Below are 43,707 nucleotides of genomic sequence, written 5' to 3' on the forward strand. Positions count from 1 at the left end.
GCGGCGAATCGAGGCGTTTCGCGCGCCGCATAGCATTCTCTGCCAGCGCGGAACAACGAAGAGTCGGCGCGAAAGGCGCCCGGCCCGGAGGATTTGGCGAAGCGCAAACGCGATCCACTCACCAAACGTCAACAGCCCCTAAGTTCTTGGCGCAGTATGCGGTGCGCCGCAGCATGGTGGACTACAGTGAAAGCTGTTGACAAAGGGAGAGCGGGGCATGGCGGAGTCCGACAACACGGGGTGGTGGTCGCTGGGGCAGCACTGGATGGACTACTGGACGGATGCGCTGCAGCGCGGGCTGCTGTTCTGCGATGTGCTGCGCGAGCGCGGCGACACCTATCTGGAGCACGCAGCCTCCGGCAACCCGCCGGTGCTGGTGTTTGATTTCGACATCATCATGGACGGCCGCGAGCTGCCGCAGCCGGTCAACTACGCGCTGGCGGCGATCCGCCCGCCGGCCAACTGCACGCCGACCGATCCCAGCCTGCGCCCGTTCGTGGTGATCGATCCGCGCGCCGGCCACGGTCCGGGCATCGGCGGCTTCAAGATGGACAGCGAAATCGGCATCGCGCTGCGCCAGGGCCACCCGTGCTATTTCGTGATGTTCTTCCCGGTGCCGGTGCCGGGGCAAACCATAGAGTGCGTGTGGCGGGCCGAAAAGGCCTTCCTCAAGCGCGTGCGCGAGCTGCATCCGGGCAATGCCGGCAAACCCTTCGCCATCGGCAACTGCCAGGGCGGCTGGGCGCTGGCGATGGTGGCGGCCTCGGCGCCGGACGACGTCGGTCCCATCCTTTTGGCGGGCTCGCCGCTGTCGTACTGGGCCGGCGTGGCGGGCAAGAATCCGATGCGCTACCAGGGCGGCATGCTGGGCGGCACCTGGCTGGCCTCGTTGACCGGCGACTTGGGCCACGGCCAGTTCGACGGCGCGCATCTGGTGTCCAACTTCGAGCAGCTGGACCCGGCCAACACCTACTGGAAAAAGGGCCACCATCTATACAGCCATATCGATACCGAACGCGGGCGGTTTCTGGAGTTCGAGCGCTGGTGGGGCGGCCACTATCTGCTGAACAAGGAGGAGATGGAGTGGATCAGCCAGAACCTGTTCGTCGGCAATCGCCTGAGCCGCGGCGAGGTGTATCTGGACGAGGGCGCGGTGCGCATCGATTTGCGGCAGATCCGCTCGCCCATCATCGTGTTCGCGTCCTGGGGCGACAACATCACGCCGCCGCAGCAGGCGCTGTACTGGATCGCCGACCTCTACAACAGCGTGGAGGACATCCGCAGCAACGAGCAGACCATCGTTTACTGCCTGCATGAGCAGATCGGCCATTTGGGCATCTTTGTGTCCGCCGGCGTGGCCAACAAGGAGCACAGCGAGCTGGCCAGCGCGCTGGACTTGATCGACGTGCTGCCGCCGGGACTGTACGAGGCGGTGATCACCGATACCCATCCGGAAACGCCGGGCCTGCAGTATCTGCAAGGCCGCTACGTCATCCGCTTCGAACCGCGCGAGGTGGAGGACATCCTGGCATTGGGCGATGGCCGCGAGGGCGAGCGCGCTTTCCAGGTGGTGAAGCGGGTGGCGGAGATCAACCAGCAGCTGTACGACTGCTTCGTTTCGCCGTGGGTCAGGGCCAGCGGCTCGCCGTGGACCGCCCATCTGATGCGTGAAATGCATCCGTCTCGCTTCGAGCGGCGCTGGTTCTCCAGCCGCAATCCGCTGCTGACCGGCTTGTCGGATTGGGCCGACAAGGTGAGAGCGGCGCGCAAGCCGGTGTCCCAGAACAATCCGTTCTGGCAATGGCAGCAGACGGTGTCCGACTGGACCGCCAGCTGGCTGGACGGCTACCGCGACCAGCGCGACGCGCTGAAGGAAATGACTTTCCGCGCCGTCTACGACGCGCCGCTGACCGCCGCGCTGGTGGGCCTGCATCCGAAACGGGCCTATCACGTGCCGGGCTACCATGCCGGCTGGGAGCGCGACGAGATGCTGCGGCTGAAGAAGCGCGAGCTGGAGCAGCATTACTCCGAGGGCGGCGCGGTGGACGGCTTCCTGCGCTTGCTGATTTATGTCGCCATCGGCAACGGCGTGGTGGACGTGCGGCCGTTCAACGCCATCCGCCGCGTGATGCAGGATACCGGCCTGGGCGAGGACCTGACGCTGGAGGCGTTCAAGCAGGTGGTGCGGCGCCAGACCTGGCTGGTGCGCAACGACGAGAAGCGGGCGCTGGCCACCATCAAGGACCTGCTGCCCACCGATCAGCAGCGCGAAATGGCGCTGGAGCTGGTGATGCTGCTATTGTCGGCGGCGGGGCCGATCAGCGTGGACAAGCAGCAGCGGCTGGGCCGCATGGCCTTGGCCATGGGGGTGCCCGGCGTCAGACCGGCCACGCCGGAACCTTCAGCCGAGGCGGCGCCGCAAACCTCGGCGCCGGCTGCGCCGGTGAAAAAGCCCAGGGCGCCGCGCAGCCGAAAATCCGCCGCCGCCAAGTGACTTGGCTGGCACCACGCCGCGGGCTTACACTCGCGGCTTTCTTCATTCTGACAGGACGCGCGGCATGAGCACGCAGGCCAACAATCCCACTCACGGCGTCACGCTGGAAAACATGCTGACCGAGCTGCAGGCGCATTACGGCTGGGACGGCCTGGCCAGCCGGATCGACATCCGCTGCTTCAGCCAGGACCCCAGCATCAAGTCCAGCCTGGTCTTCCTGCGCCGCACGCCATGGGCGCGCGCCCGCGTGGAGGCCTTGTTCGTGCAGATGAAAGCCGGCGGACCGCGCGATGAGCGGCCGCGGCTGTTCTCCAAAAAAACCGGCGGCTGAGCAACCATTTTCGTTCGATCGCGTTATGCTGTGCGGAAACACAACCGCATGGGAGAAACGATATGGAAGTGGAAATCAGCGTAGAAGCGGAAAAGAAGCGCCTGAACAGCTGGGTGGCGCTGACCGTGGTGCTGTTGTCGGTGCTGATGGGCCTGGGCAAGCTGAAGGACGACAATATCGTGCAGACCCGCCAGTTGCAGAAGGCCGACGCGGCCGATGCCTGGTCGGAATATCAGGCCAAGAAGATCAAGCTGCACCTGGCCGAGGCCAGTCTGCGCCAGGCCGAGATGCTTGCCATCGCCAATCCCGCCAGCGCCGCGGCCTTGAAGCCGCAGCAGCAACAGCTGAAGCATGAGCTGGAACGCTACAAGCAGGAGAGCCAGGATTTGCAGCGCAAGGCCCAGGCCAAGGAGCAGGGCATGGAAACGCTGAACGCGCGTCACGACTTGTTCGACATCAGCGACGCGGCGCTGTCCATCGCGGTGGCCTGCGCGGCGGTGGCCGCGCTGTCGGCCAATCTGCTGCCGCTGTTCGCCGCCTGGGGATTCGGCGCCGCCGGCGCCCTGTTCTGGCTGGCCGGCTTTGCCGGGTGGAATCTGCGCATCGAGTGGCTGGTGTCGTTGCTGGGCTGAGGGGGTTGGCCCTGGGCGGAACGTGGTTGCAATCGTTCGAGTTTTGGCACACCCTGGCTGGGTTTGCGGTGCGTCCCATCCTTTCCATTCAGCAAGGAGTCGTGAGATGAAACTGTATTATTCGCCTGGAGCCTGCTCGCTGGCCTCCCATATCGCCCTGATCGCCAGCGGCCTGCCGTTTTCCTCTGAGAAGGTCAATCTGCGCGAAACGCCGCATAGCACGGCCAGCGGCGCCGATTTCTCCGCCATCAATCCCAAGGGTTATGTGCCGGCGCTGCAGCTGGACAACGGCGAGCTGCTGACCGAGGGCGCGGCGATATTGCAGTACATCGCGGACCAAGTTCCGGCCAAGCGGCTGGCTCCGGCCAATGGCACGCTGGAACGCTACCGGCTGCAGGAGTGGCTGAACTTCATCGCCACCGAAATCCACAAGAACTTCACGCCGCTGTTCTTCGCCAAGACCGACGAGGCCAAGGACGAGGCGTGGCAGCGGCTGCAACCGCGTTTGGTTTTGCTGCAGCGTCAGCTGGAGACCACCGCCTATCTGCAGGGCGATCAGTTCTGCGTGGCCGATGCCTATCTGTTTACCTGCCTCTCCTGGGCGCAATATGTGCATCGCTCGCTGGCCGATTATCCGGCGCTGCTGGCCTTCCTGAAGCGGGTGGCGGAACTGCCGGCGGTGCAGCAGGCGCTGAAGGACGAAGGCCTGATTTAACGCGTCTGTTTGCATGGCTTGACGATGCCCGGCCTGGCCGGGCATTTTCGTTGGCCGGTAACCTTCGCTGACAAAGCCCTGAGCCAGGCTTGCTGTACGACTTCTACTGTCTGTATCAGTGCCTGGATGTTTCACGTGAAACGGGAGTGGATGAATATGAGCGACGAGATTTTGATCGATACCCGCGGCCTGACCACGGCCCTGCAGCGTTTTGCCGACGAGCGCGGTTGGAACCGCCACCACTCGCCGCGCAATCTGGTGTTGGCCCTGGTGGGCGAAGTGGGAGAACTGGCGGAAATCTTCCAATGGCTGGGCGATGACGGCGCCGCGGCCTTGCGCGACGATCCAGCGCGTTTTACCCATCTGCAGGAAGAGATTGCCGATGTGCTGCTGTACCTGACCCGCTTGGCCATGGTCACCGGCGTCGATCTGGATCAGGCGGTTCGGGATAAGATGGTCAAGAATGCGATCAAGTATCCGGCGCCATAAGCCCTGCGCTATAGTGCCGGGAGTGGCATGCAAGGACGGATGATGAGCGCGACTGAGCAACAGCGGCAGGATCTGCAGCAACTGATAGATGACGCCGGGCGGATCGCCGTGTTGACCGGCGCCGGCATGAGCACCGAATCCGGCATTCCGGATTTCCGCTCCGTAGACGGCCTGTGGTCGCGCGATCTGAGCTTGGCCGATGTGGTGTCCATCGACTACTTCCGCCGCGCGCCGGCGGCCTTTTGGCAAGCCTTCCGCGAAATCTTCCGCATCAAGTTGGTGGGCGACTACCAGCCCAATGATGGCCATCGTTTCCTGGCGGCGCTGGAGCAGGCCGGCAAGGAAGTCACCATCCTCACCCAGAATATCGATGGCCTGCACGGCCGCGCCGGCAACCGCCGCGTGCTGGAGATGCACGGCACCTTGCTCAGCGCCAGCTGCCCTGACTGCGAAACGCCGCATACGCTCGACTATGTGCAGCAGCACGAGGTGCCGCCTTGTCGTCGCTGCGGCGCGGTGCTGAAGCCGGATGTGGTGCTGTACGGCGAGGCGGTGCCGCTGATCGACGTGGCCTTCCAGGCGGCGCTGAACGCCGATCTGCTGCTGGTGATGGGCTCGTCCCTGGAGGTGTCGCCGGTCAATCTGATCCCGCTGGAAGCCGCGCGCGCCGGCATTCCCTGCGCGCTGATCAACTACACCCCCACGCGTTTCGACTCGCTGTTCGATCTGTGCATCCAGGCCGGCATAGGCGAAACTTGCCGCGGGCTGCACGCTTAGGGGTTGTTGACGTTTGGTGAGCGGTCGCGCCGGGATGCGTTTTGCGGCGAATCGAGGCGTTTCGCGCGCCGCATAGTCATTCTCTGCCAGCGCGGAACAACGAAGAGTCGGCGCGAAAGGCGCCCGGCCCTGCGGGTTTGGCCGCTTTGGGCCGGAAGCCGCGTTTCCCAGCCCTTGCATAGAATGACTATGCGTCGGACTGTGCGCCTTGCTTCCGGCCCAAATCGGCTCAAACGCGATCCACTCAGCAAACGTCAACAGCCCCTAGCCCTTATCCTGGTGGCTGTGCCATTGTGAGAATATCCGGCCGCGGCGTTACTGCGCCGGCGGGAAGCTCCCTGCATCCTGGCAGTTTTCCACCAACAGGCCGTCCGGGCTGCTATTGGGGACATAGACCTGGTTGACCGGCGACGGCGGGTAGTCCGGATCGGGCGCGCAGGCGGCGCTCTGGCCGGTGCCGACCGCCACCTGCGCGCCGGCTTTCAGCTGGCAGCGCACCACATGGTTGAGCTGGCTCCACGATGGGCAAATCGCGTTTTCGGCGCGGTATTGCGCCACCGGTCCCTGCGGTTGGCTGAACGACCACCAGCGTCCCATTTGCGAGTTGGGTTTGCTGTCGTCCCACACCCGGTACACGAGCACGGCGGCGCCGGTGTCCTGCTGGTAGACCGCCCCCTCGCACAGCCCGCCCTTGCCCGGCGCGCCGACGGCTTGCGCCAGCAGGGCCGGGTTCTGCGCCGCGCTCATGCCCGGCGGCGGTGGCATCACGCTGCCGATGCAGCCGGCCATTTTGGCCGGCGGGTTGCTGGAACACGCGATCAGGATCAAGCTGAGCGAGGCGATTGCGGCGCGGCGAAGCAGGGCGGTCATGTGATGGTCTCCAGGCGGTGAAAATCTTTTGGCATGTCTTGAAACATAGAAGATTTTTTTGTCATTTCCAGGGGCGTAAAAAAGGCGCCGACAGGAGTCGGCGCCAAAAGCTGCGGAAAATCTTATGATCAGGCCACGGCGGCGCTGGCCGCCGGCTTGCCCGACTGGCTTGTATGGCCCAGCAGCTCGGCTTGCTTCGCCTTCGCCTGCTGGTAGTTGCGCAGCTTGATGTGGCCGAAGCCGCGCACGCCTTCCCAGGTCTTCATCCACTCCACCGCCTGCGGCAGCGCGGCCAGATTCAGCCGGGAGAGCACGGTAGGCAGCTGTTGTTCGAACTCGGCGATCAGCTGGCGCTCCAGCTTGCGGTCCGTCTGCCAGGCGAACGGGTCCAGCGCCGTGCCGCGCAGGAAGCGCAGCTTGGCCAAGGCCTTCATCGCCGGCATCAGCCACGGGCCGAACGGGATCTTGCGCGGCTTGCCGCCGGTGAGCCAGGCCACGCCGATGTGGAAGCGCAGCTTGTAGTCGCCGTCGAACTGGGCGGCCACCTCGCGTTGGAACTCGCCGTCGCTGTACAGCCGCGCCACCTCGTACTCGTCCTTGTAGGCCAGCAGATGGTAGTAGGCGCGCGCGGCGGCCAGCGTCAGCGCGGTGCTGCTCGGGTTGACGGCCTCCTCGGCCTGCTTCACCTGCTGCACCCGCTCCTTGTAGCGCTCGGCCAGCGCCTCGTTCTGGTAGGCGGTGAGCAAGGTGGCGCGGTGATGCACTACGGCGTCCGGCGTTTCGCGCGGCACGAACTGCACCACGGCGCTGGGGCTGACCAGCGCTTCCACGCGGGCCAGATCGTGCGCGGCGTGGCGGCCCCAGCTGAAGGCGTCCTGGTTGAACTTCACCGCGGCGCCGTTGAGCCGCACCGCTTCCATGATGGCTTCCAGCGATACCGGCACCAGGCCCTTTTGCCAGGCGTAACCGAGCATGAACATATTGCTGGCGATGGCGTCGCCCATCAGCGCGGTGGCCAGCCGGTTGGCGTTGACCTCGCTGAAGCGGCCGGCGCCGACGGATTCGATGATGGCATCCTTCATCGATTTGGCCGGGAAGCGCAGGTCGGGGTTTTTCAGGAAGCCGCTGGTCGGCGACTCGTAGTTATTGACGATGGCGTAGCTGAAACCCTCGCGCATCTTGGCCAGGGCTTCTTCCGCTGCGGTCACCACCAGGTCGCAGCCCAGCACCAGGTTGGCGTCGCCGGCGGCGATGCGCACGGCGTGCAGCTGCTCCTGATGTTCGGCGATGCGAACGTGCGACCACACCGAGCCGCCTTTCTGCGCCAGGCCGGCCATGTCCAGCACCGTCACGCCCTTGTTGTCCAGATAGGCCGCCATGCCCAGCACCTGGCCGATGGTGACCACGCCGGTGCCGCCGACGCCGGTCACCATGATGCCGAACGGCTCGTGCAGCGCCGGAATCTTCGGTTCCGGCAAGGCTGGCATCTTGGCCAGATCGGCGCTGGCGCCGGCCGGCTTCTTCAGCTTGCCGCCTTCCACGGTGACGAAGCTGGGGCAGAAGCCCTCGACACAGGAGTAGTCCTTGTTGCAGCTCGATTGGTCGATCTTGCGCTTGCGGCCCAGCGGGGTTTCCACCGGCAGCACCGATAGGCAGCCGGATTTCTGGCTGCAATCGCCGCAGCCTTCGCACACGCGTTCGTTGATGAAGGCGCGCTTGGCCGGGTCCGGAAACTCGTTGCGTTTGCGACGACGGCGTTTTTCCGCCGCGCAGGTCTGGTCATGGATCAGGATGGTGACGCCTTCGGTGTCGCGCAGCTCGCGTTGCACGCGGTCCAGTTCGCGGCGGTGGAACACGTCTATGCCGGGGGCCAGGCCCTGGGCGTGCTTGTATTTGTCCGGGTCATCGCTGGTGATCACGATGCGCTTGACGCCTTCGGCCGCCAGCTGGCGCGTCATCATCGGCACGTCCAGATAGCCGTCCACGTGCTGGCCGCCGGTCATCGCCACCGCGTCGTTGTACAGGATCTTGTAAGTAATGTTCACTTTGCCGGCCACTGCGGCGCGGATGGCCAGGATGCCGGAGTGGAAGTAGGTGCCGTCGCCCAGATTGGTGAAGATGTGCTTGGTGGTGGTGAACGGCGCCTGGCCCAACCAGGTGATGCCCTCGCCGCCCATCTGGGTGAAGGTCTTGGTGTTTTCCGGGCTGATCCAGTGCGCCATGTAGTGGCAGCCGATGCCGGCCACGGCGCGGCTGCCTTCCGGCAGCTTGGTGGAGGTGTTGTGCGGGCAGCCGGAGCAGTAATGCGGCACGCGGGCGATGGACTCGCGCGGCTTGACCAGCTGCGCTTCTTTATCGTCGTAGAATTTCAGGCGGTCGTGGATCACCGGGCTGTCGTAGATCAGCGCCAGCCGGCTGGCGATGGCGCGGGCGATCATGGCCGGCGTCAGCTCGCCGGCGGCCGGCAGCAGCCAATCGCCGTGCGGCAGCGCCCATTCGCCTTTCTCGGCGAACTTGCCCACCACCCGCGGGCGCACGTCGTCGCGCCAGTTGTACAGCTGTTCCTTCAGCTGGTATTCGATGATCTGGCGCTTCTCCTCCACCACCAGAATCTCCTCCAGGCCCTCGGCGAACTGGCGCACGCCTTCCGGCTCCAGCGGCCATACCATGCCCACCTTGAAGATGCGCAGGCCGATTTCCGCCGCCTGCGCTTCGCTGATGCCGAGGTCGTCCAGCGCCTGCATCACGTCCAGATAGCTCTTGCCGCAGGTGATGATGCCCAGGCGCGGCTTGGGAGAATCCAGCGTGATGCGGTTCAGCTTGTTCTCGCGAGCGTAGGCCAGCGCGGCGTACAGGCGGTGGTGCAGCACGCGCTTTTCCTGCGCCAGCGGGGTGTCCGGCCAGCGTATGTTCAGGCCGTCTTCCGGAAGCGGGAAGTCCTTGGGAATCTTGAACTCGAAGCGTTCCGGCGAGATGTCGACGATGGCCGAGCTTTCGATGGTGTCGGTGATGGCCTTGATCGCCACCCAGCAGCCGGAATAACGGCTCATCGCCCAGCCGTGCAGGCCCAGGTCCAGCACTTCCTGCACGCCGGATGGAGACAACACCGGAATCATGCTGGCGGCCAGGATGTGGTCGGACTGGTGCGGGAAGGTGGACGACTTGGCCGCATGGTCGTCGCCGCACACCAGCAGCACGCCGCCGTGCTTGGAGGTGCCGGCCACGTTGCCGTGCTTGATCACGTCGCCGGAGCGGTCAACGCCGGGGCCCTTGCCGTACCACATCGAATAGACGCCGTCGTACTTGGCGCCCTCGAACATATTGACCTGCTGCGTGCCCCAGATGGCGGTGGCGGCCAGGTCTTCGTTGAGGCCGGGATGGAACACCACCTTGTGGGCGTCCAGGTGCTTCTTGGCCTTCATCATGGTCTGGTCGACGTTGCCTAAGGGCGAGCCGCGATAGCCGGTGACATAGCCGGCGGTATTCAGGCCGGCAGCCTGGTCCAGTTGTTGTTGCAGCATGGGCAGGCGCACCAGCGCCTGAATGCCTGTCATCAGTACCTGGCCGGTGGGGGCGGTGTATTTTTCTTCCAGGTCTGCATGGCGGATTGACATGGTTTCTCCTCCTGTCGTGCTCGCTTGTGGCGATCAGCCCGCGGGCGGCCTTGTGGGCGGCGTGTGCCGGGCGTCTGCTGCGTGGCAACGCGACTGACACTTTATTTTTATACCGTGTGCCCTTGGTATGCGCGGCTGATGCAGCTTAGAGTGTTAACCCTAATGCCGCCAGACTATAGTTGACGTTTACGTCAACGTCAAAGAGATCGCGCGGGACAGCGCCTGGCAGTGCGGTTTATGTGCCAGTGCAGCAAAAATCCGTGTTTTGTTAAGTGTTTGTGAACGGACTGTGCAGGGTTTACTGATTATTCCTAGCGGACAAAACGGGTAAGCTGTCTGTTGGAGCATTGTTTTCGAGAATCCCATGTCTGTTTCTTCATCCGATGGTGCCGGTCGCGGCGTGCTGTACACCGTAGGCGCCTTCGTCTGCTGGGGACTGTTTCCGCTGTATTGGAAACCGTTGCACAGCGTTCCGGCTTTGCAAATTCTGTGCCACCGCATCGTGTGGTCGGCCTTGTTCGTTGCCCTGGTGCTCAGCGCGCTGCGGCAATGGGGCGATCTGCGCGAGGCGCTGCGCCGTCCGCGCCAGCTGGGCATCTTCGCCTTGTCGTCGACCGTGCTGTCGCTGAACTGGCTGATCTATATCTGGGCGGTGAATGCCGGCCACGTGGTGGAGGCGAGCCTCGGTTATTTCATCAATCCCTTGGTCAATGTGCTGCTGGGCCGCTTGTTTCTGGGCGAGCGGCTGAGCCGGCCGCAGCGCCTGGCGGTGGCCCTGGCCGCGGCGGGCGTGGCCTGGCTGACCCTCAGCGCCGGCGCGCTGCCGTGGATCGCGCTGTCGCTGGCGGCCACTTTTGGCCTGTATGGCTTGCTGCGCAAGATGGCGCCGCTGCCGTCCTTGCCGGGGCTGGCCTTGGAGACCTTCCTGATGTCGCCGCTGGCGCTGGCCGCACTGTTATGGTTCGCCTGGCGCGGCGATGGTGCGTTCGGCCATTTGGGTTGGCAAGGCGACATGTTGTTGGTCGGGGCCGGGGTGGTCACCGCGGTGCCCTTGTTGATGTTCGCCGCCGGAGCGCGCCGCTTGAAGCTGGCTACGGTGGGGGTGATCCAGTACATCGGCCCCAGCATCCAGCTGGCCCTGGGCGTGTTGTTGTATGGCGAGCCGTTCGGCCCGGACCGCGCGCTGGGCTTTGCCCTGATCTGGGCGGCGTTGTTGCTGTATTCCGCCGTCGGCCTGCGCGGCTTGTGGCGCGGAAGACGCAGCCCCGCATCGGTCTGAAAGCCCCGTCCTGATTGAACAGCCCCGCCAACGCGGGGCTGTTTGCTTATGGCGTTCGGGTTTTCTGACGAATGGCGGGTCCGCCTGTCCGAAAGTATGGATCGGGCTGGCTATAACCGAAGAAAGACGGCGGAGCGAGCGCGGTGCTGTGGCTGGTTTGCTTGGTGTTTTTGGCTAGCGCGGTGAGCGTGCGTTACTGGCTGCGGCAGCGCGGCGCGACGGCCTTGCGTCTGTTGGCCGGATTGACGGCGCTGCTGGCCTGGCTGCTGTACCCGCGCCTGCCGTTTTGGCTGTTGCCGTGGATGCCGGACGCCTACGGCATGGCGTGTTACGCCGCCTTGGTTGGCTTGCAGCTGGGCCTGACCGATGCGGTAGTGAAAACTTGGCTGGCGCGGCGGCAGCGCGCCAATGGCGGAAAGGAAAAGCGATGGTAGCCCTTTATCTCGTCAGTCTGGTGTTCTTCCTCACCGATATCATTACGCGGCTGGCGTTGCGCACCCGTTCTTGGCGCGCGGTGGAACTGACGCTGGTGGCCGGACTGGCCTTGGCCTGGCTGCTTTATCCGCACCTGAGCGATTGGGCGGTGCCGCTGATGCCCAGCGAGCAAGGCATGCTGCTGTACGCCACGCTGGTGGGCTTGCAATTGGGGTTGATGGACGCGGTGTTGCGCACCAGCCTGGGGCGCTGGCGGCAGGCTTATCAGCGCTCGCACGAGCCAGGGCGTATCCAGCACTGATGCGGACAGCGCTGAACAATATGCTTGACGAGTAGTTGGCGAGCGCGCAGACTGCGCGCTCCCGCGCCGGAGGAGCCATCCGCCGGCGTCAGGGCAGTCCGGAAGCCGCAAGCGCCTTCCATCGCTCTTTATCGTTCTTTACAGGTACCGCCATCATGGCATCGTTCTTTATCTTCCTGTCGCGCCATCTGCAGCGCGACATGCTGGGCGACGAGTCGCGTCCAGCCGATCCGGCCTTGCGCCGATTATTCGCGCCCCTCCATCCCAACGATCGCTTCGAGCGCCAGCAGTTCTTGCAACGCGCCGAACAGCTGCGTCTGGAGAAGGGCGGCCTATGTTGAATCTTCCCTTGATCTCATCCCGCCTGCTGCTGCGCGATTTTTGCGCCGACGACCTGCCGGCCTATCAAGCGTTGCGCGGCACGCCGGGTTTTGGCCGGCATGGCGCCGCGGCCGAGCGGAGTCCGGCGTACTCCGCCATGCTGCTGCAGCGCTTCATCGAGCAGCAGCGCCCGCTGCGCCGCGCCTGGCAACTGGCTATCGTGCGGCGCGACAATGGCGAGCTGATCGGTTCGGTCGGCTTGCGCGGCAGCGCCGCGCCCGGCGTGGCCAGCTTCGGCCTGGAGCTGGCGGAAGCTGCCTGGGGCCAGGGCTTGGCGCAAGAAGCCGGCAGCATGGTGTTGGACGCGGCTTTCAATGCTCTGGGCTTGAGCCGGATCGAGGCCGATGCCGGCGAAACCAATCTGCCTGCGCGCAAGCTGGCGGCGCGGCTCGGTTTTGTCGAGGCCCCGGCCCGCAACGGACGGGTGCCGCTGGCGCTGAGCCTGGGCATGCTGGGCACGGAAAGCGACTGGCGGCTGGAGGGCAGCGCCTTGCAGCGGCAGGATGGCTGCTGGCGCTTGCTCAGCCCGGGACAAGCCGATTTTTATTATGGCAATGCCTTGCTATTGGACCAGCCGCCGGCGCAGCGGGGGCGGGAATACTGGGAAACGCGTTTTGACGCCGCTTTCTCCGGCCATGCCGGCATCCGCCACCGCACGCTGTGGTGGCTGCAGACCGGTGAAGATTGCCAGGCGCGCTACCGCGATTGGCTGGACGTGGGCTATCGCTATCTGGAAAGCGTGGTGCTGCTGCTGGGCGAATCAGAGTGGCGGCCGGTTCCCGCCAGCCCCTGGCTGAGCATCCGCCCGCTGGCCGGCGAAGCCGACTGGGCGCAATGGCGACAGTTGCTGGCGGATACGCGCGAGCCTGGCCATGCCGAGGCCGATTACCGCGCCTATCTGCAGGGCCGTCAACAGCGCTTGCTCGAACGGGAAGCGGCCGGACTGGGCCATGTCTGGGGCGTGTTCGACGGCCGCGCGCTGCTCAGCTGCGCCGGCCTGTTCCTGTTGCCCGGCATGGCGCGTTTGCAGCATGTGACCACGGCGCCGCATGTGCGGCGGCTGGGGCTGGCCAGCCAGCTGCTCAGCCATCTGGCGCAATGGGGGCTGCAACGGACCTCGCGGCTGGTCATCGTGGCCGACGCCCATTATCACGCGCTGGATTTGTACCGGAAGCTGGGCTTTGTCGAGGCCGGCCGCGAAGCGTCGCTGTGCTGGTGGCCGCCAGGCTGAGCTTTGTGGTTAGCAATGTGCATGGCTCATGAATTTGATGGTCAATTCCCAGTATTTGCTTGACCTTGATCCCACTTTGAAATGAGACTTGCTCATACATGCCGCTGTCTTTGACTGCGGCTGGACTCAAGCCGCCATCCGAGCGGCGACACCCTCCAGGAGAAATGGGAATGACTGCATTGGCAGCGCTGCGCGGCGAGTTCGACGCGCTCAACCACGAATATCTGGCCATCCATAAGGCCAAGGAAGATCTGTTCTGGGACACCTATATGGCGGTGTCCGACGACGACGCCGGCTTCGCCCGCGCCGAAGCCGCGTTCAAGGATTTCATCTCCAGCCCTAAGCGGCTGGCGCAAACCCAGTCCGCCATCGCCCAGTTGCAGGCGCTGCCGTCCGGCGCCGAGCGCGACGCGCTGCTGCACGGTTTCCAGGGCTGGCGGGCGCTGTTTGAAAGCAACATCATCGAAAGCGAGGAAGCGCGCCGGCTGATGACGGAGCTGGTGGAGCTGGAGTCTCAGCTGTTCGCCAAGCGCCGCGATTACCAATTGCAGCACATCAACGAGGCCGGCGAGCGCGAGAATGCGACGTTGAGCGGCTTGTCCACCAATATGGGCACCAACCGCGACGAAGCGGCGCGCAAGAGCTCGCACGACGCCTTGCTGGGCCTGGAGCGCTGGGTGCTGGACAACGGCTTTCTCGACATCGTGGGCAAGCGCAACCAGCTGGCCCGCAGCCTCGGTTATGCCGACTACTTCGAATACAAGGTGAAGAAGAACGAGCAGATGACGCCGGATCAGCTGTTCGCCATCCTGGATGACTTCGAGGCGCGCACCCGCGACGCCAACCAGCGCGCGCTGGACGAGCTGCAGGCCAAGCATGGCGCCGCTGCCTTGCAGGGCCACAATCTGCGCTTCCATATGAGCGGCGACGTCACCCGCCAGATCGATCCCTACCTGCCGTTCTCCAAGGCGGTGGAACGCTGGGTGCTGAGTTTCCGCCGCCTGGGCATCCAGTACCGCGGCGCGACCATGCAGCTGGACCTGATCGAGCGCCAGGGCAAGTACCAGAACGGCTTCTGCCATGGTCCGATTCCATCCTTCTTCGACGGCGAAACCTGGGTGCCCGGCCAGATCAACTTCACCGCCGACGCCAAGCCGGACCAGGTGGGCAGCGGCGCGCGCGCCATCAACACCCTGTTCCACGAGGGCGGCCACGCCGCGCACTTCGCCAATGTGACGCAGAATTCGCCGTGCTTCTCGCAGGAGTTCGCGCCGACTTCGATGGCCTATGCCGAAACCCAGAGCATGTTCTGCGACAGCCTGCTGGACGACGCCGATTGGTTGAAGCGTTATGCCCGCAACAGCCAGGGCGAGGTGATCCCGGACGAGCTGATCCGCGCCCGCATCGAGGCCGCCCAGCCGTTTGCCGCCTACGCCGAGCGCTCCATCGCCGTCGTCGCTTACTTCGAGCGCGCGTTGTACGCGCTGCCGGAAAACGAGCTGACCGCCGAGCAGGTGTTGGAACTGGCGCGCAGCAGCGAGCGGCGCATCCTGGGCATAGCCGTCAGCCCGCGCCCGTTGCTGGCCATACCGCATCTGCTGAACCAGGAATCGGCCGCCGCCTATCACGGCTACCTGCTGGCCAATATGGCGGTGTATCAGACCCGCGCCTACTTCATCGGCAAGTTCGGCTATCTGACCGACAACCCGGCCATCGGCCCGCTGCTGGCTCAGCACTACTGGGGTCCGGGCAACAGCATCAACCACAACGCCACGCTGCTGAGCCTGACCGGCGAGCCGTTCAACGCCCGCTATCTGGCCGACAGCTGCAACCAGAGCGTGGAGCAAGCGTGGGCCGAGGCGCAGAAGCTGATAGCCGAATCCGCCGCGCGCGACTATCCGGCGCAGTACCCGGCCGATCTGGATGCGCATATCCGCCTGGTGCATGGCGCGGAGCTGATCGCCGACAACGCGGCCGGCGACGCGGCGATGTTCGACCGCTTCGAAAGCTGGGTGGCCGGCCATTATCCGGCCAGCGTGCATTGAGGCTGGGGTTGAAACGCAAAACGGCCAGGGAAACCTGGCCGTTTTGCTTTGGCGCGCCGGCAGCCCTTACTGCTGCCGGTAGATCAAGCGCCCTTCCAGCAGCAGCTCGCTCGGCGTCAGCGCCAGATTATTGCTGGAGGCGGCGCGGTCGAAGACGAAGCGCTGGCCCTGGTATTCGATCCAGGCGCAGATCGGCTCGCCCTGGAAGCGGCCGAGGATTTCTTCGGAGCGGACTACCTCGGCGTCGGCCGACAGCATCAGGCCCTGCGGCGATTCGTTCTCCACTTGCCAGCTGTCGTTGTCCACCGGCTGCGGGTCGTGCCGGGTGGCGGATTTCAGCCACATGCGGAAGATCCACAAAGGCAGCACCACGCGATGCACGCGCTTGTCGTCGCTGATGACGCAGGCCACCGGGAAGGTTTCGCCGCATTTGGGGCAGCGGGCGTCGGCGGACAGGAAGATCTTGCCCTGCATCAGGCTGGCAATGCCTTCCATGTGTTCGGCGCTGACCATGGAGCGGCATTGCGGGCAATGCTTGCCGAAACGGCGCACGCTGTTGCCGTTGGCAAAGGTGAGCGGAAGGAAGCGGGAAATCTTGTCTGGTCGTGCCATTGCTGCAATGTTCCGGTATGCGGGGAAACGCCGCCGGATTGCTGCCGGCGGCAAGTCATCGATTATAACCCCTAGTCGCGGCAAGAGAAATCCACACGGCAAGCCAGCTTATGCGCCGCGCCCGGCGCGAGCGTGCGGGCGTCGTCGCCGGCGTTGGCGGTTTCGATGCAGACGAAGCGCCGCCAGTCGGCATCCGGCAGGTCCGCCAGCCGTTGCGCCTTGGCCGGCGCCGGGTTCCACACCACGACGCTGTGCGAGCCGGCGCTGGTGATGCGGACGGCGCGCCGCCAGCCGGCATCCTGCAGCGTGATGGCGCCGCCGCGGTAGGCTACCAGGTCCACCTCGCCGTCAAAACGGAACGGCAGGGCCGGCAGATTCAGCCGGCGATCGCTCAGCTTGTCGTGCGCCGGCGCGCTTTCCAGGCCCAGCAGGCTGACCTGGTCGATATCGGATACCGCGAAATAGCTGTGCAGCGCGGCGCTGACGGTTTGCGGCAATGCGCTGTGGTTGCTGGTGGCAAGCTCGATGGCCACGCCGTCCGGGCCGATGCGGAAGGCCAGCTTGGCCGACAGCTCGCCGTGGCGCGGTCCGTTGAGTTTCACGTGGAACACTTCGCCGTCGCGGGACGCCTCGGCCAGCTTCCACAGTTGCTGGCGGGCCACGCCGTGCGCCGTTTGCGCGGCGTCGGACGGATGGGCGCCGAACCAGGGCCAGCACACCGGCACGCCGCCGCGTATCGCCTTGCCCGGTTGATACGCCGACTGCGGCGACAGGTAGAACAACGGCGGTTCCTCGCCGCGGCGGTAGTCCAGCAACTGGCCCCCCAGCAGCGCGATGCGGGCGGAAAAGCCGTCGCCGGCCAGCAGAATCTGCTCCACGCCTGGCGCCAGTTCGGCCAGGCTCATTCCTTGCGGGTAGGACATGTGCGCTCCATCGAAATCCGGAAAAAGACCGATGATAGCGCGTGGCGGTAGGGTCATGCTGCGGTGGATCAGGGTTTGGTCGGCGTTTCGTGATCGATCAGACCTAGCCGCAGCCACAGCGCGCGCAGGGTCCACAGCGGGCCGATCAGCAGAAATTGCAAATCCTGGGTGAACGAGGGTTTCCTGCCTTCGCGCGCATGGCCGACGAACTGGCCCACCCAGGCCAGCGAGAACACGAGCAGCGAGAGATAACCCAGCGGCCAGCCGGCGCTTTGCGCCGCGGTCAGCAACAGCAGCGCCACGCTGCACAACAGCGCCATCACCAGCGCGGCCTGGCGCGACAGCTGCCAGTACCAGGCCACGCCCGCTAGCACGGCCAGCCAGGCCCAGGGCAGCGGGCCGGGCAGGGCCATCAGCATGCCCAGCAGCGACAGCACGATCAGCGGCACGCACAGCTTGTGCATGGCGATGTTGAACGGATGGCGATGGCTTTCGTCGTACGCCTCCAGCCACTGCGGCAGGGTCATCATGGCTTGCCTCCGGTTTTCTGCGCTGGATCATCCAGCGATGCGGCCGCTCGCGCTACAATCGGCCATTCCCTCGAACATGGAGCCACGGTGTCAGACGCCCCGCAACCCCGTTACCAACGGATCAAGGACTACATCCTGTCCGGCATTCGCGACCGCCACTTCCTGCCCGGTTGCAAGATTCCGCCGGAGCTGGAGCTGGCGCGCCAGTTTGGCGTGTCGCGGATGACGGTCAACAAGGCGGTGCGCGACCTGGCCGAAGCCGGCATCCTGCTGCGTTTCGCCGGCGACGGCACTTACGTGGCGGAACGCAAGGCGGAGTCGCCGCTGTTGGACATCAACAACATCGCCGCCGAGATCGAGGCGCGCGGCCATCGCCATACCGCTCAAGTGATGGTGCTGGAGGCGGTGCCGGCCAGCGAGGAAGTGGCGTTGCGGCTGAGCGTGCGCGCCGGCGGCTTGGTGTATCACTCGCTGATCGTCCATTGCGAGGACGAGGTGCCGATCCAGCTGGAAGACCGCTACGTCAACCCGGCTTTCGCGCCCGACTACCTGCGCCAGGATTTCCGCGAGCGCACGCCCAACGACTACCTGATGCAAAGCTGCCCGCTCACTGATATCGAGCATAGCGTGGAAGCCGTGTTGCCGGGGCCGGCGGAGCAGGCGCTGTTGGGCATTGCCGCCGCCGAGCCCTGCCTGTTGGTGCTGCGCCGCACCTGGTCGCACAAGAAGCTGGTCAGCTTCGCCCGGCTGACGCACCCCGGGCTGCGTTACAAGCTGCGTTCGCAAACGCGAGTGAAAAAGTAAATCGGTATATACAATTAATGCATTTGGGAAAAGGCTGCCAGCGGGCAGCCTTTTTTATTGCCTTGCAACATCAAGTATTTGTAGCGGATTTTACAAATCAGCGGCTTGACAGTGCTAAACCATGCGCGTATTTGTATATACAAATCACTGCGCGAGAAACCGATGCCACCGATTCATCCGCACCGCCCCAGCCTGTGGCTGAACGCCCGGCTGGCCACCATGGACCCGGCCCGCGCCGCGCCGTACGGCAGCCTGGAAGGCCACGCGCTGTTGTTGCGCGACGGCCACATCGCGGCGGTGTTGCCGCAGGCGGAGGTCGATCCGGCCGCGTTTGACGGCGAGGTGTTCGATCTGCAGGGCCGCTGGGTCACGCCCGGCCTGATCGACTGCCACACCCACCTGGTGTATGGCGGCAGCCGCGCGGCGGAGTGGGAAAAGCGGCTGGCCGGCGTGCCTTACCAGCAGATCGCCGCCGAGGGCGGCGGCATCGTCTCCACCGTGCGCGCCACCCGCTGGCTGGACGAGGAGGAGCTGGCGTTGAAAAGCCTGCCTCGGCTGAAGGCGTTGATGGCCGAGGGCGTCACCACGGTGGAGATCAAATCCGGCTACGGCCTGACCCAAGCGGACGAACTCAAGCAATTGGCCGCCGCGCGGCGGTTGCAGGATTCGCTGCCAGTGGAAGTGGCGGCCACGCTGCTGGCCGCGCACGCGGTGCCGCCGGAATATGCCGGCGACGCCGATGGCTATATCGATCTGGTCATCGAATCCATCCTGCCGGTGGCGGCCAGGGCCGGCCTGGCCGAAGCGGTGGATGTGTTCTGCGAATCCGTCGGTTTCACCCCGGCGCAAACCCGCCGCGTGTTCGAAGCCGCGCGCGGCCATGGCCTGCAAGTGAAGGGCCATGTCGAGCAGTTGTCCAACCTGCACGGGGCGGCGCTGGTGGCGGAGTTCGGCGGCCTGTCGGCCGACCATATCGAATACCTGGACGAAGAGGGCATCGCCGCGCTGCAGCGCGCCGGCACGGTGGCGGTGTTGCTGCCCGGCGCTTTCTATTTCCTGCGCGAGACGCAAAAGCCGCCGGTGGACCAGCTGCGCGCCGCCGGCGTGCCGATGGCGGTGTCCACCGACCTGAACCCCGGCACCAGCCCGTTTGCTTCGATCCGGCTGGCGATGAACCAAGCCTGCGTGCTGTTTGGCCTGACGCCGGAAGAAGCGCTGGCCGGCGTGACTCGCCACGCGGCGCAGGCTCTGGGCCGCGGCGCCACGCATGGCCGCCTGGCGGCCGGCTATGTGGCGGACCTCTTGGTATGGGACATCGAACATCCGGCCGAGATCGCCTATAGCGTGGGGGTGCCGGTGTTGAAACAGCGCGTGTTCCGCGGGACGGTTCAACACATCGATTAACCGCATGACCGCCACGCAAACGCCGCGGCTGCGCGCGGCTGCGGTGTGGCGCAAGACAAGGATTCAGCGATGAGCATCAATATGAGCGTGTGGACCGGCCGCATCGACGCCGGCGAAGGCGAGGCGGCGCGGCGCTGGCACCAGGTGGTGCAGGCCTTGCCGGAAGGCGGCGCGCCGGGCATCGCCATCATCGGCTTCGCCTGCGACGAAGGCGTGCGGCGCAATCAGGGCCGCGTCGGCGCGGCCGGCGGCCCGAATGCCTTGCGCAAGGCCTTGGCCAATCTGGCCTACCACCCCACGCAGCCGCTGTACGACGCAGGCGACGTGGTGTGCGACGCCGGCAATCTGGACGCCGCCCAGCGCAAGCTGGCCTTGAAGGTGCAGCAAGTTTCCGCCGCCGGCCATCTGCCGCTGGTGCTCGGGGGCGGCCATGAAACCGCCTACGGCCACTGGCTGGGCCTGGCCGATGCCCATCCCGGCAAGCGCATCGGCATCGTCAATTTCGACGCCCACTTCGACCTGCGCCATGCCGACGAGGCCACCAGCGGCACGCCGTTTGCGCAGATCGCCGCCGATTGCGCGCAGCATGGCCAGCATTTCCGCTACTTGTGCCTGGGCGTGGCCGAAACCGCCAACACCCAGGCGTTGTTCGACACCGCGCGGCAGCTGGGCGCCGAGTGGCGGCTGGATACCGACATGAACGGCTGGCAGCTGGCCGACATCCGCGGCCAACTGGCCGACTTTCTCGACAGCGTGGACGTGGTCTACCTGACCATCGATCTGGACGTGCTGCCGGCGGCGCAGATGCCGGCGGTGTCGGCCCCTGCCGGCTACGGCGTGGACATCGCGGTGGTGGAGTCGCTGGCTGCGCGCATCGCCAAGAGCGGCAAGCTGGTCGGCGCCGACCTGGTGGAATTCAACCCGGAATACGACATCGACAGCCACGGCGCCAAGGCGGCGGCGCGGCTGGCCTGGTCGTTGGCGCGCAATCTGCGGCGTTAAAAGCTGAATTTCAGCCACGAAACCCACGAAAAGCACGCAAAAGCGTGGGCTATGGATGAGCGAGAGGAAGCGTTGAGTCTGGTTTCTTTTCGTGTCCTTTCGTGGTTTTCGTGGCCAATCAGGCATGTAAGTTTTACAGAGGAGAGCCCCCATGACCGACCCGCGTTTTGACGCATCCCGCCATATCCGCGCGCCGCGCGGCAGCGAGAAGACCTGCAAGAGCTGGCTGACCGAAGCCGCCTACCGCATGATCCAGAACAATCTGGACGCCGAAGTGGCCGAGCACCCGCAGTCTCTGGTGGTGTACGGCGGCATCGGCCGCGCCGCCCGCAACTGGGAATGCTACGACAAGATTCTGGATACCCTGCAGCGGCTGGAGGACGACGAAACGCTGCTGGTGCAGTCCGGCAAGCCGGTGGGCGTGTTCAAGACCCACGAAAACGCGCCGCGCGTGCTGATCGCCAACTCCAATCTGGTGCCGCACTGGGCCAATTGGGAGCACTTCAACGAGCTCGATAAAAAGGGCCTGATGATGTACGGCCAGATGACGGCCGGCTCGTGGATTTATATCGGCTCGCAGGGCATTGTGCAGGGCACGTATGAAACGTTTTACGCGGTGGCCAACCAGCACTTCGGCGGCAAGCCGCAGGGGCGCTGGATTCTGACCGGCGGCCTGGGCGGCATGGGCGGCGCGCAGCCCTTGGCCGCCACCATGGCGGGATTTTCCATGATCGCCGTCGAATGCGACGAAACCCGCATCGATTTCCGGCTGAAAACCCGCTATGTGGACCGCAAGGCCAAGACGCTGGACGAAGCGCTGGCGATTCTGGAAGACGCCAAGCAATCGGGCAAGGCGGTGTCGGTGGGCCTCTTGGGCAACGCCGCCGACGTGTTCGCCGAGCTGGTGGCGCGCGGCATCACGCCGGACGTGGTTACCGACCAGACCTCGGCCCACGACCCGGTGCACGGCTATCTGCCGCAGGGCTGGACCGTGGCCGAATGGCGCGACAAGCAGAAGACCGCCGCCGCCGAAATCACCGCCGCCGCCAAGAAGTCCATGGCTGTGCAAGTGCGCGCCATGCTGGCACTGCAAAGCCGCGGCGCGGCCACGCTGGATTACGGCAACAACATCCGCCAGATGGCGCTGGAAGAGGGCGTGCAAAACGCCTTCGACTTCCCCGGCTTCGTCCCGGCCTATATCCGCCCGCTGTTCTGCGAGGGCATCGGCCCCTTCCGCTGGGTGGCGCTGTCCGGCGATCCGGAAGACATCTACAAGACCGACCAGAAGGTGAAGGAACTGATCCCGGACGATCCGCACCTGCACAACTGGCTGGACATGGCCAAGGAACGCATCGCCTTCCAGGGCTTGCCGGCGCGCATCTGCTGGGTGGGCCTGAAAGACCGCGTCCGCCTGGGCCTGGCCTTCAATGAGATGGTGAAGAACGGCGAGCTGAAGGCGCCGATCGTCATCGGCCGCGACCACCTTGACTCCGGCTCCGTCGCCAGCCCCAATCGCGAAACCGAATCCATGAAGGACGGTTCCGACGCAGTGTCCGATTGGCCGCTGCTCAACGCCTTGCTGAATACCGCCGGCGGCGCCACCTGGGTATCGCTGCACCACGGCGGCGGCGTGGGCATGGGCTTCTCGCAGCATGCCGGCGTGGTCATCGTCTGCGATGGCACCGATGCCGCGTCCGAGCGCCTGGGCCGCGTGCTGCGCAACGACCCGGCCACCGGCGTGATGCGCCATGCCGACGCCGGCTACGACATCGCGGTGAACTGCGCCAAGGAACAGGGCCTGGACCTGCCGATGCTGAAGTAAGCGCGTAGGGCGGAAGCCCCATCGGCGGGGCGTTCCGCCTACCTCGTTATGGGAGAGCAGGAAGTGCATGCAAGCGATTTGATCGGCGAATGGAGGCTGGACGATTTCATCGTCCACCGCGAAAACGGCGAGGCCTTCCATTGGCCTGGCGAGCAGAGCGGCACGCTGATCTATACCGCCAGCGGCTACGTCAGCGTGGCGCAGAACCGACAGCCGCTGGCCAATCCGAGCCCGGAAGACGCGCAGCGGGTGTCCAACTTCTACACCGGCCGCTGGCGGCTGGGCAAGGAGCCGGGCGTGGTCTACCACACCGCCTTGCAATCCAGCGCGCCGGCAGTCATTGGCCAGACCATGCGGCGCGAGGTGGAACGGCTTCCCGATGGGCGGCTCAAGCTGTCCGGCCAGGGATTGAAAGAGCGCGTGACGCTGATCTGGTCCCGCATTGGCTGAATCCGGCCCGGATCAGCCATCGATGAGCAAAACATAAGAGAAGCAAGAGAGACAGAAGCCATGAGCATCCTCAACATCGTACCGGGCCAGCTGACGCTGGCCGACCTGCGCCGTGTTTCACGTGAAACCGGCCTGCAATTGCAGATCGATCCGTCCGCGCATGCGGAGATCGACGCCTCCGCCGCCACCGTGGCGCGCGTGCTGGCAGAGGGCCGCACCGTCTACGGCATCAACACCGGTTTTGGCCTGTTGGCCAATACCAAGATCGCCACCGAGGAGCTGGAGCTGCTGCAGCGTTCCATCGTGCTGTCCCACGCCGCCGGCATTGGCCAGCCGATGGAAGACAGCACCGTGCGGCTGGTGATGGCGCTGAAGATCAACTCGCTGGCGCGCGGCTTCTCCGGCATCCGCCGCCAGGTCATCGACGCCCTGATCGCGCTGTTCAACCGCCAGATCTACCCGGTGATTCCGCAGAAGGGTTCGGTCGGTGCGTCCGGCGACCTGGCGCCGCTGTCGCATATGAGCGCGGTGCTGATCGGCGAGGGCGAGGCCTTTGTCGATGGCAAGCGCGTGTCCGGCGCCGAGGCGATGCGCGCCGCAGGCCTGGAACCGATCACCCTGGCGCCGAAGGAAGGCCTGGCCCTGCTGAACGGCACCCAGGCATCCACCGCCTTCGCGCTGGAAGGGCTGTTCGCCGCCGAAGACCTGTACGTGTCCGCCACCGTGGCCGGCAGCCTGTCGGTGGAAGCCGCGCTGGGCAGCCGCACCCCGTTTGACGCGCGCATCCACGCAGTGCGCGGCCATCAAGGCCAGATCGATGCCGCCAGCCTGTATCGGCAGCTGCTGGACCATAGCGACATCGAGCGCTCGCATGAAAACTGCGGCAAGGTGCAAGACCCGTACTCGCTGCGCTGCCAGCCGCAGGTCATGGGCGCCTGCCTGACGCAGATCCGTCACGCCGCGGAAGTGCTGCGCGTCGAGGCCAATGCCGTTTCCGACAACCCGTTGGTGTTCGCCGGCGACAACGACATCCTGTCCGGCGGCAACTTCCACGCCGAGCCAGTAGCCTTCGCCGCGGACAACCTGGCGCTGGCCATCGCCGAAATCGGCTCCTTGTCAGAGCGCCGCATGGCGCTGCTGATCGACAGCAATCTGTCCAAGCTGCCGCCGTTCCTGGTCAACAACGGCGGCGTCAACTCCGGCTTCATGATTGCCCAGGTGACGTCCGCCGCGCTGGCCAGCGAGAACAAGTCGCTGGCCCACCCAGCATCGGTGGACAGTCTGCCCACCAGCGCCAACCAGGAAGACCACGTCTCCATGGCCACCTTCGCCGGCCGCCGCCTGAAGGAGATGGCCGGCAACACCGCCGGCATCCTGGGCGTCGAGCTGCTGGCGGCATGCCAGGGCATAGACTTCCGCGCACCTAACCAGTCCAGCGAGAAGCTGGAAGCGGCCAAGGGCATGCTGCGCGAGCAGGTGCCGTTCTACGACAAGGATCGCTACTTTGCGCCGGACATCGAAAAAGCCGCCGCCTTGGTGGCCAGCGGCCGCTTCAATGGTTTGATCGGCGGCGGGGTGCTGCCGTCGCTGTAAAGTAGGGCGGAAGCCCCGGCGTTGCCGGGGCGTTCCGCCGCATGAGCGTCATCCGTTTATGGTGATGGAAAGCAAGGGCTGGCCGAGAGGCTTGCCCTTGTTTCATTTTGCAGCGGGCTTACAACAGCTCGAATGAAAGCAACACCGCGCACACCGACATGCCGCACAAGCCAAAGACAAAAGCGATGTCCGCATGCCGTTCCAAACGGCCCCAGCTGGGGCGGCGTATCGATAAGTAAGACAGTACGGCGCTGATCAGGAAAATCACGCTGTCGTCGGCCAGCAGCTCGTCGATCATGGTGCCGATATGGCCAACCTTCATCAGCTTGATGATGGGGATGACGGTCATGCATACGCCCAGCATGGTGGCGGAAGTCGGCAGGATGTGGTGGGCAAGGTTTCGCATGCTGCAAATCTCTTCTGGAGACACTAGGGGCTGTTGACGTTTGGTGAGTGGATCGCGTTTGAGCCGATTTGTGCCGGAAGCAAGGCGCACAGTCCGCCGCATAGTCATTCTATGCAAGGGCTGGGCAACGCGGCTTCCGGCCCAAAGCGGCCAAACCCGCAGGGCCGGGCGCCTTTCGCGCCGACTCTTCGTTGTTCCGCGCTGGCAGAGAATGACTATGCGGCACGCGAAACGCCTCGATTCGCCGTAAAACGCATCCCGGCGCGATCGCTCACCAAACATCAACAGCCCCTAGGGCGGCTGCGCCTTGGCCGCCTCATGGGATAAGATCAGCAAATTCTAATGGTTGGATGTTGTGCAAGCTTCTAGCGGCAAGGACGGTTTGCAAAGAAACGTAAAGCCTGGCTGTCCAGCGAGAGCGGAATGGTTTTCCCCCGCTTGCTTGCGTTTGAGCGGCATCTCGACAAAACCAACGCCATGGTTCGCATTGCGCTTGGCTATTGCGACTATCCTTAAATCTAATTGGCATTTAAGCGAAGTGAATATCAGACTGAAAGCGTACGCACTCCCATGGAGCGAGGCATGCTGAGCGATGTGTTGATTGAGTTGCTGCCTTACAGCGGCAGCTACCGTGGCGGTTTGAGCAATCATTTGCCGATGACTTTGCAGGCCCTGGCTGAGTTGGGGGCCAGCGACGCCGAGTTGCGCCTGCTGGCGGCCCGGCGCAGCCATCTGGAACCGCTGCCGGACGATGGCCGTGATATCGGCGATACCCGCGGCTGGCTGGGCGACGCGCAGAGCGAAGGCGCGTGGCGGCGGCGTTTTGCCTGGGAGCGCGGGCGCGGCGACTGGGCGCGGCATTGGCCGCTTCGCTTGCAATTGGCGCTGGCCGCGCCGGCATCCGCGTCGTTCCACGGCGTGATCCGCTTGGCCTATGCGCTGCGCGGCGGCGTGGAGCCGGAGATCGACGCTGCGTTGGCCTATGCGCTGTCGCACTGGCGTCTGCTGCCCTTGCCTGGCCTTGCCAGCGCCCCGCTGGGCCTGGGCGAGGTGCTGCGGGACTGGCAGGCCGCGCCTATGACCATGCCGGAGGATAGCCGGCTGATCTTGGATGACATCGAGGCGGCGCTGGCCTTGCCGGATGTGCCGGAACGTCTGCCGCCGGGCCTGCTGGCCAGCGCGCGCGAGCAACGGCGCTATGCCCGGCTATTGTTCCATGCGCGGCATGAGTTTGACGCGTTGCACCTGCTCACCGGCTGGGAGGCGGCGCTGAGCCTGGCGCGCGGCCATGGCATGAGTGAGGTGCCGGACAGCACGGCCTTGCAGATGCAGGCGGCGCTGTTGGGCATATACATCTGCAACGGTTGTCCGCCTTTGCCGCGGCCGGGGAGCATGCCGCTGATCGACGCCGGGGAAATCGCCGCGATGGCCCGCTCGCAGGCCGACGATCACAGCATCAAGCTGGCGCTGAGCTGTCTGCGGCTGGCCGAGCTGGAAGACGATGCCGGCTGGCTGATGTTGGCGGCGCATACCGCCCGGCATGGCTGGCGCGGCATGGTGCGCGCATGAAAAAAGCGGCCGTATGGCCGCTTTGCTGATTCTGCCCGCGCTTACTGCACCTTGGCGAAAGCCTGGGCCACATAGGGCGCGTTGGCGGTGTTGAGGCCGGCCACGCACATGCGGCCGCTGCCCACCAGATAGACGCCGAACTGCTCGCGCAGCTTGTCCACCTGGGCCTGGCTGAAGCCGGTGTAGCTGAACATGCCGCGCTGGTTCATCAGGTAGCCGAAGTCGCGCTCAGGCAGCGCTTCCTTCAACACCTGCACCAGCACGCCGCGCATCGCCTGGATGCGCTCGCGCATTTCATTCACTTCCGATATCCACAGCGCCCTCAATTCCGGATCGTTCAGCACGGCGGAAATCACCTTGGCGCCATGCGTCGGCGGGCTGGAGTAGTTGCGGCGCACGGTGGCCTTCAGCTGGCCGGCCACCAGCGCCGCTTCGGCGGCGTCGTCGCACACCACGGACAAGCCGCCGCAGCGCTCGCCGTACAGCGAGAAGATCTTGGAGAAGGAATTGCTGACCAGGCAGGGCACGCCGGCATCGGCCATGGCGCGGATGGCGTAGGCGTCTTGCTCCAGGCCGGCACCGAACCCCTGGTAGGCGATGTCCAGGAAGGGGATCAGCTGGCGCGCCTTGGCCACGGCCACCACTTGGTCCCACTGCGCGTTTGTCAGGTCCGCGCCGGTGGGATTGTGGCAGCAGGGGTGCAGCAGCACGATGCTCTTGGCCGGCAGCGTTTCCAGCTTGGCCAGCATGGCCGGGAAATCGACGCCGCGGGTGGCCGGATCAAAATACGGGTAACGCTCCACCGTGAAGCCGGCGCCTTCGAAAATGGCGATGTGGTTGTCCCAGGTCGGGTCGCTGACCCAGACGTTGGACGTCGGGAAATAGCGCTTGAGGAAGTCCGCGCCCACTTTCAGCGCGCCGGAGCCGCCCAGCGTCTGCAGCGTGGCGATGCGGCCGCTTTTCACGGCCGGGTGTTCGGCGCCGAACAGCAGCGCCTGGATGGCGTTGCGATAAGCCGCCAGGCCGTCCATCGGCAGATAGGTACACGGCGGCTGCGGCTGGCTGGCCAGCAGCGCTTCGGCCTGCTCCACCGCCTTCAGCCGCGGGATGCGCCCGGCTTCGTCGTAATACAGGCCAATGCTGAGATTGACCTTGTCGGCGCGGGCGTCTTTGCCGAAGGCTTCCACCAGCGACAGAATGGGGTCGCCGGCGTAGGCGTCGATATGTTGGAACACGAGTCTTCTCCTCTAGGTGTGCTGGCGCCCGCCTGTTGCGTCGGCGGGTCGCCCGGTGTGCGGCGCGGCGCTCAGGCCAGGTCGTCGCGTTTCAACGCCAGGCCCATTGCCAGCAGCCACGGCAGAATCAGCCATCCGCCCGCGACATTCAGCAGCGCCACGGTGCGCAGCCGCGGGCTTTTTACCAGCAGCGCGGTGAAGGTGGGCACCAGATAGGCGCCTACCATGGCCAGGCCATCGCCCAGCCAGATGGCGGCCTCCACCAGCTCCGGCCGGTTCTGCCAGCTGCCATAGCACCATAGCAAGATGGCCAGCGCCAACAGCGCGAACAGCAGGTTTCTCAGCAGCGGCAATGGGTTCATGGCGAGGGCGGCGATGGGCAAACCCTTATCGTGCGAGTTTTTTCCTCGGCTGGCAACGGGCTTTTGCGTGAAACAAAGGAATGAAATTCCATAAATCAGGGTAGTTTTGGCATGAACGCATTGTTTTCATGCCAAACGCTTGTTTGGCCCCGGCAACTTGTTTAGGCTAGGTCTTTTCCAAGCGCAAGGGCGTGGCCATGGCGGTGCAAATCGATTGCGACCCACTGCGGCTGGACCGCGAGCGGATCTACCAGTATCTGTCGCAGCAGTCGTACTGGGCGCGCGGGCTGCCGCGCGACATCTTCGAGCGCTCGCTTGAGCATTCCCTATGCTTTGGCGCCTATGACGAGGCGGGTAGCCAAGTCGGCTTTGGCCGGGTGGTGACCGACCGCGCCACCTTTGCCTATCTGGCGGATATCTTTGTGCTGGATGGGCGGCAAGGGCAGGGCATAGGCAAGCAGATCGTCGCCGCCATGCTGGCGCATCCAGAGCTGCAGAACCTGCGCCGCATGATGCTGGCCACCGCCGACGCCCACGGCTTGTACGCGCAATACGGCTTTACGCCGCTATCCCGACCGGAGCGGCTGATGGAGCGGTTGGAGCAGGAGGTGTACCAGCGGCTGGCAGACCAGGGCCAGACAAGCGGCGCTTGAAGATGTCGAAGGAGTCTGCAGACATGACCGGCAAGCAATTCTGGATCAACCCTTATCAGACTGAGCTGAGCACCCGAATCAGCCGAGTCGATGGCGAACGGGTATGGCTGGAAGCCACCATCTTCTACGCGTTTTCCGGCGGCCAGGAGAGCGATAGCGGCAGCATAGGCGGCCACCCTGTTTGTTTGGCGGAGAAGCAGGGGCAGGACATCGCTTATACACTGGAGCCGGATCACGGCTTGCACGCCGGCGCCGAGGTGGCGGTGAAAATAGATTGGCCGCGCCGCTATCGGCTGATGCGGCTGCATTTTGCCGCAGAACTGGTGCTGGAGCTGATCTGCCGCCAGACGGCCGGCGTGGCGAAGATAGGCGCGCATATCGCGGCGGACAAGGCGCGGATAGACTTTGCGTTGGACCAGCAGATCACCGCTTTGCTGCCCGTTATTGCCGCCGAGGCGCAGCGGCTGATCGATGCCGATCTGCCCATCGCCAGCGCCTTTTCCGATGAGGCGGCCGAGCGCCGCTATTGGGAGCTGCCCGGCTTCGCCCGCGTGCCTTGCGGCGGCACCCACCTCAAGCGCAGCGGCGAAGTGGGGAACATCGCCCTCAAGCGCCGCAATATCGGCAAGGGCAAAGAGCGCGTCGAAATTTATTTATTGGATGAATGATGTGGTATGACTTTGCCGCAGTCGGCGCCGCCGGCTGCTGGGCCTTGGGCGGCCTGCTGGGCGCCGCGCCTTCCCGCCATTTTGGCCCCTTTGCCTTCACCCGCTTGCGGTTGACGCTGCTGACCATCGTACTGGGCGCTTACAGCCTGCTGTCAGGCGGCTGGCATAGCATCAGCGCAGCCGCATTGTGGCCGGTTCTCATTTCCGGCCTGGCTGGAATCTTCCTGGGCGACACGGTGATGTTCGCCTCGATGAACCGGCTGGGGCCGCGCCGCACCGGCTTGTTGTTCGCCACGCACTCGGTGTTTTCGGTGCTGCTGGGCGTGCTGTTTCTGTCCGAACGCCTGAGCGCCGGCGCCATGCTGGGCAGCGCGCTGGTGTTTGGCGGCGTGCTGCTGGCCGTGGCCTTTGGCCGGCGCGAAGTAGACGCCCACGTATGGGAGCGCAACGACAAGCTGGCCTCCGGGGTCGCCTTGGGCCTGGCGGCCGCGTTGTGCCAAGCGCTGGGCACCTTCTTCGCCAAACCGGCGATGGCGGCCGGGCTGGAGCCGGTCACCGCGTCGGCGCTGCGCATGGGCGTCAGCTGCGGAGCGCACTATCTGCTGTGGGCCAGCGGCTGGCGGCTGGCGAAAAGCCGCGGCCCTTACACGCCGCGCATGCTGGGCCAGACCGCGCTGAACGGCCTGGTGGCCTTGGGCCTGGGCATGACGCTGATCATGCTGGCCTTGCAGCATGCCAATGTAGCGACTGTCGGCATCCTGTCCGCTCTGAGCCCGGTGCTGATCCTGCCCATGCTGTGGGTAGTGTTGCGGCGCCCGCCGCCGCTGCTAGCCTGGATAGGCGCGGCAGTTAGCTGCGCCGGCACCGCGCTGGTTGTGCTGCGCTGAGTTGTGCCACGCCATGCCATGCAAAAACCGCGCTGACTAGGCGCGGTTTCACGTGGAACATGTGCTTTAAATGCCGATGGCGAACCATGAAATAGTTCCCGCATTTGAAGAAGATGATGAGTTGGAAAGGACCATGCCCGTGTTGGAATAGCTGCTGACTACGGTGTTGTATGCGCTGCTGTTGTTGATGGCGATAGGTGGGATCAACGGACCTGTGCTGAATGGGGTTTTGAAAGATACCTGGGTCGATGCGATGCCTGCTTGAATGTAGGCGGTTCCCCATTGAAGCGTCAGACCATTGGGAAATTTCTGGTAGCCCGGATTATCCAAAACGCCCGCAAAGACGCCAAGAATCGAAGAGGTGACGTGTTCGACATTGGCGACCTGCTTGGGATTGGCTCCCGACGAAGGAGTAGGCGTTGTAGGCACCCCAGCTAAGGTCAGGCCGTCCTTGGTGGCGTTGGCCACGGTGATACCGGCGATTTGCAAGGAAAGCAGATCGGCTACGCCGTCAATGTCGCCAAGATAGAGCTTGTTCTCCCCCATGCCAAACACGCGGCCTGTCGCGTTTTTCGCGTTGGAGGTGCGAAGGAAATCCCCATATTTCAATGTACGGGAAGCATCAATAGCAGTCTGCAGGTCGGTTTTGCTGGCGCCATCTGTAATGCCATAACCAGAGAGCGTGCTGGACTTGTCCGCTTTGGCAGCCAGCTGCTTGGTGATGGTGGCAGCGTAATTGCTGTCGTTGCCGAGCGCAGTTGCCAATTCCTTCAGTGTGTTCAGCGTATCCGGGGCGCCCGACACTAGGTTGTTGATGGCAGCTTGCACATACTCCACATTTGCCACTTGTTTGGTGTTGGCGTTTACAGCGGGAGTTGTGGTGGTGGGTATGCCATTTAAGGCCAAACCATCTTTGCTGGCATTGGCTACGGGAATACCGGCGACTTGAAAGGAAAGCTGCTCGGCTATGCCGTCGATGTCGCCTAGATATAGTCTATTCTCTCCTACGCCAATCACGCGACCCGTCGCATTTTTTGAGTTGGTGGTACGAAGGAAGTCGCCATATCTCAACGTGTGAGAGGCATCCATGGCAGTTTGTAAGTCCGTATTGCTGGCCCCATCCGTAATGCCATACCCCGCCAGTGTAGTTGGCTTTTGATTGCCGCCCCAGGCGATGTTCTGCACCGCCTGCAGCAGCTGATCCTTGCGCGCCGGGTCCGGGCTCTGGCCGCTGCTCTTGAGGACGGACAGCAGCTCCTGTTGCGTGGACTGAACGGCGGATTGCACGCCGTTGAGCCAATCCGAGGTGACGATGGTACCGAGTTCGCCGGTGGCGGGGTTGCCGTCATGGAACAGGCCGTCCGGGCTGGTGATGGGTTTGAGCTGGTCTTGCATGGAAAGCGCCTCCCGCTGGTAATGAGAAATCGGCCGCTGGGGCCGATGACAGATGTCGCCGATTGAGAATGGAAGCGATTGTGCGGCAGGAGGCTTGGGTGGATCAGTGGACGGATTTCAGTGCGCGCAAAGCGAAAAACGGCAGCATGCGCCACCGTTTTGCAGAGGAACGCCTGACGATATCTAGGCCGGTTGTTTGGGCCAGTCGGTTTCGACCAGCCGCGGCCACATCGCCAGATCGGGCAGACGGGATAGGTCCACGCAGTAACGCTTCCAGTCTGCCAGTTTGTCCAGTTCAGCCGCAGAGGCGATGCCGAGCGATTCGGCGTCCTCCAAGGGACGTCGGGCGGCGTAGGCGTCGGCCAGACGCTGCTTCAGCTCGGTGTTGGTCTTCTGCGCCAGCGCGGCGGCCTGGGCGGTCTTGTTGATGGCCCAGCCCTTGCCGTCCCAGGCCGGAAATTCGCACGGTTGCAGCAGGGTGGCGCGCAGGCTGTCCGGCGTGTCGCCCAGGCGGGCCTGGACTGGTTGCGCGGTGTCGACGCTCCACAGCTTGACGGCGCGCCAGTCCGGTGTGACGGTCCAGCCGCCGTCGTGGAAGACGGCAGTCTGGCGTTCGGCGGCGACTGGCGGCTGCAACTCAGTGCTGTAGGCCGGCAGCAGCCAGACGCCGGGTTGCAGCGGCGATGGATCGGCCGCAGTCTGTCCCTGGTATTCGCCGGTTTGCGGGTGGTATGCGTAGACGGTTTTGTTGTTGTCAGACATGGCGGGTTCCTCAGTATTTGATGCAGGCGAGCAGGGCGACGTTGCGGGGGCGGGTGGAGAAGGCACCGTTATCGCCGGAACCGGGAACTGCGGATGCATTGGCAACGTAATAGGTTGTATTGTTCAGATCAGTTGGGGTTTTATTTCCCTCGACCACTGTGTTGGTCCAATCATTTTCGGTATCCCATGCGCCAACTGCGAAGGTGCCTGCAGGATAGGCGCCGCTATACTTATCGATCAGACAGCGAATCGCGGTAGGGTTTTGTTTCGTGCCGAAACCGCGTCCGTTATCCACGCCGCGACCGTCATCCCATCCACGCACAAACTCGCCGCGCAGGTCCGGCAGGTTGAAAGTGGTGGAGCCGTCGCCAGCGCCATAATAGGTGCCAAGCGCCGCGAACAAGGACGGATAGTCTTTGCGACTCACGTCAGCGCCATTAGCTTTGAGCCATCCTTGCGGCGGAGCGGACATGGCGAAGAAGGCGACCTGGCCGGTCAGATGACCTTCATGAATCAGGGTGCGCCAGGGATTCCAGTGACCGGCGCTGTCGTCGTTTCGAGTGCGGAAACGCATGATGCTGCCACTGCCGTAATCGGCTGTCAGCTGGCAGGAGTAGTCGATGCTGCCGCCTAGGCCGCCGAAGGCGATGAACGGGCCATTGACGCCGCTGGAAGTCCCATAGTTGAAGCCCATTTCGCCAGCGGAGATCGAGGTATCCAGGGATGTGCCGTCATCTGTATGAACCCGGTAGCGACGTTTCTTGATGATTTGAATGTCATTTCCCGAATGCCACACGCGGTATTCGCTGCCTGTTGCCTCTTTCAAAACCAAGGTATCGTCACCATAGCTTTTGTGCACCAAGGCCACGGCGCTATTGCCGGGACGGTGCAGGCCCAGGGCCGGGAAGTCGGTGCCGGTGGAGCGCAGCTCCAGCGTGCCATTGGTGTAGAGATTGTTGTCGTAGACGTTGGGCGTGGTTTTGAAGATCTGCGACGTTTGCGCGGTGGACAGCGCCAACGTGTTGATGCCGTAGCCGGCCAGCGAGCTGGACTTGTCAGCCTTGCCGGCCAGTTTGTTGGTGATGGTGGCGGCAAAGTTGTTGTCGTTGCCCAGCGCGGCCGCCAATTCCTGCAGCGTGTTCAGCGCGCCGGGCGCGCCGCTGACCAGGCCATCCACCGCCGCTTTCAGCTCGGCCTTGGTGGCGCCGTCGGTGATGCCGTAGCCGGCCAGCGTGGTGGCGGCGTCGGCCAGCTTTTGCCATTGGCTCCAGTTGCCGCGGTAGCGGCAGCGGTACCAGCAGCCGGTGTTGTCATAGCATTGGTAGGTCTGGTAGACCATATTTTCATCGGATAAAACAAACAGCAGGCCGGCGCGCGGCGCCGGGTAGTTGGTGCCGTTGGCGGCGTAGGCGTTGCCCGGGTTGTGGTAGAGGCCATCGTCCGTGATGTTGTTCAAATCGATGCGATCACCGAGCTGGGGCCGCAGCGTCAAACCATCCGTAATGCCATACCCCGCCAGGGTGGTGGGCTTGCTGTTGCCGCCCCAGGCGATTTTCTTCACGGCCTGCAATAGCTGGTCCTGGCGCGCCGGGTCGCTAGCTTGGCCGGTGTCTTTTAGCACCGACAGCACTTCCTGTTGGGTGGCCTGGAGGGCGGATTGCACATTGTTCAGCCAGTCGGCGCTGACGATGGTGCCGAGTTCGCCGGAGGCGGGGTTGCCGTCGTGGAATTTCTGGTCCGGCGTAGGAATGGATTTGATGGGGTCTTGCATGGGCGCTCCTGAGGAATGGATGGGAGGCGGCTTGCCGCTGGCGGCAGGGCCGGGTGAGGAGAGGGGCGGGCAGAGGGCGCGCGCAGCGCGGGGTTACGGCTGGTAGGCGAAGTAAAGGAAGGTGTGGGCCGGTTTGAGGTCCTGGATCATTTCCTCCAGCCTGGGGTCGCCGAAGGCGGTGAGGCGTTCGCCCGCCAGCGATTGGCCGGCGCGGAACTGGTAGGGACGGACCTTGCTGCCGAACACCGTCACCTGCCACACCCAGGGGATGTCTTCGCTCCACAGCTGCTGGCCGGCGCGGTTGACGCCGGCGCGGAACGGCTGCGGCTCGGCGATTTGGATCTTGTAACCCATGCCGGCGGCCAGCCGGGTGAAGTAGGGGATGGACAGGCCGCCGGTTTCGGCCAGCTTGGCCAGCACGGCCTGCTGACGCTGCTGGTAGGGCGCGCCAGGCGGCGGCGTCAGGCCGCAGACGCGCTCCCAGTCGGGCAGCAGAGCCTCGGCTTGCAGCGGAGTGACGGCGCCGGCCAGCTGGCGGGCAGAGCTTTGCGCGCGGTCCAGCGCCACGCCTTCGCTGGCCAGTTCGGCTTGCAGCCGCGGGCCGTCCGGGCTGTAGCTGACCGGCGGCAGCAGCCGGGTCAGCAATTCCTGGTAGGGCGGTTGCGGCATCATTTCAGCGCCCTCACCGTCAGCTGGCCCAGCCGCAGCCATTCCACCTTGCTGGCGTCGGAAACCGGTTTGACGTTGCCGGCCGGGGCGTTGAGCTGGCGATCCTGCACGCCGGGCAGGTCGGAAATCATCGCTTCGATCCGGCTTTTGACCAGCTGCTCGCCGGGCGCGAGGCCGGCGAAATAGGCTTGCAGCGTTTGCTGCAGCAACGGCGTGAAGGCGTCCGCGCTCATGCCGCCCAGATCCAGCGCCACGTCGATGTCCACTGGGCGCGGCGTGGGCGCCAGCACCAGGCAGTTTTTGGCGGTGACGGGCCGCAAATCTTCGATATGGGCCTGCACCTTGGCCAGCGTTTTATCCGAGGGCAGGCTGCCGTCGGCGGTGATGACCACGTCCACGGTGCCGGCGCCGCGCCGCAGCGGGTAGACGTAGGCGGCGCTGACGCCGTCGATTTCCATCGCCCAGCGGCGGTAGTCGTATTGATTGCCGCCGGCGGGCGGGCGGCGGATCAGCTCCAGCAGGCGGTCCAGCAGGGCTTGGTCGTTTTCTTCGTCGGTGGCGCCGGTCATTGCCAGCAGGATGGCTTTGCTGGCCACGCCGGACGGCGCCTGCATCAGTTCCACCGGCAGATTGGCGGGTTGATTGCCGGCGCTGCCGGGCTGGCTGGCTTGGATGGGCAGGCTGGCCTGGCCGTTGACGTCCAGCCGGTCCGGCGCCGGCTTGCCTTGGGCATCGAAGGGCTGCGCGACGTACAGCTGGTCGCCCACTCGGACTTGCAGGCCGCTGGCCACCAGGGCGCCGGGCGCGCCGTTGATCTGCAGCCAGCCGCTGGCGGCGGCGGCAGGCTTGCGCACGATGCCGCGCAGGCGGGCGTGCTGTTCCAGGTAGGCGCTGTCGGCGGTGTCGGGGAAGATCTGGCGCGCGATCCAGCTTTGGTGCTGGTACAGCCCTTCCACCGCGCCGGCGGTGGCGCTGGCGCGGACGAAGTTGTCGCTGTCAGGCGCGGTGGCGGCGTCGGCGCGCAGGTTTTGCAGGTCGCGCAGCAGCGCGTCGCGAATGCTGGCGAAGTCGGGCGTGGACAGGGGCATCAGGCTATCCTCACTTGATGTTGGAAATGTCGGATGTGGCCGCCGGTTTCGGCCACTTCAATGCTCAGCAGCAGGCGGCCGGGGCCTTGCCGCTGCGCCGATACCTGGATGCGGCTGGCGCGGCCGTCCTGTTGCAGGGGTTGCAGCGCTTGTTCCGCGTACTGGCAGGCCAACAGGTCGATGCGGCTGCTGTCTTTGCTGCGCGACAGTTCGTGCAGGCGGGAGCCCAGCGTCGCATCGGCCCACCAGCCGCCCAGCGGGGTCATCAGACGGAGGTAGACGGCGTTGGCGAGGGTGTTGGTGGCGCCGCCGGCGTAGTCGCCGGTGACGGGGTCCAATAGTGGGTCCATGGCTATTTTCCTGGATGGGGGAAGGAGGCGGCAGAGGACGCCGGTCAGTGGCGCGGCTTATTTGGGCGGGCTGGTGGGGCCGTTCGGTGCGTCATGGGTGTGCGAGACCAGGCTCTTGCCGCTGGCCTTGACGTCGCCGCTGGCGTTCATCGATCCGGACAGCTGGATGTCGCCGTTGACGCTGGCGCCGCTGCCGCCCTGGATGGCCAGGCCGCCGTTGCCGTTGATCTGGCCCTGGGCTGTGAATTGGGCGCTGGTTTTCAAGGCGGGGGTGGTGAAGCTGGCTTGCTCGCTGGCGTTGACTTGCCAGTTCTTGCAGCTGAGCTGGAAGGTGTCGCACTCTACGGCGATGATCCTGCCGCGTTTGAGCACGATCTTGCTGCCTTCGTCGCTGTACAGCGCCACTTCTCCCGGTTGCAGCGATTGCAGCCGGTAGCTGCCGTGCTCGGTGGCGATCACCACGCTGTGGCTGCTGCGGCCGCCCAGCGGCAGCACCATGGCCATGCTGCCGGGCGGCGGATTGGAGGTGTAGCCGTAATGCTGGAACAGCTCGGCGTCTTGCAGCCGCTCGCCGGCCAGCGCGTCGGCCTGGGCCAGTTGCACGCCGCCGCCGCTGTCCACATGGGTCAGCGCCGCGCGGAAGCCCTGGCGCACATTGCTGAAGGCGCGGCGTATGCGTTGGTCTACTTCATGCCACATGTTTTTCTCCTTATGCTTTGCCGGCGCGCATCGCCGGTATCCAGCACTGGTCTTCTTTCAGCGTCAGCCGCGTGACGCAGCCTTGGCCGCGGCCGCCTTCGAAGCTGCGCGCCATCAGGAAATAGGTGCCGTGGATGCCGTGCGGCTCGCTTTCCACCTCGATGCGCTGGCCGGGCGTCCATAGCGCGCCCTGGCTGTCGCGGTGGCCGGCCACGGTGGCCGTCAGCGTGTAGCCGGCCAGGCGGGCGTCGGCCAGCATCTTGTCGGCGCGCGCGGCCAGTTCGGCCGGGCTGGCGGCGTCCGGCTCCACCTGGATGCGCGGCTTGTGATAGCAGACGTCGGAATCGAATGTTTGATGGCGCATGGCGTGGCGGCCGGCCGTCAATGCCTGGCCATGGGCCTGGCCCAGCAGGGTCAGCTCGGAATAGCGCTGCGCGTGGGAGCGGGTTTCGCTCAGGCTCAGCACATTGTTGCCCTTGCCGTCGCGGCGCAGGATCAGCCGCGCGGTGGCGGGGCGGCTGTAGTCCGGGCCGCCCACCACCAGGGTGCCGTCCGGATCGAACCAGGCGGTCAGGCCGTTGGCCTGCGCGGCGCGGGTGAGCACGTCCCAGGCGCTGTTGCCGGGATCGACGTTGATCTTCTCGATCTGGCCCTGGGCCTTGGCGCCGACGCGGATATGGGCGATGCCCAGCGGCTTCACCACGTTGTCCAGCACGTCCTGCAGCGTCATGCCCTTGGCGGTGAACAAGGGCGCGCTGCAGTCCAGCAACATGCCGGCCAGGTCGCGGCCGGACAGCGCCAGCTGATGGCTGCCGGAGGCGACGCTGTGGCTGATGTCGTCGATGCGGCCCAGCAGCACGGTTTCGCCGCCTACCTGCACTTTCACCAGCGCGCCCGGCTCCACTTCCGGCGGAAAGGCGCCGCCGGGCAGGCCCAGCGACACCTGCCAGCCGTCGGCGGCCATGGCCAGGTCGGAATCGATGGCGTAGTGGGTCCAGTCGCCGTGCTGGCGGCCGTTGATTTGCAGGCTGACGGCGTGATTAGCGGGCGTAGCCATAGACCAGGGTTCCCGGAGTCAGGTGATTCGGTTGCGACAGCTGCGGGTTGAGCCGCAGCAGCTCGTCGGCGCGCGGGCTGTCGCCATACCACAGGTGGGCCAGCTGGCGCAGATTGCAGGCGGCCTCCACCTTGCGCTTCAGCAAGGGCGGTTTGGCGGCGATCAGCGCGGCGGCGCTTTGCTGCACCTGCAGGCCCAGCGTGCGCAGGCCGTCCACCACCGGATACGCATCTTCAGACGCCATGCCGGCGCGCCATTGCTCCATGGTGGCTTGCAGCGAACCGCGCACGTCGCCGGCGATCTGCTCCAGCGCCGGCGGCGTCAGCGTTGGCTTTTGCGCCTCGCTTTGAAAGATGCCGGCGGCCGCGGCGGCCAGTTTGGTGGAGACATGCAGCTGCAACATGGCGTCGATGCGGCGTTGGTCATCGGCCCAGACCGATAGCGAGGTGCCGGCGGCAAGCGGGGCGATATTCTGGCGCACCGTGGCCGGCAGGTTTTCCAGGCGGCGGCGCAGCGCTTTCCAGTCGGCCAGCGTGGCGGAGGGCAGCGCGGCGGCGGTTTTCAGCGCCGGCAGCGGGCCGAGATCGACTTTCAGATCCAGGCGCCAATTGGCGGCTGCGTCCACCAGCTGGGCGGCTTGGGCGACGAAGGCCTGCGGATAGGCCAGCAGGTCCGTGGCCTGGGCCACCGCCTGGTTGGCCATTTTCGCCAGCTGTCCCACCGTGGCGGTGAGCTGCTGGCGCAGCGCGGCCACCCGGCCCAGCGCGCCCTTGGCCGTCGCCACCACGCCTTGCGCCTTGGAGAAGGCCTCGCCGGCCATCTGGCGCAGCTTGTCCACCTGGGACGAGATGGCCTCCACCTGCGGCAGGGCGGCGCCGGCGGCGAAAAACGGATTGCCCGGCGTGGCTTCCACCCAGTTGATGTCCACTGTGCAGGAGTCCGGCGCGTCGGCGTCGTGGCTGATCTGGTAATCCAGCACCTGCGCCTGCGGCATGCTGCCGAACACCGGGTGCACCAGCTCGCCGGGGCCGGCGGCATCCAGCGCGGCGACGAGCTCGCGCAGCCGGCGCTGGTAGTCCTTGCCCCAGAACATGGCGGACAGCGACACCTTGCGCGCCTTGCGGCCCAGGTCTTCCACGTCCGCGCCATCCTTGTACGGGTATTCGTGCAGCGCCTGATCGCGCTGCGCGCTGTCCACGCTTTTCAGGCAGTCGAAGCGCACGCCGCGAAAGCTGGCGTCCACCATGGCGCCGGCGGATGGGACGCCGGCGAATACATTGAGGCTGAACATCAATTCCTCCTTTGTTGCTTGCTATTGGCGGCGTTGACGGCGGCGACGATGTTGCCGTTTTGGACGTCGACCACCACGCGTATCGGTTGGGCCAGCTGCGCCAGCGCGGCGCTGAGTTGGGCTATCAGGGCGGATAGCTGCGATTCGGCTGTATTGCCGAGAGCAGGTGCGACTTGACCGGTCGGCGCAGATTTTTTGGGCGCCGCCGCCGGCTTGGGCATGGCCTGGGGCGACTTTGCTGGGCTTGCGGGCTTGGGGAGCGCAGTGGCTGCTGGCGCCGGTGTTTTAGCTCCCTGGGTGGCTGGTGCAGCAGCAGGGGTGAGCGAGGCATGTTTGGGATCGACTGCGCCGCTGACGGCAATCTTGCCCGCTTGCACTTTGTCGGGGGCTGTGTTCTGGCGGGTTGGCGCTTTTGGCGCGATAGGCTGTGGCGTCGCAGGTTTTGGGACAGCTGGCTTAGGCGCGTCGGCTCCTGCCTGCGGTTGAACTTGGGCTGGCATGGCGGGAGAGGACTTTAGGTACTCTGCCTTGGGCCGCAGGAATTTTTGCGGCGCCTTCCAATAACCGGAGCCCAGCTTGGCGCTCGATGCGCCCTTTGTAGATTGGGCACCGAAAAAGTTACCTTTACCTGTCTTAGCGTCGTAGTTCTCTACGATGCCGGTATGGTTCTTGTCCCCTTGCCACAGAACAATGTCGCCGGGTTTGACGTCTTTCGGATCGACTTCCTCGTAATATTCGGAGTGGGCCATGTCCGCAGTGGTCTGGTACGGAATGGCATAGCCCGCGCCCTTGACTGCCTGGTTGACCAGATGGGAGCAGTCGATGCGGTTTACTCCTTTAGCGTCTTTCTCTCCGTTGCCGCCAAGTTTGTAGCGATAGCCATTAAAGTGGGCTCGCTGGGCCAGTATGGCATTGGGTTCGACTTGACTGGCCTGGGCAGCAGGCTGCGCGGGTGCTGGGGCTGCGGTTTTCTTTGCCTGGGAATTATCTTGCGGTGGAGGTGTATGAGCCGCAGGTTGGACTACATCGATATGTTGAGTGGGGGCAGGGTGAGCAGGTGCAGATTGTACTGGTGTGGTTCCGCGGGCTGCGGCTTCCTTTGCCTGGGGATTCGCTTGCGACAGAAGCGTATGAGCAGCCGGCTGAACTGCATCGACATGCTGAGTGTGATCAGGGTGAGCAGGTGCAGATTTTACGGGCGTGGCTGCGCGGGCCGCGGTTTTCTTTGCCTGGGACTTCCCTTGCCGCTGAGGTGTTGTATGAGCAGGCGCAGATTGTACAGGCGTGGCTGCGAGAGCTGCGGTTTTCTTTGCCTGGGGCTTCGCTTGTGGCAGAGGCGTATGAGCAGCCGGTTGGACTACATCGGCATGCTGATTGGGGCCAGAAAGAACCGGCGCAGACTGTGCTGGCGTGGTAGCGGACGGGGCTTGGATGGGGCCTTGTTTTAGATACTGCTCGTATTTTGCTTTTCTCTCGGCATAGCCGTTCTGGCCGCTGTTGATAATCTGAGTTGCCTGTTTGACATTACCTGCCCGGCCTGCTTCAGCCAAACCTTTATGGCTTTGCCAATACCAGACAGCGATTTTGGCTGCGTTGGAGGGGTCTTCCGCCAGTTCGGGATGGTTGATGAGATCGAGCTTGAGCGCTTTGCCTGCGGCAGCGTACTGATCGTGACCGGTCAATTGCACGAAGCCGCGGCCGCGATATTTGATCCCATCTCCTGGGTTTTTGTTGCCCATACGACCGCCGTAAATGGCGTCATAGACTTTTTCTTGCCCGGAATTGATCAGCGCTTGAGCCTGTTGTTCTGTGGTGATCCCTTGGGTTTTGAGTCTGTTCTTAAATGTACTTAGGAGATTGCTGGCATTGCGATAATTCCCTTCGCGCATGTGACTGAAGTCCCAACTCTCATGGGCTGTCTGGGCCAGAAACATTGCCTGCTCTTTGGGATCGTGGATGCCCGCCTGCAGCATGGCGTTGATCAGGACCGCCTTGTTATTGGCGGCGGCTTGATTAGGCTGTTTCTTGCTCATTTCGCTCGTATCTCCGGGAAAGCGCGATGCGCATGGCGCACCGCGCTGGTTTCAAGACAGTTGGCTTATTCGACGACCTTCCGCAGCGACATCAGCTTGATATCGCGGCGAGCTTCGTTTTCCACGCCGTATTTCTCGCCGACTTCCAGCGTGAAGCAGTCCAGGTAGCTCACGCGTTTGCCGCCCGGCGCCAGCGGGAACTCGGTCAGCTTGGCGCCTTCGATCGCTTCCCAGTCGATCTCGCCGCTCAGCGGAATGGAGACGGTCACGGCCAGTTCGTATTCCGACACGCCGCGGGCGAAGCCTTTGGCGCGGCCGCTGGAGTTCATGGTTTTCACCAGCTTGCGGCCGGTTTTGCTGCTGACGTTGAGGTCGATGACATCGATTTCCTGGCCGTCCACTTCCAGGACGATGGAGCCTGCGTATTCTTTGAGAGCCATGAGTCTTTCCTTGTGGGTTCTAGAGAAGGGGCCGACCGGCGGCGCCGGCCGGCAAAGGGGAGAGCGTTACAGCAAGAGATCGATGCGGCCGGCGAACACGTGCAGGCCGTTGACCACGTCCACCGGGATTTTGGCGTCCAGGCGGTTGGCGTCCTGCAGATCGCGTTCCACGATCAGGCCGGCCTTGTTGGCTTCCACCTGTTCGATGATTTCCAGCTCTTCCAGCTTGTACAGCACGTCCAGCAGCTCGGAGCGGACCTTGGACGGCGTGCGGTCGGACAGCTTTTCGCGCGGGAAGCGCAGCGCGATGCGCTCGCGGCAGGCGCGGCGCACGTAGTCCAGGGTGCGGATGGTGGTGATATCCAGCAGCGACACGTCGTCCACGCCCTGCGCATCCTTGGTGTAGGTGCTGATGGCGCGCACGATCTGCACGCGGTTGCCGGCGGCCACCTCCAGCGGGGTCACGCCGTTGTACAGCGCGCTTTCCTGCTCGGTGCGGGTGGTGCGGTAGGCCAGGTCCACCACGTCCAGGCCTGGCAGCTCCAGCGTGTTCAGCGGACGGGCCGGATCTTCCTCGCTAGCGATCACCGCGGCGTAGGCGGCGGCGATGTCGCCCGGCAGCTTGGCGGAGCCGCGATACCAGGCGGCGGTGATGCGGCCGCTGTCCAGTTTGGCGGACAGGGCGCTGGCGTCGGCCAGCGCGCCGGTGCTGGCGATCACGCCGATGGCGCCGCGCTGCTCCAGCGGGCCGGACACGAAATCCAGATGGGCGCGCAGCGCGGTCAGCGCGGCATCGCCGGTGAACGGGCTGGCGATGATCTGATGGCCGCCGCTGGCTACGGCGGACAGGGCCGGCGCGATGTCCGGATCGCCGGCGCCGCCCTTCATCGGCGCGACGACGACGCCGAGGCCAGCGATCTGCTCCTGCGCCTTCAGCGCGATGGCGTTGCCCAGGCTGCCCTTGTGGCGGGCGGTGAGGGTCAGCACTTCCTTGGCCGCGACAGCCGTGATCGGCAGGTCGGTCAGCTTGGCCAGCGCGGCCTGAGCGTTGGCGGCGATCTTGGGCGCGTCGTCGCCGGCGGCGACGGCGACGTCCACGCGGGCGGCGCCGATGTACAGGCTCAGCACGCCGGCGGCGGTGGCCGGGCCGCTGAAGGTGAAGCTGCCGGCGGCCGGCACGCCGGCGGCATTGTCATCGACGGCGATCACCGTCAGCTGCAGGTAGGGGTTGGCATTGATGGCGGCGCGCGCCATCAGGTGGGCGAAGGAACCGCGGCCGAAAGCCTGGGCGGCCTGCTCGTCGCTGAACACGTCCAGCGCGGCCAGCGCCGGCTGGGCGGCGGTATCGGCCAGGCGCTGGCCGATCACCAGCACGCGTTGCGGATTGCCCGGCAGCGTGCGCACCGCCAGTTTGGTGTTGAACTCGAAGTACTTGCCCGGCTTGCGGATCGAGGCCGGAATCTGGTCGAAGCTGATGTTGGGGCTGGCCATGAGGAAAAGCTCCTGATTTGGCGGTTGGGAAAGGAGCCGCGCCGAGCGGCGCGGCGAGGGGAAAGGCGTGGGCGGCTTCAGGCTTTGGGGGCGTTGACGACGTCCTGGGCCTTGACGCCGGCGGAGCCGGCGACGTTGTAATTGAGT

42 protein-coding genes are annotated in these 43,707 nt (G+C 64.8%); 22 read left to right on the forward strand and 20 right to left on the reverse strand.

All coding sequences use genetic code 11. From position 1 onward, the window contains the following. Positions 1-217: 217 nt before the first annotated feature. The 6 genes from C2134_RS07315 to C2134_RS07340 all read left to right on the forward strand — a co-directional run bounded on the left by C2134_RS07315 (position 218) and on the right by C2134_RS07340 (position 5,438). On the forward strand, positions 218-2,494 hold the full coding sequence (locus C2134_RS07315) for a DUF3141 domain-containing protein (protein ID WP_103318800.1): 2,277 nt from the start codon (positions 218-220) through the stop codon (positions 2,492-2,494). 64 nt (positions 2,495-2,558) lie between these two features. Beyond that, positions 2,559-2,825 carry a VF530 family protein gene (locus tag C2134_RS07320; protein ID WP_103318802.1) on the forward strand — a complete coding sequence of 89 codons (267 nt, stop codon included), beginning with the start codon at positions 2,559-2,561 and terminating at the stop codon, positions 2,823-2,825. A 62-nt stretch (positions 2,826-2,887) separates the two neighbouring features. Beyond that, positions 2,888-3,457, forward strand: coding sequence for a DUF4337 domain-containing protein (locus C2134_RS07325; RefSeq protein WP_103318804.1), 570 nt, complete (start codon positions 2,888-2,890; stop codon positions 3,455-3,457). Positions 3,458-3,563: 106 nt separating this feature from the next. Beyond that, positions 3,564-4,172, forward strand: coding sequence for a glutathione transferase GstA (gstA, locus tag C2134_RS07330; protein WP_103318805.1), 609 nt, complete (start codon positions 3,564-3,566; stop codon positions 4,170-4,172). Positions 4,173-4,328: 156 nt separating this feature from the next. Beyond that, positions 4,329-4,661 (forward strand): nucleotide pyrophosphohydrolase, encoded by a 333-nt coding sequence (locus C2134_RS07335; protein WP_103318945.1) that lies wholly within the window; start codon positions 4,329-4,331, stop codon positions 4,659-4,661. A 42-nt stretch (positions 4,662-4,703) separates the two neighbouring features. After that, complete coding sequence (locus C2134_RS07340; RefSeq protein WP_103318946.1) at positions 4,704-5,438, forward strand: NAD-dependent protein deacylase; 735 nt, start codon at positions 4,704-4,706, stop codon at positions 5,436-5,438. A 315-nt stretch (positions 5,439-5,753) separates the two neighbouring features. Here C2134_RS07340 and C2134_RS07345 read toward each other — a convergent pair whose 3' ends face one another. Both C2134_RS07345 and C2134_RS07350 read right to left on the reverse strand, forming a co-directional pair. Continuing rightward, complete coding sequence (locus C2134_RS07345) at positions 5,754-6,308, reverse strand: hypothetical protein (protein WP_103318807.1); 555 nt, start codon at positions 6,306-6,308, stop codon at positions 5,754-5,756. 128 nt (positions 6,309-6,436) lie between these two features. Continuing rightward, entirely contained in the window at positions 6,437-9,922 is a 3,486-nt protein-coding gene (locus C2134_RS07350) for an indolepyruvate ferredoxin oxidoreductase family protein (protein ID WP_103318809.1), read from the reverse strand. Between the two features lie 364 nt (positions 9,923-10,286). On the opposite strand from C2134_RS07350, the gene rarD reads away from it, so the two are divergent. From rarD to C2134_RS07380, 6 genes are all read left to right on the forward strand, one after another. Further along, complete coding sequence (gene rarD, locus C2134_RS07355) at positions 10,287-11,201, forward strand: EamA family transporter RarD (protein ID WP_103318810.1); 915 nt, start codon at positions 10,287-10,289, stop codon at positions 11,199-11,201. Between the two features lie 143 nt (positions 11,202-11,344). Then, the gene (locus C2134_RS07360; protein WP_103318812.1) at positions 11,345-11,635 is read left to right on the forward strand and encodes a hypothetical protein; all 291 of its coding nucleotides are present in this window, start codon (positions 11,345-11,347) and stop codon (positions 11,633-11,635) included. Then, positions 11,629-11,937, forward strand: a complete 309-nt coding sequence (locus C2134_RS07365) for a hypothetical protein (protein ID WP_103318813.1) — start codon at positions 11,629-11,631, stop codon at positions 11,935-11,937. Before C2134_RS07360 ends, C2134_RS07365 begins: the two co-directional genes overlap by 7 nt. A 155-nt stretch (positions 11,938-12,092) precedes the next feature. Next, positions 12,093-12,278, forward strand: a complete 186-nt coding sequence (locus C2134_RS07370; RefSeq protein ID WP_103318815.1) for a hypothetical protein — start codon at positions 12,093-12,095, stop codon at positions 12,276-12,278. Continuing rightward, on the forward strand, positions 12,272-13,549 hold the full coding sequence (locus C2134_RS07375; RefSeq protein WP_103318816.1) for a GNAT family N-acetyltransferase: 1,278 nt from the start codon (positions 12,272-12,274) through the stop codon (positions 13,547-13,549). The genes C2134_RS07370 and C2134_RS07375 overlap by 7 nt, the downstream gene beginning before the upstream one ends. A gap of 170 nt (positions 13,550-13,719) precedes the next feature. Continuing rightward, positions 13,720-15,594 (forward strand): M3 family metallopeptidase, encoded by a 1,875-nt coding sequence (locus tag C2134_RS07380; protein WP_103318818.1) that lies wholly within the window; start codon positions 13,720-13,722, stop codon positions 15,592-15,594. Positions 15,595-15,660: 66 nt separating this feature from the next. Here the strand turns inward: C2134_RS07380 and C2134_RS07385 are convergent, their stop codons facing one another. From C2134_RS07385 to C2134_RS07395, 3 genes are all read right to left on the reverse strand, one after another. Further along, entirely contained in the window at positions 15,661-16,206 is a 546-nt protein-coding gene (locus C2134_RS07385) for a CpXC domain-containing protein (protein ID WP_071110697.1), read from the reverse strand. A 71-nt stretch (positions 16,207-16,277) separates the two neighbouring features. Further along, a complete protein-coding gene (locus C2134_RS07390; protein WP_103318820.1) occupies positions 16,278-17,129 on the reverse strand; it encodes a D-hexose-6-phosphate mutarotase in 852 nt (283 codons plus the stop codon). Between the two features lie 68 nt (positions 17,130-17,197). Continuing rightward, entirely contained in the window at positions 17,198-17,659 is a 462-nt protein-coding gene (locus C2134_RS07395) for an Mpo1 family 2-hydroxy fatty acid dioxygenase (protein ID WP_103318822.1), read from the reverse strand. An 87-nt stretch (positions 17,660-17,746) separates the two neighbouring features. On the opposite strand from C2134_RS07395, the gene hutC reads away from it, so the two are divergent. The 6 genes from hutC (at position 17,747) to hutH (ending at position 24,734) form a co-directional block, all read left to right on the forward strand. Continuing rightward, positions 17,747-18,463: a histidine utilization transcriptional repressor HutC gene (gene hutC / locus C2134_RS07400; protein WP_199155552.1), complete on the forward strand. Its 717-nt coding sequence runs from the start codon at positions 17,747-17,749 to the stop codon at positions 18,461-18,463. Between the two features lie 162 nt (positions 18,464-18,625). Continuing rightward, the gene (gene hutI, locus C2134_RS07405) at positions 18,626-19,867 is read left to right on the forward strand and encodes an imidazolonepropionase (RefSeq protein ID WP_103318823.1); all 1,242 of its coding nucleotides are present in this window, start codon (positions 18,626-18,628) and stop codon (positions 19,865-19,867) included. A 69-nt stretch (positions 19,868-19,936) separates the two neighbouring features. Next, on the forward strand, positions 19,937-20,869 hold the full coding sequence (gene hutG / locus C2134_RS07410; RefSeq protein ID WP_103318825.1) for a formimidoylglutamase: 933 nt from the start codon (positions 19,937-19,939) through the stop codon (positions 20,867-20,869). Positions 20,870-21,020: 151 nt separating this feature from the next. Continuing rightward, entirely contained in the window at positions 21,021-22,691 is a 1,671-nt protein-coding gene (hutU, locus tag C2134_RS07415) for a urocanate hydratase (RefSeq protein WP_103318826.1), read from the forward strand. Positions 22,692-22,754: 63 nt separating this feature from the next. Continuing rightward, positions 22,755-23,141, forward strand: coding sequence for a lipocalin-like domain-containing protein (locus C2134_RS07420; RefSeq protein WP_233196382.1), 387 nt, complete (start codon positions 22,755-22,757; stop codon positions 23,139-23,141). Positions 23,142-23,201: 60 nt separating this feature from the next. Further along, a complete protein-coding gene (hutH, locus tag C2134_RS07425; protein ID WP_103318829.1) occupies positions 23,202-24,734 on the forward strand; it encodes a histidine ammonia-lyase in 1,533 nt (510 codons plus the stop codon). A 118-nt stretch (positions 24,735-24,852) separates the two neighbouring features. Here the strand turns inward: hutH and C2134_RS07430 are convergent, their stop codons facing one another. Next, positions 24,853-25,140, reverse strand: a complete 288-nt coding sequence (locus tag C2134_RS07430; RefSeq protein WP_103318831.1) for a hypothetical protein — start codon at positions 25,138-25,140, stop codon at positions 24,853-24,855. A gap of 582 nt (positions 25,141-25,722) precedes the next feature. Here C2134_RS07430 and C2134_RS07435 point away from each other — a divergent pair. Continuing rightward, a complete protein-coding gene (locus C2134_RS07435) occupies positions 25,723-26,709 on the forward strand; it encodes a hypothetical protein (protein WP_103318833.1) in 987 nt (328 codons plus the stop codon). 41 nt (positions 26,710-26,750) lie between these two features. Here the strand turns inward: C2134_RS07435 and C2134_RS07440 are convergent, their stop codons facing one another. Beyond that, a complete protein-coding gene (locus tag C2134_RS07440) occupies positions 26,751-27,944 on the reverse strand; it encodes an amino acid aminotransferase (RefSeq protein ID WP_103318835.1) in 1,194 nt (397 codons plus the stop codon). A gap of 71 nt (positions 27,945-28,015) precedes the next feature. Beyond that, a complete protein-coding gene (locus C2134_RS07445; protein ID WP_103318837.1) occupies positions 28,016-28,327 on the reverse strand; it encodes a superinfection immunity protein in 312 nt (103 codons plus the stop codon). Between the two features lie 176 nt (positions 28,328-28,503). Between C2134_RS07445 and C2134_RS07450 the strand changes: the two genes are divergently transcribed. From C2134_RS07450 to C2134_RS07460, 3 genes are read left to right on the forward strand one after another with little or no spacing between them, the layout of a single operon-like run. Then, the gene (locus C2134_RS07450) at positions 28,504-28,959 is read left to right on the forward strand and encodes a GNAT family N-acetyltransferase (protein WP_103318839.1); all 456 of its coding nucleotides are present in this window, start codon (positions 28,504-28,506) and stop codon (positions 28,957-28,959) included. A gap of 23 nt (positions 28,960-28,982) precedes the next feature. Next, the gene (locus tag C2134_RS07455; RefSeq protein ID WP_103318840.1) at positions 28,983-29,627 is read left to right on the forward strand and encodes an alanyl-tRNA editing protein; all 645 of its coding nucleotides are present in this window, start codon (positions 28,983-28,985) and stop codon (positions 29,625-29,627) included. Further along, positions 29,624-30,514 carry a DMT family transporter gene (locus C2134_RS07460; protein ID WP_103318842.1) on the forward strand — a complete coding sequence of 297 codons (891 nt, stop codon included), beginning with the start codon at positions 29,624-29,626 and terminating at the stop codon, positions 30,512-30,514. Before C2134_RS07455 ends, C2134_RS07460 begins: the two co-directional genes overlap by 4 nt. A 66-nt stretch (positions 30,515-30,580) precedes the next feature. Here C2134_RS07460 and C2134_RS07465 read toward each other — a convergent pair whose 3' ends face one another. The 12 genes from C2134_RS07465 to C2134_RS07520 all read right to left on the reverse strand — a co-directional run bounded on the left by C2134_RS07465 (position 30,581) and on the right by C2134_RS07520 (position 43,560). Next, positions 30,581-31,909: a gp53-like domain-containing protein gene (locus tag C2134_RS07465; RefSeq protein WP_103318844.1), complete on the reverse strand. Its 1,329-nt coding sequence runs from the start codon at positions 31,907-31,909 to the stop codon at positions 30,581-30,583. Positions 31,910-32,092: 183 nt separating this feature from the next. After that, positions 32,093-32,671 (reverse strand): tail fiber assembly protein, encoded by a 579-nt coding sequence (locus C2134_RS07470; protein ID WP_158248715.1) that lies wholly within the window; start codon positions 32,669-32,671, stop codon positions 32,093-32,095. A gap of 10 nt (positions 32,672-32,681) precedes the next feature. Next, positions 32,682-34,442, reverse strand: coding sequence for a tail fiber protein (locus C2134_RS21835; RefSeq protein WP_233196383.1), 1,761 nt, complete (start codon positions 34,440-34,442; stop codon positions 32,682-32,684). Positions 34,443-34,535: 93 nt separating this feature from the next. Beyond that, positions 34,536-35,114 (reverse strand): YmfQ family protein, encoded by a 579-nt coding sequence (locus C2134_RS07480; protein ID WP_103318847.1) that lies wholly within the window; start codon positions 35,112-35,114, stop codon positions 34,536-34,538. After that, positions 35,111-36,199 carry a baseplate J/gp47 family protein gene (locus C2134_RS07485; RefSeq protein ID WP_199179893.1) on the reverse strand — a complete coding sequence of 363 codons (1,089 nt, stop codon included), beginning with the start codon at positions 36,197-36,199 and terminating at the stop codon, positions 35,111-35,113. The genes C2134_RS07480 and C2134_RS07485 overlap by 4 nt, the downstream gene beginning before the upstream one ends. Next, the gene (locus tag C2134_RS07490) at positions 36,199-36,549 is read right to left on the reverse strand and encodes a phage GP46 family protein (protein ID WP_103318851.1); all 351 of its coding nucleotides are present in this window, start codon (positions 36,547-36,549) and stop codon (positions 36,199-36,201) included. The genes C2134_RS07485 and C2134_RS07490 overlap by 1 nt, the downstream gene beginning before the upstream one ends. Positions 36,550-36,606: 57 nt before the next feature. Then, a complete protein-coding gene (locus C2134_RS07495; protein WP_103318853.1) occupies positions 36,607-37,248 on the reverse strand; it encodes a phage baseplate assembly protein V in 642 nt (213 codons plus the stop codon). A 10-nt stretch (positions 37,249-37,258) separates the two neighbouring features. Continuing rightward, complete coding sequence (locus C2134_RS07500; RefSeq protein WP_233196384.1) at positions 37,259-38,305, reverse strand: phage baseplate assembly protein; 1,047 nt, start codon at positions 38,303-38,305, stop codon at positions 37,259-37,261. After that, positions 38,289-39,596 carry a DNA circularization protein gene (locus C2134_RS07505; RefSeq protein WP_103318856.1) on the reverse strand — a complete coding sequence of 436 codons (1,308 nt, stop codon included), beginning with the start codon at positions 39,594-39,596 and terminating at the stop codon, positions 38,289-38,291. The genes C2134_RS07500 and C2134_RS07505 overlap by 17 nt, the downstream gene beginning before the upstream one ends. Then, a complete protein-coding gene (locus tag C2134_RS22100; RefSeq protein ID WP_103318857.1) occupies positions 39,596-41,629 on the reverse strand; it encodes a glycoside hydrolase family 19 protein in 2,034 nt (677 codons plus the stop codon). Before C2134_RS22100 ends, C2134_RS07505 begins: the two co-directional genes overlap by 1 nt. A gap of 65 nt (positions 41,630-41,694) precedes the next feature. Next, on the reverse strand, positions 41,695-42,069 hold the full coding sequence (locus C2134_RS07515; protein WP_103318859.1) for a phage tail protein: 375 nt from the start codon (positions 42,067-42,069) through the stop codon (positions 41,695-41,697). A gap of 66 nt (positions 42,070-42,135) precedes the next feature. Continuing rightward, on the reverse strand, positions 42,136-43,560 hold the full coding sequence (locus C2134_RS07520; RefSeq protein ID WP_103318861.1) for a phage tail sheath subtilisin-like domain-containing protein: 1,425 nt from the start codon (positions 43,558-43,560) through the stop codon (positions 42,136-42,138). Positions 43,561-43,707: the final 147 nt, after the last annotated feature.

This window comes from Chromobacterium sinusclupearum (genome assembly GCF_002902845.1).
Lineage (GTDB): Bacteria > Pseudomonadota > Gammaproteobacteria > Burkholderiales > Chromobacteriaceae > Chromobacterium > Chromobacterium sinusclupearum.

What these genes read in the sequence shown, in the direction of transcription:
- C2134_RS07515 (WP_103318859.1), bottom strand. Translation starts at nt 42,069, where the DNA reads ATGGCTCTCAAAGAATACGCAGGCTCCATCGTCCTGGAAGTGGACGGC.
- C2134_RS07365 (WP_103318813.1), top strand. Translation starts at nt 11,629, where the DNA reads ATGGTAGCCCTTTATCTCGTCAGTCTGGTGTTCTTCCTCACCGATATC.
- C2134_RS07450 (WP_103318839.1), top strand. Translation starts at nt 28,504, where the DNA reads ATGGCGGTGCAAATCGATTGCGACCCACTGCGGCTGGACCGCGAGCGG.
- C2134_RS07325 (WP_103318804.1), top strand. Translation starts at nt 2,888, where the DNA reads ATGGAAGTGGAAATCAGCGTAGAAGCGGAAAAGAAGCGCCTGAACAGC.
- C2134_RS07495 (WP_103318853.1), bottom strand. Translation starts at nt 37,248, where the DNA reads ATGTGGCATGAAGTAGACCAACGCATACGCCGCGCCTTCAGCAATGTG.
- C2134_RS07390 (WP_103318820.1), bottom strand. Translation starts at nt 17,129, where the DNA reads ATGTCCTACCCGCAAGGAATGAGCCTGGCCGAACTGGCGCCAGGCGTG.
- hutU (WP_103318826.1), top strand. Translation starts at nt 21,021, where the DNA reads ATGACCGACCCGCGTTTTGACGCATCCCGCCATATCCGCGCGCCGCGC.
- C2134_RS07430 (WP_103318831.1), bottom strand. Translation starts at nt 25,140, where the DNA reads ATGCGAAACCTTGCCCACCACATCCTGCCGACTTCCGCCACCATGCTG.
- C2134_RS07460 (WP_103318842.1), top strand. Translation starts at nt 29,624, where the DNA reads ATGATGTGGTATGACTTTGCCGCAGTCGGCGCCGCCGGCTGCTGGGCC.
- C2134_RS07320 (WP_103318802.1), top strand. Translation starts at nt 2,559, where the DNA reads ATGAGCACGCAGGCCAACAATCCCACTCACGGCGTCACGCTGGAAAAC.
- hutH (WP_103318829.1), top strand. Translation starts at nt 23,202, where the DNA reads ATGAGCATCCTCAACATCGTACCGGGCCAGCTGACGCTGGCCGACCTG.
- C2134_RS07395 (WP_103318822.1), bottom strand. Translation starts at nt 17,659, where the DNA reads ATGATGACCCTGCCGCAGTGGCTGGAGGCGTACGACGAAAGCCATCGC.
- C2134_RS07340 (WP_103318946.1), top strand. Translation starts at nt 4,704, where the DNA reads ATGAGCGCGACTGAGCAACAGCGGCAGGATCTGCAGCAACTGATAGAT.
- C2134_RS22100 (WP_103318857.1), bottom strand. Translation starts at nt 41,629, where the DNA reads ATGAGCAAGAAACAGCCTAATCAAGCCGCCGCCAATAACAAGGCGGTC.
- rarD (WP_103318810.1), top strand. Translation starts at nt 10,287, where the DNA reads ATGTCTGTTTCTTCATCCGATGGTGCCGGTCGCGGCGTGCTGTACACC.
- C2134_RS07520 (WP_103318861.1), bottom strand. Translation starts at nt 43,560, where the DNA reads ATGGCCAGCCCCAACATCAGCTTCGACCAGATTCCGGCCTCGATCCGC.
- C2134_RS07480 (WP_103318847.1), bottom strand. Translation starts at nt 35,114, where the DNA reads ATGATGCCGCAACCGCCCTACCAGGAATTGCTGACCCGGCTGCTGCCG.
- C2134_RS21835 (WP_233196383.1), bottom strand. Translation starts at nt 34,442, where the DNA reads ATGCAAGACCCCATCAAATCCATTCCTACGCCGGACCAGAAATTCCAC.
- C2134_RS07375 (WP_103318816.1), top strand. Translation starts at nt 12,272, where the DNA reads ATGTTGAATCTTCCCTTGATCTCATCCCGCCTGCTGCTGCGCGATTTT.
- C2134_RS07465 (WP_103318844.1), bottom strand. Translation starts at nt 31,909, where the DNA reads ATGCAAGACCAGCTCAAACCCATCACCAGCCCGGACGGCCTGTTCCAT.
- C2134_RS07380 (WP_103318818.1), top strand. Translation starts at nt 13,720, where the DNA reads ATGACTGCATTGGCAGCGCTGCGCGGCGAGTTCGACGCGCTCAACCAC.
- C2134_RS07385 (WP_071110697.1), bottom strand. Translation starts at nt 16,206, where the DNA reads ATGGCACGACCAGACAAGATTTCCCGCTTCCTTCCGCTCACCTTTGCC.
- hutI (WP_103318823.1), top strand. Translation starts at nt 18,626, where the DNA reads ATGCCACCGATTCATCCGCACCGCCCCAGCCTGTGGCTGAACGCCCGG.
- C2134_RS07370 (WP_103318815.1), top strand. Translation starts at nt 12,093, where the DNA reads ATGGCATCGTTCTTTATCTTCCTGTCGCGCCATCTGCAGCGCGACATG.
- C2134_RS07485 (WP_199179893.1), bottom strand. Translation starts at nt 36,199, where the DNA reads ATGCCCCTGTCCACGCCCGACTTCGCCAGCATTCGCGACGCGCTGCTG.
- C2134_RS07335 (WP_103318945.1), top strand. Translation starts at nt 4,329, where the DNA reads ATGAGCGACGAGATTTTGATCGATACCCGCGGCCTGACCACGGCCCTG.
- C2134_RS07500 (WP_233196384.1), bottom strand. Translation starts at nt 38,305, where the DNA reads ATGGCTACGCCCGCTAATCACGCCGTCAGCCTGCAAATCAACGGCCGC.
- C2134_RS07315 (WP_103318800.1), top strand. Translation starts at nt 218, where the DNA reads ATGGCGGAGTCCGACAACACGGGGTGGTGGTCGCTGGGGCAGCACTGG.
- gstA (WP_103318805.1), top strand. Translation starts at nt 3,564, where the DNA reads ATGAAACTGTATTATTCGCCTGGAGCCTGCTCGCTGGCCTCCCATATC.
- C2134_RS07435 (WP_103318833.1), top strand. Translation starts at nt 25,723, where the DNA reads ATGCTGAGCGATGTGTTGATTGAGTTGCTGCCTTACAGCGGCAGCTAC.
- C2134_RS07350 (WP_103318809.1), bottom strand. Translation starts at nt 9,922, where the DNA reads ATGTCAATCCGCCATGCAGACCTGGAAGAAAAATACACCGCCCCCACC.
- C2134_RS07505 (WP_103318856.1), bottom strand. Translation starts at nt 39,596, where the DNA reads ATGTTCAGCCTCAATGTATTCGCCGGCGTCCCATCCGCCGGCGCCATG.
- C2134_RS07490 (WP_103318851.1), bottom strand. Translation starts at nt 36,549, where the DNA reads ATGGACCCACTATTGGACCCCGTCACCGGCGACTACGCCGGCGGCGCC.
- hutG (WP_103318825.1), top strand. Translation starts at nt 19,937, where the DNA reads ATGAGCATCAATATGAGCGTGTGGACCGGCCGCATCGACGCCGGCGAA.
- C2134_RS07345 (WP_103318807.1), bottom strand. Translation starts at nt 6,308, where the DNA reads ATGACCGCCCTGCTTCGCCGCGCCGCAATCGCCTCGCTCAGCTTGATC.
- C2134_RS07470 (WP_158248715.1), bottom strand. Translation starts at nt 32,671, where the DNA reads ATGTCTGACAACAACAAAACCGTCTACGCATACCACCCGCAAACCGGC.
- C2134_RS07455 (WP_103318840.1), top strand. Translation starts at nt 28,983, where the DNA reads ATGACCGGCAAGCAATTCTGGATCAACCCTTATCAGACTGAGCTGAGC.